This window comes from Furfurilactobacillus rossiae DSM 15814, from assembly GCF_000428925.1.
GTDB classification, from domain to species: Bacteria; Bacillota; Bacilli; order Lactobacillales; family Lactobacillaceae; genus Furfurilactobacillus; species Furfurilactobacillus rossiae.
Map to the genome: position 1 here is coordinate 1 of NZ_AUAW01000005.1, position 57,671 is coordinate 57,671.

60 protein-coding genes, 1 other RNA gene and 1 other annotated feature are annotated in these 57,671 nt (G+C 44.2%); of the genes, 52 read left to right on the forward strand and 9 right to left on the reverse strand.

All coding sequences use genetic code 11. The features are described 5' to 3' along the window. On the reverse strand, window positions 1-224 hold a 224-nt coding region (locus G400_RS0103560), incomplete at its 3' end, for a helix-turn-helix domain-containing protein (protein WP_027827214.1). Window positions 225-472: 248 nt separating this feature from the next. Here G400_RS0103560 and G400_RS15635 point away from each other — a divergent pair. The 8 genes from G400_RS15635 (at window position 473) to rplL (ending at window position 4,794) form a co-directional block, all read left to right on the forward strand. Beyond that, complete coding sequence (locus G400_RS15635; protein WP_017262107.1) at window positions 473-1,069, forward strand: RNA polymerase sigma factor; 597 nt, start codon at window positions 473-475, stop codon at window positions 1,067-1,069. A gap of 128 nt (window positions 1,070-1,197) precedes the next feature. Beyond that, window positions 1,198-1,347 carry a 50S ribosomal protein L33 gene (gene rpmG, locus G400_RS16010; RefSeq protein ID WP_081495858.1) on the forward strand — a complete coding sequence of 50 codons (150 nt, stop codon included), beginning with the start codon at window positions 1,198-1,200 and terminating at the stop codon, window positions 1,345-1,347. A gap of 12 nt (window positions 1,348-1,359) precedes the next feature. Continuing rightward, window positions 1,360-1,536: a preprotein translocase subunit SecE gene (gene secE / locus G400_RS0103570; protein WP_017262108.1), complete on the forward strand. Its 177-nt coding sequence runs from the start codon at window positions 1,360-1,362 to the stop codon at window positions 1,534-1,536. Between the two features lie 148 nt (window positions 1,537-1,684). Further along, complete coding sequence (gene nusG, locus G400_RS0103575; RefSeq protein WP_017262109.1) at window positions 1,685-2,236, forward strand: transcription termination/antitermination protein NusG; 552 nt, start codon at window positions 1,685-1,687, stop codon at window positions 2,234-2,236. Window positions 2,237-2,349: 113 nt separating this feature from the next. Continuing rightward, window positions 2,350-2,775, forward strand: coding sequence for a 50S ribosomal protein L11 (gene rplK / locus G400_RS0103580; protein WP_017262110.1), 426 nt, complete (start codon window positions 2,350-2,352; stop codon window positions 2,773-2,775). 147 nt (window positions 2,776-2,922) lie between these two features. After that, on the forward strand, window positions 2,923-3,612 hold the full coding sequence (gene rplA / locus G400_RS0103585; RefSeq protein ID WP_017262111.1) for a 50S ribosomal protein L1: 690 nt from the start codon (window positions 2,923-2,925) through the stop codon (window positions 3,610-3,612). Window positions 3,613-3,651: 39 nt separating this feature from the next. Further along, window positions 3,652-3,789, forward strand: a sequence feature (ribosomal protein L10 leader region). Window positions 3,790-3,812: 23 nt separating this feature from the next. After that, window positions 3,813-4,322, forward strand: a complete 510-nt coding sequence (gene rplJ, locus G400_RS0103590) for a 50S ribosomal protein L10 (RefSeq protein WP_017262112.1) — start codon at window positions 3,813-3,815, stop codon at window positions 4,320-4,322. Window positions 4,323-4,428: 106 nt separating this feature from the next. Continuing rightward, the gene (rplL, locus tag G400_RS0103595) at window positions 4,429-4,794 is read left to right on the forward strand and encodes a 50S ribosomal protein L7/L12 (protein WP_017262113.1); all 366 of its coding nucleotides are present in this window, start codon (window positions 4,429-4,431) and stop codon (window positions 4,792-4,794) included. 231 nt (window positions 4,795-5,025) lie between these two features. On the opposite strand, the gene G400_RS0103600 is transcribed toward rplL, so the two are convergent. Next, the gene (locus tag G400_RS0103600) at window positions 5,026-5,730 is read right to left on the reverse strand and encodes a sunset domain-containing protein (RefSeq protein ID WP_017262114.1); all 705 of its coding nucleotides are present in this window, start codon (window positions 5,728-5,730) and stop codon (window positions 5,026-5,028) included. 218 nt (window positions 5,731-5,948) lie between these two features. Here G400_RS0103600 and mprF point away from each other — a divergent pair, with 218 nt between their 5' ends. Continuing rightward, a complete protein-coding gene (mprF, locus tag G400_RS0103605) occupies window positions 5,949-8,531 on the forward strand; it encodes a bifunctional lysylphosphatidylglycerol flippase/synthetase MprF (protein WP_017262115.1) in 2,583 nt (860 codons plus the stop codon). Window positions 8,532-8,690: 159 nt separating this feature from the next. Here mprF and G400_RS0103610 read toward each other — a convergent pair whose 3' ends face one another. The 4 genes from G400_RS0103610 to nrdH form a co-directional block, all read right to left on the reverse strand. After that, complete coding sequence (locus G400_RS0103610; protein WP_017262116.1) at window positions 8,691-9,266, reverse strand: LOG family protein; 576 nt, start codon at window positions 9,264-9,266, stop codon at window positions 8,691-8,693. Window positions 9,267-9,472: 206 nt separating this feature from the next. Then, complete coding sequence (gene nrdF / locus G400_RS0103615) at window positions 9,473-10,450, reverse strand: class 1b ribonucleoside-diphosphate reductase subunit beta (protein WP_017262117.1); 978 nt, start codon at window positions 10,448-10,450, stop codon at window positions 9,473-9,475. Between the two features lie 265 nt (window positions 10,451-10,715). Continuing rightward, window positions 10,716-12,881: a class 1b ribonucleoside-diphosphate reductase subunit alpha gene (gene nrdE / locus G400_RS14375; RefSeq protein WP_017262118.1), complete on the reverse strand. Its 2,166-nt coding sequence runs from the start codon at window positions 12,879-12,881 to the stop codon at window positions 10,716-10,718. A 98-nt stretch (window positions 12,882-12,979) separates the two neighbouring features. Further along, window positions 12,980-13,207: a glutaredoxin-like protein NrdH gene (gene nrdH / locus G400_RS0103630; RefSeq protein ID WP_017262119.1), complete on the reverse strand. Its 228-nt coding sequence runs from the start codon at window positions 13,205-13,207 to the stop codon at window positions 12,980-12,982. A gap of 233 nt (window positions 13,208-13,440) precedes the next feature. On the opposite strand from nrdH, the gene G400_RS0103635 reads away from it, so the two are divergent. The 19 genes from G400_RS0103635 to tsaD all read left to right on the forward strand — a co-directional run bounded on the left by G400_RS0103635 (window position 13,441) and on the right by tsaD (window position 27,730). Further along, on the forward strand, window positions 13,441-14,058 hold the full coding sequence (locus tag G400_RS0103635) for a class I SAM-dependent methyltransferase (protein ID WP_026017165.1): 618 nt from the start codon (window positions 13,441-13,443) through the stop codon (window positions 14,056-14,058). A gap of 13 nt (window positions 14,059-14,071) precedes the next feature. Continuing rightward, window positions 14,072-14,569 carry a nucleoside deaminase gene (locus G400_RS0103640; protein WP_026017166.1) on the forward strand — a complete coding sequence of 166 codons (498 nt, stop codon included), beginning with the start codon at window positions 14,072-14,074 and terminating at the stop codon, window positions 14,567-14,569. Window positions 14,570-14,621: 52 nt separating this feature from the next. Then, window positions 14,622-14,718: signal recognition particle sRNA small type (gene ffs / locus G400_RS16015), an RNA gene on the forward strand. 187 nt (window positions 14,719-14,905) lie between these two features. Continuing rightward, complete coding sequence (gene dnaX, locus G400_RS0103645) at window positions 14,906-16,831, forward strand: DNA polymerase III subunit gamma/tau (RefSeq protein WP_017262122.1); 1,926 nt, start codon at window positions 14,906-14,908, stop codon at window positions 16,829-16,831. Window positions 16,832-16,884: 53 nt separating this feature from the next. Then, window positions 16,885-17,190, forward strand: coding sequence for a YbaB/EbfC family nucleoid-associated protein (locus G400_RS0103650; RefSeq protein WP_017262123.1), 306 nt, complete (start codon window positions 16,885-16,887; stop codon window positions 17,188-17,190). Window positions 17,191-17,208: 18 nt separating this feature from the next. Then, window positions 17,209-17,808: a recombination mediator RecR gene (recR, locus tag G400_RS0103655; protein ID WP_017262124.1), complete on the forward strand. Its 600-nt coding sequence runs from the start codon at window positions 17,209-17,211 to the stop codon at window positions 17,806-17,808. 69 nt (window positions 17,809-17,877) lie between these two features. Next, window positions 17,878-18,123 carry a YaaL family protein gene (locus G400_RS0103660; RefSeq protein ID WP_017262125.1) on the forward strand — a complete coding sequence of 82 codons (246 nt, stop codon included), beginning with the start codon at window positions 17,878-17,880 and terminating at the stop codon, window positions 18,121-18,123. A gap of 146 nt (window positions 18,124-18,269) precedes the next feature. Further along, window positions 18,270-19,178, forward strand: coding sequence for a glucosaminidase domain-containing protein (locus tag G400_RS15640; protein ID WP_017262126.1), 909 nt, complete (start codon window positions 18,270-18,272; stop codon window positions 19,176-19,178). 34 nt (window positions 19,179-19,212) lie between these two features. Beyond that, on the forward strand, window positions 19,213-19,887 hold the full coding sequence (gene tmk / locus G400_RS0103670) for a dTMP kinase (protein WP_042655421.1): 675 nt from the start codon (window positions 19,213-19,215) through the stop codon (window positions 19,885-19,887). A 57-nt stretch (window positions 19,888-19,944) separates the two neighbouring features. After that, the gene (locus tag G400_RS0103675) at window positions 19,945-20,274 is read left to right on the forward strand and encodes a cyclic-di-AMP receptor (RefSeq protein ID WP_017262128.1); all 330 of its coding nucleotides are present in this window, start codon (window positions 19,945-19,947) and stop codon (window positions 20,272-20,274) included. A gap of 28 nt (window positions 20,275-20,302) precedes the next feature. Then, window positions 20,303-21,316, forward strand: a complete 1,014-nt coding sequence (gene holB, locus G400_RS0103680) for a DNA polymerase III subunit delta' (protein ID WP_017262129.1) — start codon at window positions 20,303-20,305, stop codon at window positions 21,314-21,316. A gap of 51 nt (window positions 21,317-21,367) precedes the next feature. Then, entirely contained in the window at window positions 21,368-21,718 is a 351-nt protein-coding gene (locus G400_RS0103685) for a DNA replication initiation control protein YabA (protein ID WP_017262130.1), read from the forward strand. 14 nt (window positions 21,719-21,732) lie between these two features. After that, the gene (gene rsmI, locus G400_RS0103690; protein ID WP_017262131.1) at window positions 21,733-22,620 is read left to right on the forward strand and encodes a 16S rRNA (cytidine(1402)-2'-O)-methyltransferase; all 888 of its coding nucleotides are present in this window, start codon (window positions 21,733-21,735) and stop codon (window positions 22,618-22,620) included. Continuing rightward, on the forward strand, window positions 22,621-23,397 hold the full coding sequence (locus tag G400_RS0103695; RefSeq protein WP_017262132.1) for an acyl-[acyl-carrier-protein] thioesterase: 777 nt from the start codon (window positions 22,621-22,623) through the stop codon (window positions 23,395-23,397). An 83-nt stretch (window positions 23,398-23,480) separates the two neighbouring features. Then, window positions 23,481-24,473 (forward strand): UDP-glucose 4-epimerase GalE, encoded by a 993-nt coding sequence (gene galE / locus G400_RS0103700; protein WP_017262133.1) that lies wholly within the window; start codon window positions 23,481-23,483, stop codon window positions 24,471-24,473. A gap of 281 nt (window positions 24,474-24,754) precedes the next feature. Beyond that, the gene (gene tsaB / locus G400_RS0103705) at window positions 24,755-25,477 is read left to right on the forward strand and encodes a tRNA (adenosine(37)-N6)-threonylcarbamoyltransferase complex dimerization subunit type 1 TsaB (RefSeq protein WP_017262134.1); all 723 of its coding nucleotides are present in this window, start codon (window positions 24,755-24,757) and stop codon (window positions 25,475-25,477) included. Further along, window positions 25,461-26,069, forward strand: a complete 609-nt coding sequence (rimI, locus tag G400_RS0103710) for a ribosomal protein S18-alanine N-acetyltransferase (protein WP_017262135.1) — start codon at window positions 25,461-25,463, stop codon at window positions 26,067-26,069. Before tsaB ends, rimI (G400_RS0103710) begins: the two co-directional genes overlap by 17 nt. Then, entirely contained in the window at window positions 26,062-26,523 is a 462-nt protein-coding gene (rimI, locus tag G400_RS14385) for a ribosomal protein S18-alanine N-acetyltransferase (protein ID WP_017262136.1), read from the forward strand. Before rimI (G400_RS0103710) ends, rimI (G400_RS14385) begins: the two co-directional genes overlap by 8 nt. Before the next feature lie 124 nt (window positions 26,524-26,647). After that, window positions 26,648-27,730, forward strand: coding sequence for a tRNA (adenosine(37)-N6)-threonylcarbamoyltransferase complex transferase subunit TsaD (tsaD, locus tag G400_RS0103725; protein ID WP_042655422.1), 1,083 nt, complete (start codon window positions 26,648-26,650; stop codon window positions 27,728-27,730). Between the two features lie 92 nt (window positions 27,731-27,822). Here tsaD and G400_RS0103730 read toward each other — a convergent pair whose 3' ends face one another. Continuing rightward, a complete protein-coding gene (locus tag G400_RS0103730; protein WP_017262139.1) occupies window positions 27,823-29,781 on the reverse strand; it encodes an ABC-F family ATP-binding cassette domain-containing protein in 1,959 nt (652 codons plus the stop codon). A gap of 368 nt (window positions 29,782-30,149) precedes the next feature. Here G400_RS0103730 and G400_RS0103735 point away from each other — a divergent pair, with 368 nt between their 5' ends. From G400_RS0103735 to groL, 3 genes are all read left to right on the forward strand, one after another. Beyond that, on the forward strand, window positions 30,150-30,812 hold the full coding sequence (locus tag G400_RS0103735; protein WP_017262140.1) for a redox-sensing transcriptional repressor Rex: 663 nt from the start codon (window positions 30,150-30,152) through the stop codon (window positions 30,810-30,812). Window positions 30,813-31,059: 247 nt separating this feature from the next. After that, a complete protein-coding gene (gene groES / locus G400_RS0103740) occupies window positions 31,060-31,344 on the forward strand; it encodes a co-chaperone GroES (protein ID WP_017262141.1) in 285 nt (94 codons plus the stop codon). Window positions 31,345-31,414: 70 nt separating this feature from the next. Then, on the forward strand, window positions 31,415-33,049 hold the full coding sequence (groL, locus tag G400_RS0103745) for a chaperonin GroEL (protein ID WP_017262142.1): 1,635 nt from the start codon (window positions 31,415-31,417) through the stop codon (window positions 33,047-33,049). Between the two features lie 417 nt (window positions 33,050-33,466). Here groL and G400_RS0103750 read toward each other — a convergent pair whose 3' ends face one another. Then, a complete protein-coding gene (locus tag G400_RS0103750) occupies window positions 33,467-34,348 on the reverse strand; it encodes a hypothetical protein (RefSeq protein ID WP_017262143.1) in 882 nt (293 codons plus the stop codon). A 400-nt stretch (window positions 34,349-34,748) separates the two neighbouring features. Here G400_RS0103750 and G400_RS0103755 point away from each other — a divergent pair, with 400 nt between their 5' ends. Next, complete coding sequence (locus G400_RS0103755) at window positions 34,749-36,584, forward strand: APC family permease (RefSeq protein WP_017262144.1); 1,836 nt, start codon at window positions 34,749-34,751, stop codon at window positions 36,582-36,584. Between the two features lie 195 nt (window positions 36,585-36,779). Further along, window positions 36,780-37,670, forward strand: a complete 891-nt coding sequence (locus G400_RS0103760; RefSeq protein ID WP_017262145.1) for a phosphate ABC transporter substrate-binding protein PstS family protein — start codon at window positions 36,780-36,782, stop codon at window positions 37,668-37,670. A gap of 115 nt (window positions 37,671-37,785) precedes the next feature. Here the strand turns inward: G400_RS0103760 and G400_RS0103765 are convergent, their stop codons facing one another. Next, window positions 37,786-38,430 carry a YigZ family protein gene (locus G400_RS0103765; RefSeq protein WP_017262146.1) on the reverse strand — a complete coding sequence of 215 codons (645 nt, stop codon included), beginning with the start codon at window positions 38,428-38,430 and terminating at the stop codon, window positions 37,786-37,788. A gap of 84 nt (window positions 38,431-38,514) precedes the next feature. Here G400_RS0103765 and G400_RS0103770 point away from each other — a divergent pair, with 84 nt between their 5' ends. From G400_RS0103770 to galU, 19 genes are all read left to right on the forward strand, one after another. Then, on the forward strand, window positions 38,515-39,852 hold the full coding sequence (locus tag G400_RS0103770; RefSeq protein WP_017262147.1) for a DEAD/DEAH box helicase: 1,338 nt from the start codon (window positions 38,515-38,517) through the stop codon (window positions 39,850-39,852). 191 nt (window positions 39,853-40,043) lie between these two features. After that, window positions 40,044-40,547, forward strand: a complete 504-nt coding sequence (locus G400_RS0103775; RefSeq protein WP_162129502.1) for a ComF family protein — start codon at window positions 40,044-40,046, stop codon at window positions 40,545-40,547. Window positions 40,548-40,721: 174 nt separating this feature from the next. Next, entirely contained in the window at window positions 40,722-41,279 is a 558-nt protein-coding gene (hpf, locus tag G400_RS0103780; RefSeq protein WP_017262149.1) for a ribosome hibernation-promoting factor, HPF/YfiA family, read from the forward strand. 210 nt (window positions 41,280-41,489) lie between these two features. Further along, window positions 41,490-43,853, forward strand: coding sequence for a preprotein translocase subunit SecA (gene secA, locus G400_RS0103785; protein ID WP_017262150.1), 2,364 nt, complete (start codon window positions 41,490-41,492; stop codon window positions 43,851-43,853). A gap of 90 nt (window positions 43,854-43,943) precedes the next feature. Continuing rightward, window positions 43,944-45,060 (forward strand): peptide chain release factor 2 gene (gene prfB / locus G400_RS0103790; RefSeq protein WP_152323459.1). Its coding sequence is split into 2 segments (ribosomal slippage): window positions 43,944-44,015 and window positions 44,017-45,060, totalling 1,116 coding nucleotides; the frame shifts between segments, so codons are not numbered across the junction. Window positions 45,061-45,188: 128 nt separating this feature from the next. After that, window positions 45,189-45,881: a response regulator transcription factor gene (locus G400_RS0103795; RefSeq protein ID WP_017262152.1), complete on the forward strand. Its 693-nt coding sequence runs from the start codon at window positions 45,189-45,191 to the stop codon at window positions 45,879-45,881. Window positions 45,882-45,884: 3 nt separating this feature from the next. Next, complete coding sequence (locus G400_RS0103800; RefSeq protein ID WP_017262153.1) at window positions 45,885-47,258, forward strand: sensor histidine kinase; 1,374 nt, start codon at window positions 45,885-45,887, stop codon at window positions 47,256-47,258. Between the two features lie 485 nt (window positions 47,259-47,743). Further along, window positions 47,744-48,622, forward strand: a complete 879-nt coding sequence (locus G400_RS0103805; RefSeq protein ID WP_017262154.1) for a phosphate ABC transporter substrate-binding protein PstS family protein — start codon at window positions 47,744-47,746, stop codon at window positions 48,620-48,622. Between the two features lie 25 nt (window positions 48,623-48,647). After that, the gene (gene pstC, locus G400_RS0103810) at window positions 48,648-49,568 is read left to right on the forward strand and encodes a phosphate ABC transporter permease subunit PstC (RefSeq protein WP_017262155.1); all 921 of its coding nucleotides are present in this window, start codon (window positions 48,648-48,650) and stop codon (window positions 49,566-49,568) included. After that, a complete protein-coding gene (gene pstA / locus G400_RS0103815) occupies window positions 49,568-50,458 on the forward strand; it encodes a phosphate ABC transporter permease PstA (protein ID WP_017262156.1) in 891 nt (296 codons plus the stop codon). Before pstC ends, pstA begins: the two co-directional genes overlap by 1 nt. 25 nt (window positions 50,459-50,483) lie before the next feature. After that, a complete protein-coding gene (gene pstB, locus G400_RS0103820) occupies window positions 50,484-51,302 on the forward strand; it encodes a phosphate ABC transporter ATP-binding protein PstB (protein WP_017262157.1) in 819 nt (272 codons plus the stop codon). Window positions 51,303-51,322: 20 nt separating this feature from the next. Further along, window positions 51,323-52,081 carry a phosphate ABC transporter ATP-binding protein PstB gene (pstB, locus tag G400_RS0103825; protein ID WP_017262158.1) on the forward strand — a complete coding sequence of 253 codons (759 nt, stop codon included), beginning with the start codon at window positions 51,323-51,325 and terminating at the stop codon, window positions 52,079-52,081. Window positions 52,082-52,121: 40 nt separating this feature from the next. Then, window positions 52,122-52,808: a phosphate signaling complex protein PhoU gene (gene phoU / locus G400_RS0103830; RefSeq protein ID WP_017262159.1), complete on the forward strand. Its 687-nt coding sequence runs from the start codon at window positions 52,122-52,124 to the stop codon at window positions 52,806-52,808. A gap of 199 nt (window positions 52,809-53,007) precedes the next feature. Then, window positions 53,008-53,358 (forward strand): PspC domain-containing protein, encoded by a 351-nt coding sequence (locus tag G400_RS15645; RefSeq protein ID WP_017262160.1) that lies wholly within the window; start codon window positions 53,008-53,010, stop codon window positions 53,356-53,358. Window positions 53,359-53,360: 2 nt separating this feature from the next. Next, complete coding sequence (locus tag G400_RS0103840; protein ID WP_017262161.1) at window positions 53,361-53,711, forward strand: phage holin family protein; 351 nt, start codon at window positions 53,361-53,363, stop codon at window positions 53,709-53,711. 59 nt (window positions 53,712-53,770) lie between these two features. Continuing rightward, window positions 53,771-54,778 (forward strand): HPr(Ser) kinase/phosphatase, encoded by a 1,008-nt coding sequence (gene hprK / locus G400_RS14395; RefSeq protein WP_017262162.1) that lies wholly within the window; start codon window positions 53,771-53,773, stop codon window positions 54,776-54,778. A gap of 3 nt (window positions 54,779-54,781) precedes the next feature. After that, the gene (gene lgt, locus G400_RS0103850) at window positions 54,782-55,618 is read left to right on the forward strand and encodes a prolipoprotein diacylglyceryl transferase (RefSeq protein WP_017262163.1); all 837 of its coding nucleotides are present in this window, start codon (window positions 54,782-54,784) and stop codon (window positions 55,616-55,618) included. A 31-nt stretch (window positions 55,619-55,649) separates the two neighbouring features. Beyond that, the gene (locus G400_RS0103855; RefSeq protein WP_017262164.1) at window positions 55,650-56,666 is read left to right on the forward strand and encodes an NAD(P)H-dependent glycerol-3-phosphate dehydrogenase; all 1,017 of its coding nucleotides are present in this window, start codon (window positions 55,650-55,652) and stop codon (window positions 56,664-56,666) included. A 67-nt stretch (window positions 56,667-56,733) separates the two neighbouring features. Next, window positions 56,734-57,621: a UTP--glucose-1-phosphate uridylyltransferase GalU gene (gene galU, locus G400_RS0103860; protein WP_017262165.1), complete on the forward strand. Its 888-nt coding sequence runs from the start codon at window positions 56,734-56,736 to the stop codon at window positions 57,619-57,621. Window positions 57,622-57,671 lie beyond the last annotated feature (50 nt).

The following is a 57,671-nucleotide window of genomic DNA, read 5'->3' on the forward strand; positions in this document are numbered from 1 at the left end:
TTTTGCTTTAACTCATCGCTCAGCTTAGTTTTCCGACCACATCGTGATCGCTTGTATTCGGCATCTGTTTGTGCTAATTCAGCCTGATAAGGTTGACATCGAGATAATTCATAAGAAATTGTTGACGGTGATCGGTTCAGCCGAACGCCCATTTGGATATTGGACAGCCCTAGTTCACAAAAGGTTTCGATTTTAATTCGTTCGGAATAGGTTATACTAGACAAAAGATCAGCTCCTAAAAGATGGGTTTGTGGTAAACACCATTTTAAAGGAAGCTGATCTTTTTTGTCCGAACAGCGTTCGGATTAATTTTACAATCTACCAAACAAATGAATATCATAATAATTGATAACAAAGTGACCTTTTTCGAACGTTCGTTTGGTTGCTGATTGACTGTTGTGGCCTTAAGGTAGCTCTGCTAAGCAAAATGGTCTGGACCATTATGTATTCAAGCAGGAAAGTGGGGGTCATAATGAATTATTGGAGTCGTGAGGAAGAAGATGTTGTCATTACAGCGGCAATTGCGGGTGATGAACTGGCGTTTGACAGTCTTTTTCAACGTTATTTGCCCTTGGTTAACAAATGGTTTCGCGAGTTAAACTTCAAGGGTCGCTTGTTAGAACGGGATGATTGGCATCAGGAGTGTCGGATGGTGTTAATGACAACACTAGAACGGTATCGTGGTCGGACTGTTGGTGAGTTTGCAACGTATTACCGACTGAATGTGCGCAACCGCGGCTTCGATTTGCGTCGTCGGCAACAGGCACAGAAACGACTCCACGAGGAGGCTAGTGAGTCAATAGAGGTCCAATCGGCAGATAGTCATGTTTGCAACTTGTCTAGCATTGAACCGGATGGACTGACCCGCTTGGAATTGCAAGATCGGCTCGTTTATTTGTGCGATCAGTTCTCAGAATTCGAGCAGCAGGTTTGGTGGGGTTTAAGCATCGGGCTGACAATCGAGCACATAGCAGTTCACTTTCAGTGTTCGTACACAAAGGTGCGTAATGCTGCCAATCGATGTCACGGAAAGGCGGTGACAGTGCTTTTAGCCAGTAGTGGCAATTGACACGTTGGGACGGACGTGATAATCTGTTAGCTGTTTATTGGCTCAGGCACGCTTAGAGATATTGATGATGTGTCGTTGGTCAATAGTCGTGAAATCGTAGTTGTTAAGAAATTTCGGAGGTGCCAGTAATGGCCACAAAAAAAGTCGCACTGGCATGTTCAGTATGCGGATCACGTAACTATACCATCACAGCAAACCCTAGTCGGACGAAACGACTAGAGGTAAACAAGTTTTGTAAACACTGTGGACAATACACACTGCACCAAGAAACAAAATAAGGAGGCTGAATCATGCATTTGTGGCGTTTTTTAAAGAGCGTATTTGCTGAGTTGAAGATTGTTCGCTGGCCAACAGCTCGCGAAAATCGACGAGATTCATCTATTGTTATTTCTGTTTCCGTGGCGTTTGCGCTATTTTTTGCACTTATTGACTGGGGTGTACAGGCTCTGATTACTTGGTTAGCCTAGCGCGAACGTTTGTGGCTACTGGTAACACAATGATTGACAGTAGCAAGACAGTGAAATCTTTGTTATAATGCATTTAATCAAAAAAACTTCGTCGGCTAAGTCGAAGTTTTTTTATTTTGCACTGTTTTAAAAAATGGAGGATTTAAACATGGCTGAAACGGCTGAAAAACTTTGGTACGTATTACACACATATTCAGGTTATGAGAACAAAGTACGGGATAACTTGGAATCACGTGCGCAATCCATGGGGATGTCTGATTACATCTTCCGGGTGGTTGTACCAGAAGAAGAAACGCAACAAGTAAAGGATGGCAAGGCAAAGACTGTCATCGAAAACGACTTTCCAGGCTATGTACTTGTTGAAATGATCATGACTGATCAGGCTTGGTACATCGTCCGTAACACGCCAAACGTTACTGGGTTCGTGGGCTCACATGGTGGTGGTTCTAAACCAACGCCATTGTTGCCTGACGAAGTTGATTTGATTCTTCACCGTTTGGGCGAGGACAAGAAGGCTAAGGCTGACTTTGAACTCGAAGTTGGCGAATCCGTTCGAATTACTGATGGTGCCTTTTCTGACATGGTCGGGAAGGTTACCGAAGTAGATAACGAAAAACAAAAGTTGAAAGTTAATGTAACGATGTTTGGTCGCGAAACTTCTGCCGAATTGGAATTCAATCAGGTTGAAAAGATTCAGTAAGACTTGTCAGCTGTTTGCCATCATGGTAAACTACTACGGTATGCGTTTAAGCATATCGTGGGAGGCGTAATTCTAACGCGCCATCAACTACCACACTCAAGGAGGAATTAGACATGGCTAAAAAAGTGGCTAATGTTGTTAAGTTACAAATTCCTGCCGGTAAAGCAACACCTGCTCCGCCGGTTGGTCCTGCTTTAGGTCAAGCAGGGATTAACATCATGGGATTCACAAAGGACTTCAATGCCCGCACTGCTGATCAAGCAGGTTTGTTGATTCCAGTTGTCATCACTGTATATGAGGATCGTTCATTCGACTTCGTTACAAAGACCCCGCCAGCTTCTGTTCTATTGAAGAAGGCTGCTGGTGTTGAACACGGTTCTGGCGAACCTAACACGAAAAAGGTTGCTACGGTAACCAAGGATCAAGTTAAGGAAATTGCCACAACTAAGATGCAAGATCTAAACGCTGCCGACGTTGAAGCCGCAATGCGCATGGTTGAAGGTACTGCTCGGAGCATGGGCTTTACTGTAGAAGGCTAAGCCTAAACAGCGGACAAGTACGGATACTCAGTGAAAGCTGAATGTATCAGGTGGAAGATGTCCACGGGATGCGCGTGGCTATCATATGATAGTCTGGTTTCATCCTGTGATACATCGCCATACCACATTTGCTAGGAGGAAAACACAATGGCCAAAAAGGGCAAGAAGTACCAAGATGCGCTTAAGCAAGTTGATAAGACTAAAGCTTACAGCGTAGAAGACGCGGTTGCCTTGGTAAAAGACATCGACTTTGCAAAGTTCGATGCAACGGTTGAGATTGCTTTCAAGCTTAACCTGGACACCAAGCAAGCAGACCAACAGTTACGTGGGGCAATGGTTTTGCCTAATGGAACTGGTAAGACACAACGAGTAATTGTTTTTGCTCGTGGTGACCAAGCACAAGCTGCTAAAGATGCAGGTGCTGATGAAGTCGGTGACGACGATTTAGTTCAAAAGATCTCTGATGGCTGGTTGGACTTTGATGTTGCAATCGCAACACCAGACATGATGGCTAAAGTAGGTCGTTTGGGCCGTCAATTAGGACCTAAAGGCTTGATGCCTAACCCTAAGACGGGTACCGTAACGATGAACGTTGCGCAAGCCGTTAAGGATGCTAAGGGTGGTCAAGTTACTTACCGGACTGACCGTGACGGAAACGTTCACGTTCAAATTGGTAAGGTATCCTTTAGTGCTGACCAATTGGTCGGTAACTTTAAGGCTATCGAAGATGTTATTGTTCGTGCGCGTCCTGCCGCTGTTCGTGGCACATACGTTCAACACTTATCAGTAGCTTCAACGTTCGGCCCATCAGTTGCTGTCGATTTGGCAAGCTTCTAAATCAAACATTGACGAAGCACCACTGCTTTGCTATAGTGTTTAAGTAAATTAATTTTACCTAAGACTCAGGTGATAGTTGTTAATTCAGCTATCTTAATATCCTGCCGAGGCAAAGCAATTCGTGATGAATGACTTTGAACCCGTTGTCTTAGGACAACGGGATTTTTTTGGGTAAAAAATCAATCATGGAGGTGTAAAACGTGAGTAAAGAAACGATTGCAGCAAAAGCTGTTGTAGTTGATGACGTCGCTAAGAAGTTGTCTGCTGCTAAATCAGTTGTTATTGTTGACTACCGTGGTTTAACGGTTGAAGAAGTTACGGATTTGCGTAAGCAACTACGTGACTCAGACGTTGCCATGGAAGTTATCAAAAACAAAGTTCTAGTTCGCGCTGCTGAAAAAGCCGGTATTGATGGTCTTGACGATACATTCGTTGGACCTACTGCCGTGGCTTTCGGTAATGGTGATGATTCAATCGCCCCAGCACGGATCTTGGCCAAGTTTGCCAAGGATCATGATGTCCTTGAAATCAAGGGTGGCATGATGGAAGGTAAGGTTGCTTCTGTTGATGAAATCAACACTTACGCAACGTTACCAAGTCGCGAAGACTTGCTTTCAATGCTTGCTTCCGAATTGCAATCACCAATTCGCAGCTTTGCATTTGCTGTTAAGCAAGTTGCTGACAACAAGGATGACGAACCTGCTGCTTAATGTTGACGACGCATCTGTTGGTGCGTTTGTGATGTTAGATGTAGCTTAACTCGTAAAACTAACTCGCTGGAATACCAGCAAAACCAATATTTGGAGGAAAACAATCATGGCTTTAGATACTCAAAGCATTGTTGATCAATTAAAAGACGCAACCATCGTTGAATTAAACGACTTGGTTAAAGCAATCGAAGACGAATTCGGTGTTAGTGCAGCTGCTCCAGTTGCTGCTGCCGGTGCTGCTGGTGGTGACGCCGCAGCCAAGACTGAATTTGATGTTGAATTGACCTCAGCTGGTCAATCAAAGATCAAGGTCATCAAGGCCGTTCGTGAAGCTACTGGCTTAGGTTTGAAGGATGCTAAGGACTTAGTTGACGCAGCTCCTAAGAACGTCAAGGAAGGCTTGTCAGAAGACGATGCCAACGACTTGAAGGCTAAGCTTGAAGATGCTGGTGCATCAGTTACTGTTAAGTAATTAAATGCATTGTGTATTGAATAAAAGCGCTGATCCTCTGGGATCAGCGCTTTTATTGTCCTTTGAACAAACAAATACGATAAGGCAATTGCAAAAAAATTTACTATTTATGATATGAATATGTTCTTTTTAACATTATGATCAACTTTGAACGATGACTTTTCTGAGATGCGGTAGGAGACTTTAAAATAATTAAGCATACAACTCTTTCTCCCAATATTTAACAAGACCCTATCTTAGTGATTTTCGATAACCTGCGTTTATAGCATCTTGTTCTGAGTTAAAGGTAACTGCGTTAGCAGGACTGATGTGATAAGTTCTTTGTCCAGGCAAATGGTAAATGTGGCTACGCGAGTCACCAATCACAGGTCCTTGAGCAGAGTCTACAGTAGATGTTTGCTGAGAAATTTGAGCAGCAGCGGCAGCTTCAGCGGCTGACCTTGATTGTTCTGCAACCTGCGAAGCACTTATCGACGTTGCTACAGAACTTGTGATGGATTGGCTTACACTGACAGAACTACTTTCACTGGCAGAAACAGACTGGCTTTCAGATATGGAATTGCTCTGGCTTTCAGAAATTGAGTTGCTTTGACTTTCAGAAATTGATTCGCTTTCTGACGTACTTTGAGATTCGCTATCTGCGATGCTTTGAGATTCACTTATGGATGATGAGTCATCTGAGCTGCTTGAAGACTTGTGAGCTTCTTTTTTGTGATGCCTGATATGAGCATGAACACTGCTCCTTGTTGATGCATTGTTAGTGGATGACTTTGTCGAATTGCCAGTAAATGCGCTGGCTAAAAATATTAGTGACAAAAAACCGGTCAGTAGTATAAGCGGCCATCTCACTAATTGTTTGAGGCTTTTCTTACGATAGAGTCGGTAGGTTCCATAACCGAATGCTCCTGCGATGACCAGCATTAAAAATATTTGCATAATTCCTCCTGAAAGCTATTGATTTATTTATATTATATAAATTATCTAATGAAGACAATACTTTTATTGAATTGTTGACTATGATAAACAAATATCCTACTAATGGTGGCCAAGATTGACTTGTGAGCATCAAACTACTCTTAAAAAAGTCTAAATCTACCGTTACTTGACGTTTGACATGGTAAACTAGAGAAGATTTTATTCGAGGGGAGTAAGGCATGAAAACTTTACGAAAAATGTGGGCGGCGATTAATCGCCACATGACGCTACTAAGATTGCTGTTTGTGTTCTCAGTGCTTCTGTATGTGATTCATGAAGTGGGACGAGACATTCAACAAATCAGTGGGCAAGAAGTGGCAGAAACATTCTCGCAGCAAACACCAACTAGTCTGTTACTGATGTTAGTCGTAGGCTTTATTGCGGTTACTCCAATGCTGAATTACGATTTTAATATTGTTAAATTTTTACCTGGCAAGTTTAAAAAAGGGTATGTTATTCGTTCTGGATGGACGGTCAATACATTCACTAATATTGCTGGATTTGGTGGCTTACTTGGGGCAAGTTTGCGAGCAAATTTCTACAGTAAAGGTGCTACTCGCAAACAGATTCTGTTTGCAATTTCAAAAATTGCATTATTCCTTGTCACCGGTCTATCTCTGCTTTGTTGGATTGCGCTCTTTCAAATTTTTGTATTGCATATTGGCGGCGTGTTTGCTCGTTATTGGATTTGGATGGTCGGCGGCGCACTATATTTTCCAACGGTGATGTTAGTTACCCACTTCACGGATTCAGAGTTTTTTAATGACTTAACACTTAAACGGCAACTCTCATTAATGGCCGGTTCTAGTTTTGAATGGTTGTTTTGTGCCTTGTTCTTTATTTTTATTGGTGCATTAATGGGTGTCAAAGTTGATTTTGCAGCTGTTTTACCAATGTTTGCTGTTGCCTCAGTTGCTGGGGTTGTTTCCATGATCCCCGGTGGTTTGGGGTCGTTTGATACGTTTATGCTAACGGGGCTTGGTTTTATTGGTGTAGGTAAGGCCGATGCACTAGTTTGGTTATTGTTCTACCGAATCTTTTATTATATTTTGCCATTCTTAGTCGGTGTTTTATTCTTCATTCAAGATACCGGTAGCAAGATCAACCACGCCTTTGAAGGGCTACCGATGCAGCTGTTTCAGCGCATTGCGCACGTATTTTTAACTGTTTTCCTGTGGTTTTCTGGTGTCATGATTATCCTTGTTTCAACTTTTCCACACTTGCAGGAATACAACAAAGTCTATGGCGCTTTGTATGGATACGTTGTTTATTTTGCTAACCAGGCCATCAACATCATCATGGGTTTCTTATTGATTGGTTTGGCACGTGGGGTTAATTCGCGTGTTAAGCGTGCGTTTTGGCCAACGACAGTTGTGTTGATTATGGCTGCGCTGAACACAATGTGGAAGGACCCGTCTATCAAGATGAGTGTTTTCCTTGTCTTAGTGCTGGCGGCCCTATGGTTGTCTCATAAAGAGTTTTATCGTGAGCACTTTGAGTATTCATGGGGTGCCATGTTGTTTGATGGCATCAGCTTTGTTGGTATTTTTGTAACGTATATTATTGTTGGCGTGTACAATACGCCTAATTATCAGCGGATGCATCATGTGCCGAGAGCGGCATTGTTTCCTACCGAGCGTGTCTGGCTAAGCGGTTTAATTGCGATTGCAATTGCGTTGGTGGTATTGGCGATTGTCTACTGGTATATGCATAATGGGAAGTCGACAATCTTTAAGGTACCGTTCGATGAGGGTCGTGTCGCTCATGTTATTGACACTTATGGCGGAAACGAAGTCAGTCATTTGGCTTACTTGCGTGACAAACTTCTTTATTTTTACACCGTTGATGATGAAGATAAAATGTTTTTCATGTATCAAAAGAAGGCTGATCGTTTAATCGTCATGGGTGAACCGGTGGGTGATCAACAATATCGTGATGCCGCCATTGATAACTTTATGGACGTCGCCGACAAAGAAGGCTATTCCATCGTGTTTTACGAGATCGATGAAGATTTAACGATGAGTCTTCATGAAAAAGGATATGACTTTTTCAAGTTCGGTGAGGAGGGTTTCGTTAACCTACCTTCATTTAGCATGCAGGGTAAAAAACGAAAGTCTGACCGCAATCTGATGAGTAAGTTTGATCGCGTCGGGATTACGTTTGAAGAACTTAAACCGCCGTTTGATGCTGATACGTTACACGAACTGCGAGTCATTTCTGATGAGTGGCTAGATGGTCAAAACGAAAGTGGTTTTTCGCTCGGCTTCTTTGACGATTACTATTTAGATCAATCATCTATTTATGTGATGCGTTCCGCGGAAGGTAAAATTCTCGCCTTTACGACGAACATGCCCACACATTCAGGCATTTCTTCAATTGATCTGATGCGTTATGGCAAGAATGCACCATCTGGAACGATGGACGTTATGTTTATCCATTTGTTGCAACACAATGCCGAGGCTGGCTTTGAGGACTTTAATATGGGGATGGCGCCACTTTCAAATGTGGGTGTCTCCCGGTTCAGTTTTATTGAAGAACGAATTGCACATTTAATTTATGAATATGGCTATCGTTTTTATGGGTTTCAGGGGCTCAGAAACTACAAAGAAAAATATGTGACTAGTTGGCATGGAAAGTATATTGCTTATCGTCGACGGAATTCACTGGTTTTCACTATGTTGCAAATAACGATGGTTGTGAATGCCAAACGAGTGACAAACAAGAAAGAGAAGCGATTGCTGATTTTTCATGCTAAAAGTTAGTCCATAAAGTTACGTCATTTCGTTCGATTTTAAATTTGTATAAGACGCTCGTTTAAAGAAAAGGCTTTATTTAAACGGATAGAATGAAAGAGGCTACTCAAACTGACAGAAATTTTCTGTCAGTTTGAGTAGCCTCTTTGTTTGTGTAAAAATGTCACTTTAAGCGTGTGGCATCGCTGTCACATGTTTAAATGTCGCAAAGTAGTCAAAAATTTGATCAATGTAACTAGCGTTAACCATTAGCTTTAAGTCACTAAGTGGTAAAAATTCAGATTCCGCTGCGTCGACAAACCATTGCCACAGAGAGTCGTAAAAATGGTCAATGTTGAAGAGGGCGATGGGTTTTGTGTGAATGTCAATTTTGCTCCAAGACAACATTGTGCCCAGTTCTTCGAAGGTGCCAAAGCCACCAGGCAACACAATAAATGCATCAGACATAGCAAGCATTTTTTCTTTACGTTCGTCCATGGTGCTGACTTCTACTAGATCCGTTAAGTTGTTACTTTCAGTACTGATTCGTTTAAGGAAACGAGGCATAATGCCAGTTACTTGACCGCCAGCATCGATTGTCGCGTTTGCTACTGTGCCCATTAAACCATCAGAGGAACCACCGTAAATTAGGCGAATATGATGGTCGGCCAGATAGCCACCTAAGAGTGCAGCTTGCACTGAATATTCAGGGTGGTTGCCTGGTAATGAGCCACAAAAGACACAAAGTGAATTGATTTTTGTCATAATTACGATCTCCAAACTAAGCGATGTTTCATAATACTAACTTGTGCCCAGTATACCATAAGCGAAATGATGACTCATTTGCAGTTTATTAGATTAATTGGCGGATCAAATTCCCAAAACGAGTTTGATTGCAATGAGAACAAAAATAAAAACCACCCCTCGAATTAGGATGATTTTTATTTTACTGCACGTATTACTATAAGAGACTAATTTTTCTTCTTACCACCAATATCATAGTCTGAGTCGTTCATAGCTTCTACGTTTCCTAGTAGGTAACCATTTCCGACTTGGCTAAAGAAGTCGTGGTTAGAAGTAGATGTCGAAATTCCGTTCATAACGACTGGATTAACGTCCTCAGCAGTATCTGGGAAGAGGGGTTCTTGACCCAAGTTCATCAGTGCTTTGTTGGCGTTGTAACGAATGAACTTCAAAACATCGTCCGACCAGCCGACACGGTCGTAAACAAGGTGCGTGTATTTTTCTTCATTGTCGTAAAGATAATAAAGGAAGTCATACATCCAATCCTTTAAGGACTGCTGTTCGTTTTCTGTTAATTCCTTCATTCCTAGTTGGAACTTGTAGCCAATGTAAGTACCATGGACAGATTCATCACGTAAAATCAGTTTGATAATCTCAGCAACGTTGTTTAGCTTGTTATGCCCTAAGTAATAAAGTGGTGTGTAAAAACCAGAGTAAAACAGGAATGTTTCGAGGAAGACACTGGAGATCTTCTTTTTGAGTGGGTTCTCATCGTCGTGGTACAACGTATAAATTCGTTTGGCCTTATTCTGTAGTAGATCTTCAGAATCGCTCCAGTCGAAAATCTCATCGATTTCATCGGGCGTGTTCAACGTTTCAAAAATGGTCGAATAACTTTTGGCATGAACAGATTCCATGAACTGGATGTTGTTCAAAACGGCCGTTTCATGTTGCGTCCGAACGTCGCGACGTAGTGCAGCCATGCCGTCTTGTGATTGAAGCGTGTCCAGCAAGGTTAGACCACCGAAAACGTGACCGACTACCCATTTGTGATCGTCATCCAAGGTGCGCCAGTCATCCATGTCGTTTGAAACAGGAATTCGCGTGTCGAGCCAGAACTGCTCAGTTAGTTTCTCCCAAGTTGCTTTATCAATTTCATCTGAAACTTGATTCCAGTTAATGGCTTTATAATTGCCGTTTTCCATATTGTCCTCCTGTGTCTGGTGTTTCTGAATACTATCAGTTAATTATGATTATCGTAGAACGAGAAAGGGTGTTTGTCATTAGCGAATTTTGGAAAAATATATTCTCAAGAATCTATTGCGTACCCTTTGTATAGCGATAACGCGCTCCCAGACCTGAATCCTGTGCACAACCTGAGACTAGTACCGTACAAGCAAAGACCGCTTGTACAATACTAATCTCTTGTTGTTGCTCGGATTCAACCTCGGTCTGGTCACGCTCACCTTACTAGATACTGCAACTTTCACATTCGTTTGCGCCGACTTCACCGTTGTTATCGGTGAAGGTACGAACGTAGTAGACAGACTTACAACCCTTTTTCCAAGCATAGTTACGCAGAATGTTAAGATCACGGGTGGTCATCTTGTCAGTGCGACCATTTTTCCATTCATAGAGGCCTTCAGGCATCGTTGAGCGCATAAACAGAGTTAAGGCCATTCCTTGATCAATATGTTCTTGCGCGGTGGCATAAATGTCGATCACTTTACGCATGTCTGTGTCATAGGCTGACTGATAGTATGGCAGGGTGTCATTGGATAAATATGGAGCCGGATAGTAAATTTTACCGATCTTTTTCTCTTGACGTTCTTCGATCCGGTTAACGATTGGATTCAAACTAGCAGTTGTGTCATTAATGTAGGAAATGGAACCATTTGGCGCGATGGCCATCCGGTTTTGGTGATACAAGCCATCTTTCATAACGTCCGCTTTTAATGCTGCCCAGTCATCCTTAGTGGGGATAAAGATTCCCTTAAACTGGTCAGCTACTTTGTCTCGACTGGGACCCCAATCCTTCGTCACGTACTTGTCGAAGTAGGTACCATTTTCGTAATCGGATTTGTCGAATCCAGCAAACGTTTCGTGGCGTTCACGAGCAATTTCGTTTGATGCTTTAAGTGACCAGTAATTCAGCAACATGAAGTAAACCTTCGTGAAGTCAAGGGAGTCTTCATCACCATAGTGCATGTGGTTCTTTGCAAAGTAGGCGTGCAATCCCATGGCACCTAAACCGATTGCATGGCTTTGTTGGTTACCGTACTGAACACTAGGCACAACATCGATATTACTGTGGTCCGTGACGTAAGTGAGGGCGCGAACCATTGCCTCAACGGAGTGGCCGAAGTCAGGGGAGGCCATTAAGTTAACAATGTTTGTTGAGCCAAGGTTACAACTGACGTCCTTACCAAGAACGTCGTATTCTTGCTTGTTATTGATTTTAGAAGGAGTCATGACTTGTAAAATTTCTGAGCAAAGGTTACTCATGATGATTTTACCAGCAATTGGATTATGCAAGTTAGCCGTGTCAATGTTAACGACGTAAGGGTAACCGGATTCCTGCTGAAGTTTGCTGATTTCAGTTTCTAGTGTTCGTGCGCGAATTTTCTTTTTGGCGATGTTCGGGTTGGCGACTAAATTGTCATACTCTTTAGTGATGTCAACATATGAAAATGGTTTGCCGTATTCTTTTTCAACACTTTGTGGCGAAAATAGGTACATGTCTTCGTCAGCAGCTACTAATTGGTAAAACTTATCTGGTACGGTAACACCAAGCGAGAGTGTTTTAACCCGTACCTTTTCGTCGGCAGCTTCTTTTTTGGCACCGAGGAAGCCGATGATATCTGGATGGAAAACGGATAGGTAAACCACACCGGCGCCTTGACGTTGACCTAATTGATTAGAGTAGGAGAAAGAGTCCTCAAGCAATTTCATAACAGGAACAACACCAGATGCGGCATTGGCGATACCTTTGATTGGTGCGCCTGCTTCACGCAAGTTTGACAGGTTAATGCCGACCCCACCACCAATACGTGACAGTTGCAGAGCAGAGTTTATACCGCGACCAATGGCGTTCATGTCATCTGTCATTTGGAGGACAAAGCAAGATACCAATTCACCACGACGAGCTCGGCCAGCGTTTAAGAAACTAGGTGTGGCTGGTTGGTAACGTTGGTGGACGATTTCGTCGGCTAGATCCATAGCTAGTTGTTCGTCGCCGTCTGCGAAGAACAATGCATTCATTGCAACGCGGTCGATAAAGCCTTCTAAATATTGCTGATTATCGTTTGTTCGGAGTGTGTACTGGGCATAAAATTTGTAGGCTGCCATGAATGTCTTGAAGTGAAAATCTTGTGCGTTCAAATAGTCGTATAGTTTTTCCACAAAAGAAAAATCATACTTTTCAAAAAAGTCACGTTCGATGTAATTGTTATCAAGCAGGTAATCAAAACGTTCGCGAAGTGAGCCAAATTTCACAGTGTTGGGTTCAACATTTTCTGTTAGGAAAGCGGCGAGGGCTTCCTTATCTTTATTTAACGGAATTTGCCCGTTAACAGGAATGTTAATCTCATTGTTCAAGTCGTAATACGTGACGTCCTTTAAATCTTTTAATGCCATTTTTCTGTCACTCCCTGATTGATTTTTGATAAAAGAAAAGACGCACGCCAACGCTCCGCGTACGCCCGAGCCGTGTTCATTGATCGAATGATGGAAAATTAAGCCAGCTTTGCCAGAACATCTGGACGGAAACCAGACACTGCATCGACACCATCTGCATCAACGACCGGCATTGCTTGAAAACCGCGACCCTTTAAGTAGTCGATCAGTTCTGGATGCTGATTAATATTACGTTCCTCAAAATCAACGTTATGTGCGCTCAAAAAACGCTTTGTCATCTTGCACTGAATGCAATTATCCTTTGTAAATACAACAACTTTAGCCATAATGGCCACTTCCTCTCTCTGCACATTTGAACTTAAAAACTGGTTTTGCTGATGACCTAAGTATAGTGGCTGGAGATTGAAATGCAACAAAAAAATACCATATTTTGTGGCATTTATACAATGCATCCACAAGATATGGTGTCCTCAAAGGGTTTATAAAATTTCGAATTTTTTTCGTTACTTTTATCCGCGATTCCATTATGATGAAAACAGAAACGAGGTTAACTTAAATGATGAACAACCATTATTATACGCCAAATCCGGACGTTGTACACGACGAAGCGACGTGGAATTTTCGTCTATTAGGTCATGAAATAATGTTTACTACGGACAACGGTGTCTTCTCAAAACGCACTGTTGACTATGGTTCACGGGTTTTACTGGATGCGGTAAACTTAAACGACATTCCGTCAGGTTCAATTTTAGATATGGGTTGCGGGTACGGTCCTATTGGTCTTGCAATTGCTTTGGACAACCCTGATCGTGCCGTCGAGTTAGTCGACGTAAATGAGCGGGCACTAGCCTTAGCCAGGAGGAATGCAGAACAAAATCAAATTCATAACGCAACCATCTATACTTCCAATCAATACGAGAAGGTGACTAATAAATATGCAGCCATCGTTACCAACCCACCTGTTCGTGCAGGCAAGGCCGTTGTTGATGGCATGATTTCAGGCGCTCAAACGCATCTGCTGCCCAAGGGACGTTTAACCGTTGTTTTACAAAAAAAACAAGGCGCACCCTCTGCAAAAAAACTAATGCAGACAATTTTTGGTAATTGTGAAATTATCAAAAAAGATAAGGGCTACTATATATTGGAATCAATTGCGAGTGATCAGGCTAATGGCTGAGATGAACGAAAATATGACGCCAACCATTGCTGAAGCGGGGATGAATGAGGCACTAAAGCAAGCACGGATTGCCGGCAGTGTTGGTGAAGTGCCAATTGGTGCGGTAGTCATGCATCAGGGAAAAATCGTTGGACGTGGTTATAATCTACGCGAACATGCCCAAGATGCAACATTGCATGCGGAAATCATGGCGATCAGTGAAGCTAATCATACACTTAACACATGGCGACTAGAAGATTGTCAGCTGTTTGTCACCATCGAGCCATGTCCCATGTGTAGTGGTGCCATTATCAACGCTCGAATTCCTGAAGTCTATTTTGGTGCCCGAGACCCCAAGGCTGGTACAGTGCGTTCTTTATATCAATTGCTGGAAGACCCGCGTTTTAATCATCGAGTTATTGTTCATGAGGGACTCATGGCAGATCAAGCCAGCACGCTTATGCAGAATTTCTTTCGGGCAATCCGTCGAGGACGTGGTGCAAAAAAACCGGGTTCACAACGAACAAAATGACAAGCAAAACACTAGCTTTTATGACGTAAATAGCGTAGTATTATTAATTGCCGAAAGGCCATGAGGCAAGGTCGTCCTCACGAATTGTGTCAGGACCGGAAGGTAGCAGCACTAAGTCCGCGACGGTTTGTGCTTCATGTTTTATTGAAATTAACGGCGTTTGACCAATGGCTTTAACAACTGGTTGAGCGCTTTTTATTTATTTTTAAATACAAGTTGAGATTTGGAAGTACTGGTGTTATCTTTCGGGTCTAAAACCTTTATACTGATTTAGAAGAATGCTAACGAAGTGCGGATCCTTCGCACGATAAGGAACATCAATATGAGGAGTTTAACATGAGCTATCAAGCCCTTTATCGGGTATGGCGGCCGCAACGGTTTGATGAAATTGTTGGACAGACCGTCATTACGCAAACATTAAAAAACGCTATTGTGACCCAGCAGACGAGTCATGCTTACCTTTTTTGTGGCCCACGTGGGACCGGTAAGACATCAGCGGCGAAGATTTTTGCCAAGGCCATTAATTGTCCAAATCAGAAAGATGGCGAACCGTGCAACAATTGTGACATTTGTAAAGCAATCACGGCCGGCCAGCTAAACGATGTCATTGAAATTGATGCTGCTTCCAACAACGGTGTTGAAGAAATTCGTGACATTCGTGATAAGGCCAAATACGCGCCAACACAGGCCACTTATAAAATTTACATTATCGATGAAGTGCATATGTTATCAACCGGGGCCTTTAATGCTTTATTGAAGACTTTGGAGGAACCGCCGGCCAATGTGATCTTTATTTTGGCCACTACGGAGCCGCATAAAATTCCGGCAACCATTATTTCACGGACGCAGCGTTTTGATTTTAAACGAATTACGGCTCAGGAAAGTTTTGACCGAATGGTTTACATCTTGAAGCAAAAGCAAGTTGACTTCGAAGAACCAGCTTTAAAGGTCATTGCCAACGCGGCGGAAGGCGGAATGCGTGATGCCTTGAGTATTCTGGATCAAACGATTTCTTTCGGTGATAATGAAGTAACATTGGACAATGCTTTGTTAGTCACGGGAAGTGTGACCGAAAGTTTATTGGCTGACTATGTCAAACAGGTCGTTGCTCATGAAACGACGGCTGGGTTAGCGGCCCTCCAAAAGGTCCTAGACGATGGTAAAGATGCCGGTCGTTTTGTGGAGGACGTAATCAGTTATGTTCGTGATCTGCTTCTTTATAAAGAAGCGCCTGATATGGTAACGGGTAGCGATACCACCGGTGATGTTTTTCAACAATTGAGTAAGAACACAGATCCTGACGTTTTTTACCAAATGATCAATGCTTTAAATGAGGTAGCTGCACAGTTGCGATTTACAACTCATCCGGATGTCTATTTAGAAGTGTTGACGGTTAAGCTAGCACAGATATATCCGAATGTGGGCACAACTAAGGCCCCTACATCAGGGAGCGCTTCTAATGCGTCTGAAGTTGCTGAACTGGAGACGCAAATTCAACAGTTGAAGCAAACGGTCAGCCGCTTAAGCGCAGCGACGACTCAACCGCAACAGCCAGCACCTACTCCAGCACCTACTGTAGAAGCTTCGTCTCATAGTGTTCAAGGGACTCAAACGACCTCGACAACTAGCGCGACGCCAGCGCCAACGAATCAGCCAGCATCAACCACAGGCACGCAGACAGGAAAGCCGGCACGGGCCAAAACGACGACTGCGACTGCTAGCCATGCAAGTGCCAACGTTAACTTGGCAAAAATTTATCCAGTGTTGCGAGCCGCTACAAAGCATGATTTAGATGCGATGCGTGACGTATGGGACGATTTATTGGATACGCTGCCTGTGACGCAAAAAGCGATGATGCATGTTTCAAAGCCTGTCGCTGCTAGTAATGAAGGTGTAATTGTTTCATTTAGCTACGCCTTCTTCTTTGATAAGGCAGCCACTGATGATGGTTTGCGAACAGCATTGGAGAACAATCTTAACCGATTGACTGGCGATACGACCGATGTTTGGTTTGTTCCAGAGGATCAGTGGCCACAGATTCGTAAGGACTTTTTGACGGATCATAAAGAAGAATTAACGGGGGGGACGACCCCGACCGGGACTACTGCTACTCGGCAGCAACAGCCGGTTTCAGATGAGCCGGCGTCAGCCCCGCTTGACTCGCCATCGGAGGACGCTGGTATCAGTGAGCCGGAGAATGAGTTGGTAACAAAAGCGCAACAGCTGTTTGGCGCTGATAACGTGACTATCAAAAACGATTAAACGGTCAGTTGATGACCAAATATGAATAACTTAATTTTGGAGGAATGAAGATTATGATGGGTGGCAATATGCAAAATATTATGCGTCAGGCACAAAAGATGCAAAAGCAGATGAAGGCAGACCAAGAGAAACTGGAAGCACAAACTTTCACTGGTTCTGCGCCAGATGATATGGTGAAGGCCACATTTACAGGAGACCACAAGATGACTGATTTGGTCGTTAATCCTGATGCGATTGATCCAGATGATCCCGACATGCTGGCTGACATGGTTTTGGCGGCGGTTAATGATGCAATGACACAAATTGACACTGCAACGGACAGTACCATGGGCAAATACAGCCGTGGTCTGGGGATGTAAGTACAAACGAGGTAGACAATGGATTATCCAGAACCAATTGCGCAATTAATTGAAAGTTACATGAAGTTACCGGGTATTGGTGCAAAAACTGCCACACGGCTAGCCTTTTATACAATTGATATGGATGGTGATGACGTGACTGGTTTTGCTAAGTCCTTGATTTCGGCCAAACGTGACTTACACTTCTGCTCAATTTGTGGCAATATCACTGAAGAAGATCCGTGCGCGATTTGTTCTGATAAATCGCGTGATCAAAGCACGATTCTAGTGGTTGAAGAGCCTAAAGATATTATGTCGATGGAATCAATGCGTGAATATCATGGTTTATACCATGTTTTGCACGGCGTCTTGTCACCAATCGAAGGTAAAGGTCCTGAAGATATTAACATCACCAGCTTGGTCAAACGGCTTCAGGAGCACGATGAAGTGAAAGAAGTCATTGTGGCAACAAATGCCACGCCTGAAGGGGAAGCTACTGCTATGTACCTATCACGGTTGATTAAGCCAGCGGGCATCAAGGTGACTCGGTTAGCTCATGGTCTATCAGTAGGATCTGACATTGATTACGCTGATGAGGTAACCTTACTTAAAGCTGTTGAGGGCCGGACTGAAATGTAGACGATAGACGCTGGTACTACTCTTATGTGAATGGAAATTGTATCAGCGTGAGCGATGTGGGAGGTCAAAATGTTATTTAGTCGTCGTCCACGCTTGCATGGGCAATATAATGAAGCGCTGTTGGATGATATTGATCGAGCAAAACGTAGTTGGGACCGAGCTGTAGAGACGCAAACAGCAGTCGTAGATGAAGGCAACGGCCGTGAACTTTCGGCACAAACTGCATTGGCGCGACAAAAATATATGTTGTTATTCCGTGAGGCACGAGAACGGAAAGTTCGGGGCCGATTGCAGGCCTCAGTGATTGATAATTAATTACGATTAGCATCTAGACACAATAATTGAAAAACGTTTGCTGGAGAATTGTACATTGAACCCCAGCAAACGTTTTTTGATGGCGTTAATTTCTCCAGTCTTTTGCGTATGTAACAGGTAGATCACAAAAGACGGAGGAGTTTCGAATGAAACGTTTAGCAATAGCAATATCGGTAATTGGCCTCGTGCTGGGGTTATGCGACACTGGAAAGGCAATGAGTAAAACAGATTTTTTGATGCAAGTGGAGTCAGGTGCACAACAGAACTGGGATCATTATGGAATTTTGCCCTCGGTGACTGGTGCCCAAGCTATTTTGGAAAGTGGCTGGGGGATGTCTCAGTTAGCCACCAATGCTCATAATTTGTTTGGCATTAAAGGAACTAATGCTGACGGGGCAACGGTTCGCATGCCAACACGCGAAGTTGTCAACGGGTATTCATTGTCCGTCTGGGCAGATTTCCGAGCTTATCCGTCGTTTGTCGAAAGCATTGCGGATCATGGCCAATTTTTGAGCGTGAATAGTCGTTATCACAATGTTTTGGGTGAGCAAGATGCATGGCAAGCCGCTCAGAAATTGCAAAGCGATGGTTACGCTACTGATCCTGCTTATGCGGATGAACTAATGCAAATCATTCGGGCTAATAATTTAACCCGATGGGATCAGGGAAAATCAGGCATTGATCAACATCCAAAAGTAGCGGCCCCTAACTCAAATGAAACGGCGAACAGCATTAATCAACCTTGTCAACAAGACGCTCTGCGGCGGTACGTGATTCAACCGGGTGACAGCTGGTGGCGAATTAGCATGGCCAGTGGTATTTCGATGGGCCAAATCAGTCAGGCCAGCCAAACACCGATTCGGTGGTGGATCTATCCAGGTCAAGGGCTATGGTTACCACAAATGGCGCATTATACCGTGCAGCCAGGAGACACACTACATCGGATTGCGAAGGCCTTGAAGTTGCCGATAGACTCATTGGCAAAGGTTAACCACCGCGTGCCTCAAAGTCATTTAACAGTCGGAACCAAATTGGAATTGCCGGCTACCGTGTAATTACGTTAGACAGCGACCCCTATTCTAAAGTACAATGAACGTATTGACGATAAGGGAGTTTGGAATAGTGAAAACAGGCGCATTTATAACTTTTGAGGGGCCCGATGGGGCAGGAAAAACCAGTGTTCTGAATGCGCTGATCGATGATTATTCATTGCAACTAGGGGAGAAATTGCTGACAACCCGTGAGCCGGGTGGTAATAAGATTTCAGAAGCAATTCGTGCGATTATCATGGATAAGGCCAACACGGAGATGGATGCGCGGACAGAAGCTTTACTGTTCGCAGCGGCACGACGCCAGCATTTGGTCCAAACGGTGTTGCCAGCCTTAGATGCAGGCAAAGTTGTCTTCTCTGATCGGTATGTTGATAGCTCAATTGCGTACCAAGGCGCTGGCCGTGAAATTGGTGAGGCTGCTGTAGCAGAAATGAATCTTTTTGCTACGAAGGGACTTACACCAGACCTAACAATCTACTTTGATGTACCATCGGAGGTAGGATTAACACGAATTCATGAATATCGGTCAGATGAAATCAATCGTTTGGATAATGAAGAACTGTCATTTCACCGTCGTGTACGGCACGCTTACCTTAAATTGTTGCAAGACGAACCACAACGCATTACACTAATTGACGCGAACCAACCGCTGGAAAAAGTGATTACCGACACGAAAAAGGTGATTGCTCAACGGTTCCCGAATTTATTTTAATGGTACGGAGCCCCGTTATCGCGGTCGCGAGCTTTTTTCACAGGAGGAATTACGCATATGAAAATGATTATTGCTATTGTTCAAGATAAGGATAGTAATCGGCTGAGTAATCAGTTTATCGAACAAAATATTAGAGCCACAAAATTGTCAACGACGGGTGGCTTCTTACGTTCGGGAAATACCACGTTCTTGATTGGGATCGAAGATGACCGCGTTCAGGAAGTTATGGATCTCATTAAGGAGACATCACATACTCGGGATCAATTCATGACACCGCCAGTTAATATGGATGTTTCAATGGATCAGACTGCTTCATATCCAGTTGAAGTCACAGTTGGTGGAGCAACTTGTTTTGTACTGCCAGTTGAGGCATTTCAACAGTTTTAGTCGTTAACCGCACTGCTAACGAGGAAATATGCCAACAAATAATGATGTTTTAACAATTGCTGAACAGCGCCAACCTGTGCTGGTTCAGCATTTTAAAAATGTAATTAAAAAAAATGAACTGGCCCATGCGTACTTATTTGCCGGACCAAACGGCAGTGGCAAGGAGGAGCTCGCAATGTGGATTGCGATGCGCCTTTTTTGTATTAACCTGCAAGATGGTCAGCCTTGTGGCAAATGTGAGGAATGTCAGCGAATCAGTCAACGTGAGCACCCAGATGTATTGATTGTTGAACCAGAAGGTAACTCGATTAAAGTTGATCAAGTTCGTTTGCTGAAATCTGAGTTTTCCAAAAGTGGGATGGAAGGTAATAAAAAAGTTTTCATCATTGCCGGAGCTGAAACAATGACTGCCAGCGCAGCCAACAGCTTGCTAAAGTTCCTTGAAGAACCTAGTGGGAACATTACTGCCTTGTTGCTGACGACCAATCCCAATTTGCTTTTACCGACTGTCATTTCACGGACTCAGGAGATGGAGATGCAACCATTAGCGGTCAATGAACTTCAGTCTCAACTCGAATCAGCCGGCGTCGGAAAGCACCTATTAGCATTGACCAGCCGGCTGACTAATAGCCCTGATCAAGCGGCTGAGTGGTTAGTCGATGACTGGCTGGGTCAAACCGCAGCTGCTGTGTGGCAGTGGGAGAGTCAGCTGCTGAAGCCTGACATGAGTGCGTTTGTCACGGTGGGAACGACACTTGTACCCTTGGCAAGGGATCGTCCACATCAGCGAATTGTCTTGGACATTATTTTGGCTGGATTTCGAGACATGCTATTAGAAAATATTGATCAGGAAAAATTTGTCATGAGTTTTCCGAGCCATCGCAAGGATTTACAGGAATTAACGACGCGTTATTCTAAAAAGCAACTCGTCGACGTTACAGATTTAGGGTTACAATCAAAGCAGTTGCTCGAACGCAACGTTAGTTTTCAAAATGTGGCCGAATCATTGACGTTGAAGGCATTTAACGTTCTTTCTAAATGATGATTGCCAGTTTTGAAACGATGCAATGATGACACTGATGGAGGTGTAATCGTGGATAAACGACAAACAATGCTCGACGATTTTGAGCACTTGCAAGATCAGACGACAGGAATTTTGGATCAGTTGGCCGCATTAAAAAAGCAGGTTACGGCATTGTCAGAAGAGAATGCTGAATTAACTGTCGAAAACCAGCATTTACGTGAACTGCTCGGTACCGATACGGATACGACAGAAGCACAGCAACGATTGTCTAAATCACTACAGAATTTAGAACGATTGTACGAGACCGGTTTTCACGTTTGCCGTGAGTTTTATGGTCAACGTAGAGAAGAAAATGACTCCTGTGCATTTTGTTTAGACGTCATTTACGGAGAACGGGATCGAACGATTAAAGCAAGTTAGGAGTGGACACAGTCATGGTAGCAACAAGTCAGCGCAGCTTTGCGCCACATGAATCCGGTACGCTGTTTTTAGTACCAACACCGATTGGTAATTTGCAGGACATGACGTACCGGGCGGTTGCAACGCTAAAACAGGTCGACTTGATTGCGGCTGAGGACACGCGCAACACGCAGAAATTATTAAACAACTTTGATATTGAGACAAAACAAATTAGTTTTCATGAGCACAATACGCAAGAGCGAATTCCGGAATTACTGGATAAACTTCGCGCTGGTGTAAATATAGCCCAGGTGAGCGACGCGGGGATGCCATCAATCAGCGACCCAGGCACAGAATTAGTTGCTGCTGCTGTGGCTGCCCAATTGCCAGTAGTGCCACTACCAGGAGCTAATGCTGGCCTAACAGCACTAATTGCGAGCGGTTTAGCACCACAACCGTTTTATTTTTACGGCTTTTTAGACCGCAAGACAAAAGAACAAAAGACTGAGCTGGCTGAGCTGGCTAAACATCCGGAAACCGTGATTGTATACGAGGCACCGCACCGATTAGTGAAGACGGTAACTGCGATCGCAAACGCGGTCGGTCCGGACCGACAATTGGTGCTTTGCCGCGAATTAACTAAAAAGTTTGAAGAGTTTATTCGTGGGACTGCTAGCGAAGTTTTAGATTGGTTAGCCACAAACCCGCCGCGCGGTGAGTTTGTCATTCTAATTGGTGGCAACACTAATCCGCCCGTTGAAGAGCAGGATCCACTGTTGAGTCAGCCGGTTGAAGAGCACGTTAAGACGTTGATTGCTAGAGGTGAGAAGCCTAATGATGCAATTAAAGCTGTCGCCAAAGCCCGTCAGTTACGCAAGCAAGAGGTTTATGCAATTTACCATCACTTGAACGAGGAAAATTAAATGACGCAACAGAACCGGTATGATGAAGAACATAAAATTCAGTATTACGAAACAGATTTAACGGGTAAGGTAACGTTAGGCATGTTAATCAACATGCTGGTGTTAACTTCATATGACCAAGCTGATAGCTTTGGCGTTGGCACGGATTATATGCTTTCAAAGGGCTACGGTTGGGTCATTGCCCAGTACGAAATAGATATTAAGCGGTTGCCTCGCGATCACGAAAAGGTACGTTTGGTAACTGAAGCGACCTCTAATAATCGTTATTTTGCCTATCGCCAATTCTTTTTAGAAGATGATCAGGGCAACGAGCTGGTTCATGTAGATACAATCTGTGTGGTGATGGATCTGACAGCTCGTAAAATGGTGGCCATCCCAGATGATGCTGTGGCCCCTTACCATTCTGAGGTGGTCAAACGGATTCCTCGCTTATCACGACCGGCTAGTTTTGAAGAGTCAGATGTCGCGGCAACCAAGACGTATCGAGTGCGTTATTTTGACTTAGATTCAAATCATCATGTAAACAACTCACATTATTTTGATTGGATGATGGATGCCTTAGATGAAGAATTTTTGATTCATCACGAATTGTGCCATCTGGCGATTCGCTTTGAAAATGAAGTTCGTTATGGACACGTGGTGAAGAGTGAAGTGACTGCGCCGGTTAATAATGAAGATGGTACGGCGACTACCCATCACCATATTATGGGCAATGATGAGCGATATGCTGAAGCAACGCTGACATGGCGGCCATTATCCGCAACAACGGTGGATTAATGCATCTGTGCTGACCAGTGCTGTTGTGGTTAATCAGGTTATGCTATGATAGTACCGATGTTAACGATTTGGAGGAAAATAAAATGTCAATTTTAGTTGCCGGTGGTGCCGGTTACGTCGGTTCACACATGGTGGATCGTTTAATTGAAAAAGGTTACGACGTGGTTGTTGTAGATAATTTATCTACTGGTCATCGCGCTGCTATTAATGAAAAGGCGCGCTTTTATCAAGGCGATACCCGTGACCGTGAGTTTCTGACCAACGTTTTCGAAAAAGAAAACATTGATGGTGTTATCCACATGGACGCATTTTCCATTGTGCCAGAGTCCATGAAAGACCCATTAAAGTACTTTGACAACAATGTTTATGGCATGATTACGTTGTTGGAAGTGATGCATGAGCAGGGTTGCAAACGGATGATCTTCTCATCGACTGCTGCTACATATGGTGTTCCTGAACGGATTCCGATTCATGAAGATGATCAGAAAAAGCCAATTAACCCTTATGGTGAAAGTAAGCTGATCATGGAACACATGATTCATTGGTGTGACGTTGCTTACGGCATTAAATGGGTTGCACTTCGTTACTTTAATGCGGCTGGTGCTAAGGCTGATGGTTCCATCGGTGAAGATCACCACCCAGAAACACATTTAATTCCAATTATTTTGCAAACGGCACTTGGTGAACGTGATCATATTGATATGTACGGTGACGATTACGATACGCCAGATGGTACTAATGTACGTGACTATGTTCATATTCTGGACTTAGCTGATGCTCATATTTTGGCATTGAAATACCTGGATGAAGGAAATGAGAGTCGTGCGTTTAACTTGGGCTCATCTACTGGTTTTTCTGTTAAACAAATGGTTGAAGCAGCCCGCGAAGTGACTGGAAAAGAAATTCCAGCTAAAATCGCACCACGGCGCCCCGGAGATCCTGATTCACTAGTTGCTGAATCGGAAGATGCTCGTAATATCCTTGGATGGAAGCCGCAATATGATGATGTTCATGACATTATTAAGACTGCCTGGGCTTGGACACAGAGTCATCCAAACGGTTATGAAGATCGTTAGTCTGCTTTGATTTATTGTTAAATTGATTTACGTTAAAAAACTTCGTTTGTGCAACGAAGTTTTTTTCGTGGTCAACTAAAAAAATAGTAATGTGACTAAGCACGTAGAAACACATAGGCTGTGCGTCATTTGTCCTTAGTTTTAGGCATATTAAGAGAAGCACAGGTAACAAGCTGTTGTTTGTGGAAAGATTGTGACATATCGGGAAGTTCACGCGCCCATGTTAGATGTGTTAATATTATTGCTGTCTATAGAACACTGAACGGAAAGTCAGGATTTACATGAAGGTTCTCGCGCTAGATACATCAAACCAGCCAATGAGTGTTGCACTATTGGTTGATCAAAAAGTTATTGCTAAAAAAACAACCGCTACGCAATTGGATCACAGTGTCCAACTGATGCCGACCATTACTGAATTGATGGCAGACCAGCAGTGGCAACCGGAGGACTTAGACCGCGTAGTTGTTGCCCAGGGTCCTGGTTCTTATACTGGGTTACGGATTGCTGTGACAACAGCGAAGACACTGGCGGCTACGCTGCACATTCAGTTGGTTGGGGTGTCAAGTTTAGCTGTGTTGGCAGGCAGTGTTCAAACGGAAGGAACGTTTGTCAGTCCTATTTTTGATGCACGCAACACGCAACTGTATGCTGGTTTGTATCAAATTAAAGATGGCCAACCCGTCCCTGTTATCGCAGATCAACACACTAACATCCCGGATTGGACCTCGCAATTGAATGCAGCTGGTCATCCTGTAACGTTAATTGGTGAGTTGACGCGTTATCACAATGCTTTAGCAGATGCACTTGATGTTCCAGCTACGTTTACTGAAGGCAATGCTAATTTACCTGATGCTGGTGTGCTCGGGCAATTAGGTGCACCACTTAAAGCTATTGATGATATTGACTCTTTCGTGCCCCAATATTTACGTCTGTCGCCTGCTGAAGCTCAGTGGGCAGCAGCTCATCCAGGAGAAGACCACAAAAATTATGTTGAAGAAGTATAAGCAGGCATTTCAAAAATGGTACCGGCGTCACTTTGCCAGTGAGGTTCGGCAACAGCAGGCTGAAGATCTGGACATCAAGAATCATCGGTTGATGATTCGCGATACTCAGTACTTTTTGGGACGGGCACAATTTCCAGATGTTCCGGAAATTGTGGGTGTTGAACGAGCAGTTTATGATGGCAAGACACCTTGGGATGCACAAGCGTTTGCAAACGAGCTTAAACGAAAACAGGATCGGCTATACTTGGTAATTCGTAAGAATGATCAGTTGATTGCCTTTGCTGGGTGTTCGTTTGATATCCAGCGGAAGGATGCGCATATCACAAATATTGCCGTATTACCAGATTGGCAGGGTGATGGGCTTGGCGAATTCTTAATGCGTGCCTTGATTCGAAAGGCGCGACATATGGGGATGCGCCAGGTTACCTTGGAGGTTCGGATCAGTAATAAGCGGGCGCAAAATTTGTATCATAAGCTTGGTTTCCGTCAAACGGGAATTAAACGAGGCTATTATTTCGGCGATCATGAAGATGCCGTTGATATGATGGTTCCTTTAATCAAGGCCACAACAAGTGAGACCAATAATGGATAAACAAGTTATCTGTGAACCGTTTCATCCGTCAAGTCCGCAACGTGGAGCTGCTTTGATTGAAGCATTAGGTGAGGAAGCGTATCCAACTGGTGCGCCGTGGTCTGAACCAGTGATTGAAGAGAATATGCAGGCACCGACCAGTGTATACTGGTTAATTCGAGTAGCGGGCCAGCCTGTGGGCTTTCTTAGCGGAACCAAGGTCATCGATCAATTGGAACTAACTAATTTGGGTATCGTAGGATCATGGCAAGGTCATGGTCTTGGTAAGCAATTATTGACGACTTGGTTGAAACGATATGAAGCGGGAACAGTGGTGACCTTAGAAGTTCGGGTTCATAACGAGGCTGCGTTGGGCTTGTATGAGAGCCTCGACTTTCATAAACTGATGCGCCGTCCTGACTATTACGACCGTCCCGTCGAAGATGCCTGGATTATGCAAAAAAAGATAGAGTGATGCCGAAGCCTTGGGAGAAGTTGAGCAATAACGTGGAAGGCGTGGCATTCGGTGGTTTTCCGAATGAAACGCCTTCCGGGTTATGCGCAGACTTCTGGGCGACAGGTGCACGTTTAGAAGAGTGATGCCGAAGCTCGGGAAGGTCCGAGCCAAAAAGGAGAAAACAGTGACAGAAGCACGGGAATTGATTTTAGCCTTTGAAACAAGTTGTGATGAAACGAGTGTTGCTGTTGTAGAAAATGGCGAGCACATTTTAAGTAACTTTGTCGCAACGCAGATTAAGAGTCACCAACGATTTGGTGGTGTCGTGCCGGAAGTGGCCAGTCGCCATCATATCGAGGAAATTACCATTGGCATTCGCAAGGCTTTGACAGAAGCAGATGTAACGCCTGAAGAATTAACGGCTGTTGCCGTTACCTACGGACCAGGTTTAGTCGGATCGTTACTAATTGGTGTGACTGCTGCTAAGACGTTTGCCTTCGCACATCATTTACCGTTAGTGCCCGTTAACCATATGGCGGGTCACATTTACGCGGCCCGTTACGTTGAACCCTTGACGTTTCCATCGCTCGGGTTATTAGTGTCTGGCGGTCACACGCAGATTGTGCTGATGAAGGCAGCTGGGGAGTTCGAAATTATTGGAGATACTCGTGATGATGCCGCAGGCGAAGCCTTTGATAAAGTTGGTCGCGTGCTAGGAATTCCATATCCTGCTGGTAAGGAAATTGATCGGCTAGCGCACGAAGGCCACGATACGTTTAATTTTCCACGGGCGATGATCCACGAAGCAAACTACGATTTTAGCTTCAGTGGCCTTAAGAGTGCGTTTATTAACACGGTGCATAATGCGGACCAGCGTGGTGAACAGTTAGATCGTGCAGATTTAGCTGCAAGTTTTCAAGCTAGCGTGGTGGACGTTCTAGTCACTAAGGTATTATCTGCTCTTGAGCGGTACCAAGTTAAACAGCTGGTGTTGGCCGGCGGTGTTGCTGCAAATCATGGTCTTCGTGACGCCTTGAAGACTAAGATGACGCGTTTTGCACCACAAACGAAGCTTGTCGCTGCCCCACTGGCATTGTGTGGCGATAATGCGGCAATGATTGGTGCCGCCGCGCATATTGCTTATGCTAAAGGCGATCGTGCTGATATGAGTCTCAATGCAGATCCGAGCTTGGAATTTCCTTGGTTAACTGGCGTTGAAGCATAAAATGAAAATATAGTTACAGCTGAAAACGGGATCACATCAATGCGGCGAATGGCCGGTTAGATGTGATCCCGTTTTCAATTGCATATTTAAAGTCACTGTAGGTGGTGATCATTATTATAGGCTTCCAACGCCTCACCAGCCGCTGCCCACTTTTCTGACAGGCTGTCACTTTGAGCATCTAGATTGTCCAACTGATGTTGCAGGTCCGTTAACTTGCCGATGTCACTGGCATTTTCAGGCGCCTGCATCGCCTCAGTAATTGTCTGGCTTTGTTGGTCAAGATCGTCAATTTGTGCTTCCAACTCATCAACCGCGCGTTGCAACTTTCTTTGCTCGCGTTGTTCAGCTTTATTAGCGGCATAATTTGATACACTGGCAGTTGCTGAGCCATTAGATTCAGTCTCATGATGCTCGACATCAGCAGACGCTGACCGCTTAGCGAGTTCGGCCTGATAATCATCGTAATCGCCTTCAAACCACTGTGTACCTGAGGCAGACAATTCAACGATTTCTGTGGCGACTTGGTTGATGAAATAACGGTCATGAGAAACGAATAAAACGGTTCCCATGAAATTGTTAAGCGCTTCTTCCAGTACTTCTCGTGAATCGATATCTAAATGGTTAGTCGGTTCATCAAGAATTAAAAAGTTGTCATGATCAAGCGACAATTTAGTTAGTGACAAACGGGCACGTTCGCCGCCGCTTAAATTATGAACGGGCTTAGCAACGTCATCACCAGTAAAGAGAAAACAGCCGAGTAGGGTGCGCACATCCCGTTCAGGCATAGTCGGATGCTCGTCCCATACTTCGTTTAAAACGGTTTTCTCATCATGAAGCACAGCCTGTTCCTGATCATAGTAGCCAATCGTAACACTGCCACCAATCTTAACCGTGCCCGCCAACAAGGGGAGCTGATGAAGAATTGATTTTAGGAGGGTTGATTTGCCAACCCCGTTTGGTCCGATAATGCCCACAACATGTTGTTTGACAACGTGAAAGTTTACGTTAGTTGCCAGTGGATGATCGGACTCATAGCCAATGCTGACGTTGTCGACATTGAGGACTTCCTTGCCACTTTCGCTATCAGGTGTGAAACGAATCCGGATGGATTGATCATCATCTTTAGGCGCTTCCAAACGGTCCATTTTCTCCAATTGCTTGCGCCGTGACTGAGCCCGTTTAGTGGTGGAGGCGCGAACAATGTTGCGATTGACGAAATCCTCAAGCGCATTGATTTGTGTTTGTTGTTTTTCAAACGCCCGTTGTTCGGTTTTGATTCGTTCGGCCTTTTGCGTTAAGTAGGCGGAGTAATTGCCGTGGTAGTGGGTCAGGGTGTGCTGATTCATGTCAAACACATCCTGCACCACGTGATCGAGAAAGTAACGATCATGTGAAACAATCAAGACAGCACCAGGATAACCTTTCAAGTAGTCTTCCAACCATGATAATGTTTCAATATCCAGGTGGTTAGTAGGTTCATCCAAAATGAGTAAATCGGGCTGTTGTAGCAAGTACTTTGCGAGTGCAAGTTGTGTTTTTTGACCACCCGAAAAGCTCATGACATTGCGTTGAAAAGTGGATTCATCAAAGTGAAAAGCGTGTAAAACGCCGCGAATTGAGGCTTGGTAGCCGTAACCGTTGTTTGCCTCAAAATCGTGTTGCGTTTGGTCGTAAGCATTTAGCAAACGTTTGTAAGCGTCACTTTGATGATCAGCAGTGGGATCGGCAATTTGCTGTTCCAATTCGCGCAGTTGTCGTTCTTGTTGCTGCTGGGTGGCAAAAACCGTCAGCATTTCATCCCACACAGTGTTGTCTGAATCGAGTCCGGCATCTTGTGGCAAATATCCGATAGTCATGCCCTTAGCAACCGATATCGTACCTTCGTCGGGATCATTAATACCAGCGATAATCTTAAGCAAGGTGGACTTGCCAGCGCCATTTCGACCAACCAGCCCCACGCGGCCGTGGTCTTCAATTGTCATGGAAACATGTTCAAACAGTGTGTCCGCACCAAAACGGCGGGCGACCTGTTGAACCTGAAGAACTAACATATGCGTACTCCTTCATTTGAATTAGTTAAACACTATTTTAGCATGTTCGGTGCGGCGACACTATGTTGAGCTGGCAGTGAGCAGAAAACACACATTTGAAATGGTCAGAAGCACCACAGATTGTGAAGAATGATATTTTCGTCGTTGTGATTAAGCTAACAAGACCGCCTGTTTTACCTTTTTTGAAACAGGTATAAAAGCTTTTGTAGTTGCTAGTTTTACCCCGGCATTTTACGAAATGCCCTTACCAGTTTGTGAAATGCCCGAAGACTGGTATGAAATATGCTTCACAATAACCGTCCTTATGCTATAATTTACGTATAGTTTATTTTCACAAACAAATGTAGGATTAAAAGGAGTGAACCGCTGTGGCTGAACAACGAATTCCACGCGCGACAGCAAAAAGGCTGCCGATTTATTACCGTTACTTAAATATTTTACTGGATGCGGATAAAACGCGCGTTTCGTCCACTGAGCTGTCTGAGGCTGTTAAAGTCGATTCAGCGACGATTCGCCGTGATTTCTCTTACTTTGGCGCATTGGGCAAACGTGGTTATGGGTACGATGTGCCTAAACTGATCGAATTCTTTAAAAAGATTCTCAATCAGGATCAATTGACTAATGTCGCATTGGTCGGGGTTGGTAATCTTGGGCATGCGTTGCTCAACTTTAATTTTCATCAAAACAGTAATGTTCGAATCAGTGCTGCGTTTGATGTTAATGACAATATCGTCAACACGGTTCAAAGTGGTGTCCCGATTTATCCGTTGTCAGAAATGGGTAAACAATTGCGTGATCAACAGATCGCCATTGCAATTATTACGGTGCCAGAAAACACGGCGCAAGAGGTCACTGATGAACTGGCAAAGGCCGATGTACGCGGAATCTTGAACTTTACGCCACGACGGTTGTCAGTTCCTGATACCATTCGGGTTCAAAATGTTGATTTGACCAATGAGCTTCAAACCTTAATTTATTTTATTGATAATTATGGTGAGTTGTTAGGCGGGAACGAAAAGTCTCAGGATTAATTAGAAAACTGAATTATTGCTTCTTGAATAGGCGTTTGGGTGTTAGTCAGACAAAAATGGTTTGACTGATTCTCCAAACGCCTTTTGTGATGCGGTTTCTAAGACAGCTGACAAACTTTTTGACTAAGTTTGACCAAAACACTTGCATTCATAAACGGGCATGGTTATTATAGAGCATGTTGTTAGCACTTAACGTGTAAGAGTGCTAAAAGCATTCAATTTCAACGAAATTATTGGAGGGATTAACGTGTTAAAACCATTAGGAGATCGCGTTATTTTACAGGCTGCTGAAGAAGAAGAACAAACTGTTGGCGGCATTGTGCTTGCCAGCAACGCTCAAGAAAAGCCAACCACTGGGAAGGTTATCTCAGTTGGCGAAGGCCGCGTCTTAGACAATGGTACAAAGGTTGCACCATCTGTTAAGGAAGGCGACACCGTTATGTTTGATAAGTACGCCGGCACAGCAGTATCGTACGAGGGCAATGATTACCTCGTTCTCCATGAAAAAGACATTGTCGCAGTTGTGGACTAGTTAAAGTTTACAGTGCGTTTGAACGATAAAAGAAAATCACAATAAATTACAGTTGAGGTGGAAATTCACAATGGCTAAAGATTTAAAGTTTTCTGAAGATGCCCGCAGCGCAATGCTTGCCGGTGTTGATAAATTAGCAAACACAGTTAAAACGACCCTTGGACCTAAAGGTCGCAACGTTGTTTTGGAACAAAGTTATGGTTCACCTACCATCACTAACGATGGTGTCACAATTGCCAAAGCGGTTGAATTGTCAGACCACTTTGAAAATATGGGTGCTAAGCTAGTTGCTGAAGTTGCTTCCAAGACCAACGACATCGCTGGTGATGGTACAACGACTGCTACTGTTTTAACCCAATCCATCGTTAACGAAGGGATGAAGAACGTTACCGCTGGTGCTAACCCTGTTGGTATCCGGACTGGGATTGAAAAAGCAACGTCTGCCGCTGTCGATGCTTTGCACAAGATGAGCCACGATGTTAAGACTAAGTCTGACATTGCACAAATTGCGTCAATTTCAGCCGCTGATCCAGAAGTTGGTAAGTTAATTGCTGACGCTATGGAAAAGGTTGGTAACGATGGTGTTATTACCATTGAAGAATCCAAGGGAATTGAAACAACTTCTGATGTCGTTGAAGGGATGCAGTTTGACCGTGGATACATGAGTCAATACATGGTTACTGACAATGACAAGATGGAAGCTGACTTGGACAACCCTTATATCTTGATTACAGATAAGAAGATTGCCAACATTCAAGACATTTTGCCATTGTTGCAATCTGTTGTTGAACAAGGCCGTGCATTACTTATCATTGCTGATGATATTACTGGTGAAGCTTTACCAACGCTTGTTTTGAACAAGATGCGTGGGACATTCAATGTTGTTGCTGTTAAGGCACCTGGTTTTGGTGACCGTCGTAAGGCACAACTTGAAGATATTGCTGCTTTGACAGGTGGTACTGTTATCACTGATGACCTTGGTCTGAACCTGAAGGACATAACTGTTGATCAGTTGGGTCAAGCTGGTAAGATCACGATCACTAAGGACAACACAACCATTGTTGAAGGTGCTGGCGACAAGGCTGCTGTTGACGAACGTGTTGCAAACATCAAGTCTGAATTAGAAGCAACAACTTCTGACTTCGACAAGGAAAAGTTGCAAGAACGTTTGGCTAAGTTATCAGGCGGTGTTGCACGGATTAACGTCGGTGCTGCTACTGAAACCGAATTGAAAGAACGCCGTTACCGGATTGAAGATGCCTTGAACGCAACGCGTGCCGCTGTTGAAGAAGGGTTTGTATCTGGTGGTGGTACTGCATTGGTTAATGCTATCGGTGCTGTGGCCGACCTGAAAGAAGAAGGAGACGTCCAAACGGGTGTTAACATCGTTCGTCGTGCCCTTGAAGAACCTGTTCGTCAAATCGCCGAAAACGCAGGCCGTGAAGGTTCCGTTATCGTTGAAAAGTTGAAGTCACAAAAGCCAGGTATTGGTTACAATGCTGCAACTGACGAATGGGTTGACATGGTTGATGCCGGAATCGTTGACCCAACCAAAGTTACCCGTTCTGCTTTGCAAAACGCTGCCTCTGTTTCATCATTATTGTTGACGACTGAAGCCGTTGTTGCTGAAGAACCAAAGCAAGATAATGGTGGTGGCGATGCTGCTGCCGCTGCACAAGCTGCTCAAATGGGCGGTATGATGTAGCTTAATTGAACATCAATGCTGATTGTTAACAGCAAACTTAAAAGTCAGAACCTACGCGATACTTCCGTAGATTCTGACTTTTTGTTTTGCAGCAAATATTAACGATGACTGCTGTTGCACTAGCGTTGCGTCAGCCAAAGACGCCGTTTCATGGGACCGGTCTCAGCCCCGCAAACGCCGCGTGTCTTTAACCTCGACTTGGAACCGAAGTGCACGTTTCCAAGCTCGTCCTACAATTCTAAGTGCATAAATATCACTACTAAGAATTATTATCACGAAACTCTGTCTTTGGCTGACTTCACTAACCTTAGCAAGTGATTCGCACATTTAAAAGTTGCATGTTGAGATCGATAAACAAACGTAAATAGCATCAACTGTAATACTAAATATTGCAGCGACGATTGCATCGTTGAGATGCTATTTGATTAAACTGATCCAAGCCGGCGCTGGTTCCCATGAGAAAGATTGTTTGACCTTCATAGCGACGGGATCGGTTGAATCCAATTCTCCAAAAATCGAAACGAGTTGGGTTCGTTTGAACAATTGGAGTTGAATCTTCAGAAGGTCGATAACATGGTGTGCATCGTCATCGACATCCGTGAGCCAACCAACATCCAAGGATGATTCAGCATCACCAGGAAAAACGAAACTCAAGGCTTTAAATTCACCATCAACAAGTGTTGCCAATGACCAGTCAAGATAGGGCAGTTCACCATCCACGTTTCGAGCCCAATTTTCAATGCTTAGGTGAGCAGCGGGATTGTCTTGGTGAACCCGCTCATACTGTTCGCGCAATAAAGTGAGTGCACTGCGCTTCATCGTCGGTCGTTGCCAGACCTCACGTAACGTGGTCACGTTATCAGGGAGTGCAGTATCTGCTAATGGAACTTTATCGAGCAACAAATCAGGCATCCATGTTTTACGGAAGATGTGATATCCCTGTTTTTCAAAATAGGCAGTTTTTCGTGTTTGAGGTTCCCAATACATGACAATTAACGGTAACGTAATGCTTAATTCATCAAGCCGTGCTTGTTCTCTGGATACTAGACCAGAAAGAACCTCGTCGGCGGGAATTGACCGTGGACTCAACACAATGCGGATGTTTTGGTGATGAGGATGCACTTGGTTTTTCCAACTCGTGATAAAACCAAGGGGATGATCGTTTTCATCAACGGCTACAAAGGTGAAGTCGGGATTATTATTTGCAAAGTATTTGAATTGATCATCACGATCTGCCGCGGCGAATGCCACAATGTTACTCAGATCAGATGGTCTAACGTTACGAATTGTTATTTTCATGAGGTTTTCCTTAAAGTTGAACTGAAAATTTATGTTTATTATACTGCTAATTTGTTGATGAAAACTCCACTTAGAAAAGTTTTGAAAGACACGACCCGGTTGACTTGAATCAGTCATCAAAGTGGTTATAATGTGTTGCGTGCGTTGGGTTGAAAACCATTTATCCGTTTGCTCATCAAACTTTCATATGAGCTTGGTGTTTGTGTCAATCTGGTGTAAGATGATTGAGCTTGAAAGCCGCAAGCAAGTTGTGGCTTTTTTGCCGTTTTTAGCCAACCAATTGAGTTAATTGGCTGACCGTTTAAATAAATGATAAGTCTATTTTTATAAAATAGCCGATATAATGAGTGACAGCTAGCGGTGTTCTGCCATTAGCTGTCCATTTAAAAGGAGTTTCAATATGTGGCGCTATTTGAAGCGACTATTAATTGGTAAGCCGCTAAAAACTTTAGATGAAGGCGGACAATCGCTGACTAAATTTAAGGCATTGGCCTTGCTTTCATCAGATGCACTTTCCTCAGTGGCGTATGGGACTGAACAGATTACCACGGTGTTGGTAACATTATCCGCTGCAGCAATCTGGTTCTCCCTGCCAATTGCAGGGATTGTGCTCATCTTACTGTTGGCGATTACGTTATCGTATCAACAGATTATTCATGCCTATCCTTCTGGTGGTGGGGCGTACGTGGTTGCCACTAAAAACTGGGGTCGTCCGGCTGGATTAGTTGCTGGTGGGTCATTACTGGTTGACTATATGCTAACCGTGGCAGTTTCTGTGACGTCAGGGACTGAAGCGATTACGTCGGCAATTCCAGCCTTGTACAATCATCAAGTTGGGATTTCCATTGTAATTGTGTTGTTTGTTATGGCGCTCAATCTGCGTGGGATGAGCGAGTCAGCAAATTTCCTGACCGTGCCGGTGTATTTCTTCGTCGTGATGATTCTGTTAATGATCTCTGTGGGGATTTTTAATATTGCTACAGGTCGCATTGTTTATCACGCTACGGCTGCTGTGGGGGCGCCGGTTAAAGGGATGACGGTATTACTGTTCATCAAGGCCTTTAGTTCTGGGTCATCATCGTTAACTGGTGTTGAAGCCATCAGTAATGCGGTGCCAAATTTCAAGAAACCGAAAACAAAGAATGCTGCTGGAACACTGGCTATCATGGCTACAATTTTGGCGTTCTTCTTTGGCGGCATCACGTTCATCAACTACTGGTTGGGGATTAAGCCAATGGCGACTCAAACGGTGTTATCTCAGATTGGCGTTACTGTCTTCGGTCATGGGTTACTGTATTACCTGTTCCAAACGTCCACGGCCATGATTTTGGCGGTTGCGGCCAATACTGGTTTTTCCGCCTTCCCAATCTTAGCCTTTAACTTGGCTAAGGATAAAAACTTGCCCCATGCTTACATGGACCGCGGTGATCGGTTGGGTTATTCAAACGGGATTATCACGTTAGCAGCGGGTGCCATTGCACTAATTGTGATTTTCCATGCGCAAACAACGCTATTGATTCCACTGTATGCGGTTGGTGTGTTCGTGCCGTTTGCCCTATCACAATCAGGGATGATTATTCATTGGCGGCGTGAGCGTGAAGGTTTCTGGCAAGGGAAAGCATTTATCAACTTTGTTGGTGCCTTTATCTCAGCTGCCATTGCCATCTTCCTGTTTGTTACTCGGTTTAGTAACGTTTGGCCTTACCCAATCGTGATGGCGTTGTTAATGTGGATGTTCCACAAGATTCATTCACATTACATGACTGTTGCAGAACAATTGCGCGTTGCAGCTAGCGTTGAGACGAAGCCACACCACTATGACGGGGCGACTGTCATCGTGCTGGTTTCAAACGTCACGCGGGTGACTAAGAGCGCGATTGATTACGCTGAGTCCATCGGAGATTATGTCATTGCGATGCACGTTTCGTTTGACCAGAACCCGGGTAAGGAACGTGAGACGGTTACTGAATTTAAGCGTGACTTCCCGAATGTCCGGTTTGTGGATATTCATTCATCCTACCGTTCTGTTTCTGGGCCTGTGCTAAGGTTCTGTGATGTTATTGCCAAACGGGCGGCCGAACGAAATTACAGTACTACGGTATTGGTACCACAGTTCGTGCCTAAACGACCGTGGCAAAACATTCTGCATAACCAAACGAGTTTACGTTTGCGCTCAGTGCTGAATTCGCGTGAAAACATCATTGTCTCCACGTATAACTACCATTTGAAACAGTAATTAACTAAATTTTGTTTTGTGAAGATCTTATTCGAAATTTGAATAGGATCTTTTTTCATTGGCACATGTGTCGAGGCTCGTTACGCAAGCTTTACACAACCTATACAACACAAACATAAGGCTTTTACGTTGATTCGCTATGCTTAGTTCAACGGGTAAGGCAGGTTGTTACTCAAAAAATGTGGGGGTTAGATTATGAAAAAAGCAGCTTTAGTGAGTGTCCTGGGATTGAGTTTGGTATTTACCTTGGCAGGCTGTCAGTCAGCTAAGCATACAAATGTTGCGAGTGCCGATAAGAAGATTTCTGGCAAGGTTGTCGCGGTTGGATCTACTGCACTTCAACCTCTAGTAGAACAGGCGGGACAAACATTTCAGGATGATCATTCAGGTGTCACCATTAATGTCCAAGGCGGCGGTTCCGGTGCCGGATTAGGTCAGGTATCCAAGGGCGCCGTTAACATTGGTAACTCTGATTTGTTTGCTGAAGAACAAAAGGGCCTTAACACCGCTGGGATGGTCGACCATCGTGTGGCCGTGGTCGGGATGGCACCGGTGGTAAATCCTGATACGAATGTGAAGAACGTGACCAAACAACAGTTGAAGGATATTTTCACTGGCAAAATCGACAACTGGAAAGCAGTTGGTGGTAAGGACGAAAAAATTGTCATTATTAATCGTGCTAAGGGATCAGGTACCCGTGCAACTTTTGAAAAATTCGGGCTCGATGGCCAACAGGCTGCTCAAAGTCAAGAACAAGACTCTAATGGGACTGTTCAAAAGATTGTTAAAACGACACCTGGTGCCATTAGTTATCTTGCTTTTTCATACATTAAGCCGGACATGCAAGCACTCAGTATCGACCACGTTAAGCCAACGGATGCGAATGTTGCTGATAATCACTGGAAGATCTGGTCCTATGAACACATGTACACCAAAGGTAAGGCTAGCCTCGCCACAAAGACCTTTATTAAATTTATGACGAGCAATGCTATTCAAAAGCACCTCGTTAAAAAGCTTGGCTACATTCAACTGACGAGCATGCATGTCAGTCGTGATGTGAATGGCAACATGCACAAGGGCGCTTAGAAAAGCGAATTCAAAAGTATATTTTTAGAGATTAAAAACGTTCTTACTCTGCATAGATTGCAAAGTGAGAACGTTTTTGGTCATTAAATGTATTTTGATCAAGGCTTTACGGGCATTATTTTGACACAGCATAAGGAACTTCTGCGAATTCTTCGTTGATTTTCTTGAGTTGTGCTTGACCGTTCGTTTTGCTAGTTAGTTCAGTAGCAAATTGAATATCATCAGCACCAACAAGAATTATAACTGTGACAGCGACACCGTAGTCGGTCCCAACAATTTGGTCGACACGATCAGTCAACCAAGCATTTAGTGGTTCAGCCTGTTTGTAGTCCAAAGTAATCTCATATCGTGTTAAAGCTTTTCGCTCCACGATTGGCGCATCTTGAATAGCCAAACTGGCGGAACTGCCATACGCACGAATGAGGCCACCAGCACCCAGCTTGATTCCGCCGAAGAATCGGGTAACCACAATAATAACGTTGTGCAGATGCTGTTGCTGGATGACATTTAGAATTGGTGATCCGGCCGTCCCGACAGGTTCACCAGCGTCACTTTGGCGAGTTAATTCATCGTGGTCACCGGCCACGTAGGCGTAGGCAGCGTGATTAGCCTTAGCGTGTTGGGCTTGGACTTGATCCAGAATGTTTGTTGCATCTGTTTCGGTTGTGATTGGCGCAGCATAACCGATAAAGCGCGATTTTTTAATGGTTTGTTCAGCTTCGTGAGCGGTGGCAAGGGAAAGAAAAGGAAATTCTGACATTTTTGTCCTCCAACAAATAAATCTGTTTAAAAATACGTATGTAAGGTTATGAACGAGATAATGCTTAAAAAGCGGGGATGAACGATGAATGAAGAATTATTTGGTCGTCAATTAACGGTCACACAATTGCCGCCGACTTTTGAACCAACAGATCCGCGAATCGTGTCGCGACCTGCAATGACGATCAGCGGTCGGTGGGTTCGTTGTGAACGATGCCATCAGCAACTTGAAAAAGCTCATGTGGCATTGCCAGCAGGCGGCTACTATTGTCCAGATTGCCTGGCACTGGGACGAATTACGAGTCGTCAGTCGTTACTGACAATTCCTGAGCCCAATGCATTTCCGCCACAAAGGAACACACTGACGTGGGCGGGATCACTGACGCGATTACAACAAATTTGTGCGCAGGATGTTCAGAGTGTCTTCGTCAAACGCAAGCGCCATTTGTTATGGGCGGTTACGGGGGCGGGCAAAACTGAGATGCTGTTTTTGGGATTGGCAGATGCGCTCAAACGTGGTGATCGGGTAGCAGTTGCCTCACCGCGAGTAGACGTGTGTATTGAATTGTTTCCACGTTTTCAACAAGCGTTTACAAATACGTCAATGGTTTTGCTCCATGGTCAGCAAACGGAACCTTATCGATACTGCCAGTTTACCGTGTGTACGACGCATCAACTGCTTCGATTTTATCATGCTTTTGATATTTTGGTGGTTGATGAAGTTGATGCCTTTCCGTTTGCACAAAACAAGCAATTAATGTTTGCCGTTGATCAAGCCATTAAACCTAATGGTGCTTGCCTATACCTAACCGCCACACCGGGGACTGAACTGATGCACGCCGTGACTAGGCGGCAATTAACGATGAGTTACTTGCCGTTACGATTTCATGGGCATCTGCTGCCTGAAATCCAGTGTCGAGGAGCGTGGCACTGGCGTGAAAAATTACGTCGTGGACGCTTACCGACGGCTCTGCAAGTTGCCATTACAGCCCGCCTGCGTCAGCACAAACGCTTTTTGCTTTTTGTCCCGCATGTGGCACAATTGCCAGATGTTGCCGCGGCAATCAGACGCTTTGCACCCAAGGCGTCGTTTGTCACTGTTCATGCGGCAGATGGAGAACGGGTTGAGAAGGTGGCTGCAATGCGTCAAAAGAAAGTGGATTTTTTAGTAACGACCACCATTTTGGAACGGGGAGTGACGTTTCCGGACATTGATGTGTTGGTGCTAGGCGCTGACGACGCGGTTTTTTCCACGGCAGCGCTAGTGCAAATCGCCGGTCGTGCGGGCAGAAACGCAGCGGCACCGGACGGGAAAGTTATTTATTGGATTGAACAAACAACGCTTACGCTGCGCCGGGCAATCCGTCAGATTCAAGTTGTGAACCAAAAGGGAAGGCGGTTACCCGAATGGCGTCATGCCTGATGTGTCAAAAGAGGTTACCCAGGACCTTGACCATTCGTGAGATATTAAGTTGGCGAAAAGTGACGGCTGATACGATTTGTGAGACCTGTAAGGCCGCTTTTACTGTCATTAACGAATCAAAAGCGTGTCCTCAATGTGGTCGAAATCAGGCAAATCAGGAGATTTGTCAGGATTGCCAACGTTGGCACTTAATGCCGAATACATTAAAGATCAAAAACCGTGGTTTATTTCAATACACTCCGACCATGCATGATTACATGCATCAGTATAAATTCAATGGTGATTTGAGATTGGCAAAGGTTTTCCAACATGCAGTACAACTGGCTGTTGATGCGGCTCAAGTGGATGTTGTGATACCAGTACCAGTGTCAGACACAACGTTTGACCACCGCGGGTTTAATCAATCAGCCGAGTTATTGCAATTGATTGTGGAGAATCGCCATCATCCAGTTGTTTGTCCTGCCTTAAAAGTAGTTACGCGCGACAAACAGCAGCAATCTAAGCAAGGACGAAAAGACCGGATGACTCGTACTCAACCGTTCGTAATTGATCCTAACTATGTAGAAAAATTACGAGGCAATAAAATTTTAATCTTTGATGATGTCTATACGACTGGCCGAACGCTACACTTTGCAGCACAGGCGTTGCAAACGGTTGAAGCCACTTCACTGATAGGGCTTACATTAGCAAGATGACAGTCTTTAAGAGGGATATCCGTTGAGAGTTTGGAGCGGGTTGGTTATAATGAAACTACAGATAGAGATAGAGTGGTCCTATCGAAATCAATTCATGTTTGGATGGCGTCGTCCACATGTGAATCTAAAAGCCCCCGCATAGCGGGAACTTAGTTCGGAAGGGAGCGAAGTTTTATGTTAGATGTACAAACTCGTGGAGAAAACATCTCTGTAACCGATGCACTCAGGGACTACGTAGATAAAAAGGTGACTAAAATTGGCCGTTACTTAGAGCCAAATGTTAGCGCTATTGCGCATGCAAACTTGCGCGTTTATCCCAACAAGACCGCTAAAGCGGAAGTCACCATTCCATTGCCTTACTTAACATTACGGGCAGAGGAAACTTCTGATGACTTGTACAAGAGTATTGATACCATGTCAGATCGACTGGAACGTCAAATTCGGAAGTACAAGACAAAGGTTAACCGGAAGTCCCGTGAAAAGGGCTACAAAGGCTTAGACTTCCGTCCAGATGAAGAAGCAACACCAACCCAGCCAGAAACTCGGTTTGATGTTGTGCGGACCAAGAGTTTGCAGTTGAAACCAATGGACAATGAAGAAGCAATTCTTCAGATGGATCTGTTGGGACACGACTTCTTCATTTACCAGGACGCAGAGACGGATGAAGTAAATGTTGTTTATCGTCGTAATGACGGTCGCTATGGTTTACTTCAGGCTGGTTCAAACGACTAGTACCGTCACAATCATCGAATAATTTAATTTTGTTTTACCTTACCCACCGTTATGGACAGTGTCCGCAACGGTGGGTTTTGTTTGGTTTTTTTCTGATTGGTTTAAGCTGAATGTGTTTGCAATGAGAAACTTAAATGATAGAATGAATACCTGATAGACTGCACTAGTTGCAACGTTTAACGCGTTTTTAGGGAAGGATAAAGTTACAACATGCCAAATGTATTAAAACGCTGGGTTGAATCTGATGCCCGGAAAGTTACGCGTTTAGGCCACACAGCCGATAAGGTGATGGCTTACGAAGATGAATACGCAAAATTAAGTGATGAAGATTTACAGGCTAAGACGCCTGAATTTAAAGAACGCTACAAAAAGGGTGAAAGTCTTGATGACTTATTACCTGAAGCATTTGCGGTAGCACGTGAAGGGGCCAAACGTGTTTTAGGTTTGTTCCCATTCCGCGTTCAAATTATGGGGGGCATCGTGCTCCATAATGGGGATATTGCTGAAATGAAAACCGGTGAAGGGAAGACGTTGACGGCGACCATGCCTGTTTACCTTAACGCGTTGACCGGTGATGGTGTTCACGTTGTTACGGTTAACGAATACCTGTCAGAGCGTGATGCTACTGAAATGGGTGAACTGTATAACTGGCTTGGTCTGAGTGTTGGGATTAATGGCTCTGAGAAGTCAGCTGAAGAAAAGCGGGAAGCCTACAATGCTGATATTACCTATTCAACCAACGGTGAAATTGGGTTCGATTATTTGCGTGACAACATGGTTGTTTACAAAGAGGACCAAGTGCAACGTGGCTTGAACTTCGCCATTATTGATGAAGTTGACTCCATTTTGATCGATGAGTCACGGACACCGCTGATTATTTCAGGTGGTTCAGCTGGTAATACGAATTTGTACGAACGTGCTGATCGGTTTGCCAAAACGCTACGTGAAAAGAGTGATTATAAGGTTGACCTGGAATCCAAGACGGTTTCGTTAACGGATGAAGGGAATCGTAAAGCAGAAGAATACTTCGGCTTGGACAACCTTTATGACACTGAAAACACAGCTTTAACTCACCATTTGGATCAAGCTTTACGTGCTAACTACATCATGTTTAACAACAAGGACTATGTGGTTCAAGACGGTGAAGTTCAAATCGTGGATTCATTTACTGGTCGAATTATGGAAGGCCGTCGTTTCTCAGATGGTTTGCATCAGGCTCTGGAAGCTAAAGAGCATGTGGACATTCAAGAAGAAACCAAGACAATGGCCAACATCACGTACCAGAACTTATTCCGGATGTATAACAAACTTTCAGGGATGACTGGGACAGCCAAGACGGAACAGGAAGAATTCCGTGAGATTTACAACATGGAAGTTATTTCAATTCCAACCAACCGGCCGGTTATTCGTAAGGATGAGCCTGATTTACTGTACCCAAGCTTGAAGAGCAAGTTTAACGCGGTTATTAACGAAATCGTTAAACTTCACAAAAAGGGTCAACCCATGTTAATTGGGACGGTGGCCGTTGAAACCTCTGAATACTTGTCACATCAATTAGATCAGCTGGGCATTCCTCATAATGTTTTGAATGCCAAAAATCACGCGCGTGAGGCCGAAATCATCATGAATGCCGGTCAAAAGGGTGCCGTTACGATTGCCACTAACATGGCTGGTCGTGGGACGGATATCAAGCTCGGACCTGGTGTTAAAGAAGTTGGCGGATTAGCCGTTATTGGGACTGAACGACATGAGTCACGACGGATTGATAATCAGCTTCGTGGCCGTTCCGGTCGTCAAGGTGACCCTGGTTTTTCACAATTCTATTTGTCATTGGAAGATGACTTAATGCTACGGTTTGGTTCAGATCGAGTTAAGGCTATCTTGCAACGGATGAACGTGGAAGATGACGATGCGGTAATTAAGAGTCGACTCATTACACGTCAGGTCGAATCAGCCCAGAAACGTGTTGAAGGGAATAACTACGACTCACGTAAAAATGTCCTGCAATATGATGATGTTATGCGTGAGCAACGTGAAGTTATTTATAAGCAACGGCAGTTAGTTATCAACGAACCGGATGACCTTAAGTGGGTAATCATGCCGATGATTCAACGGACAGTTAACCGGATTGTTGATATGCATACTAATGGTGACCAAAAGAAGTGGGAACTTGACAGTATTGTTGACTTTGCCCGTTCAGCAATGGTTAATGACGATGCGATTTCAGAGGATGATTTAAAAGGCAAGTCTGCTGAAGAAATCAAGTCGTATCTGATGGATCAGGCTGAAACTGTGTACAAGGATAAACAAAAGCAACTTTATGACCCTAGTCAAATGCTTGAATTTGAAAAGGTGGTTGTGTTGCGTTGTGTGGACTCTCATTGGACAGATCACATTGATACGTTGGATCAACTACGTCAGTCCATTCAGTTGCGTGGTTATGGTCAGTTGAACCCGTTGATTGAATATCAGAGTAATGCGTTTACCATGTTTGAAGAAATGATTTCCGATATTGAATACGATGCAACCCGTCTGTTCATGAAGAGTGAAATTCGTCAAAATATGGAACGGTAATAAGTACAAACACTTAGAAGGACTGTCTCACCTTGTTTACAGGTATGACAGTCCTTCATTGTTAATTAAACAAAGATAAGGAGTGAGCATATGGAATTAGCAGATGCACGCCAACGCTTGGCCGATATGCAACAACAAATCACGAACTTTAGGGGGTCACTTTGACCTCGATGCCTTGAACCAAAGCATTGCTGAAAACGAGGCACGAATGGCTGAACCACACTTTTGGGATGATAACGTGGCTGCTCAACAAGTTATTGATGACAATAACGCGCTGAAGGCAAAGCACGACACATTTATGGAGCTTGACCAGGCCGTGGAGGACCTTGCGGTGACGATTGAGTTACTGGAAGAAGACGATGATCCTGAAATGGCCGCTCAGTTAGATGAAGAAATGACCAACACCGCCAAAAAGTTACAGTCATACCGGCTGACACAGCTATTGGACCAGCCTTACGACGGTAATAATGCCATTTTAGAAATTCATCCTGGTGCTGGTGGCACGGAATCGCAAGATTGGGGTCAAAACCTCATGCGGATGTACACACGGTGGGCTGAACAACATCAATTCAAAGTTGACATCGTTGACTACCAAGCCGGTGACACTGCCGGCTTAAACAGCGCAACGTTGCTTATTAGTGGCACAAATGCATATGGTTATTTGCGGAGTGAAAAAGGCGTTCACCGATTTGTACGAATCTCACCGTTTGATTCCGCTGGTCGGCGACACACCTCGTTTGTTAGTGTTGACGTTATGCCAGAATTGGATGATTCTGTTCAAGTTGATCTGAGTCCTGACGACATCAAGATGGAGGTTTTCCGTTCAAGTGGCGCTGGTGGTCAGCACATTAATAAGACGTCGTCAGCCGTGCGTTTGATCCATATTCCAACGGGGATTGTTGTTTCCTCACAGGCGCAGCGGTCACAGTTCCAAAACAAAGCGACTGCGATGTCCATGTTGAAGGCCAAGCTGTATGAACGTGAGGAGCAAAAGAAGGCCGAGGAAAAGGCAAAACTGGAAGGCACCCAACTTGAGATTGGCTGGGGATCGCAAATTCGCTCTTACGTTTTCCAGCCTTACACGATGGTGAAGGATCACCGAACAGATTATGAAACGGGTAACGCGCAAGCAGTGCTCGATGGCGATCTTGATCCGTTTATTGATGCTTATTTACAATGGAATTTGAAACAGAAAAATCCTGATTAGGCACATTTCAAACGCGTTTGTTGTGATGCCTGTCAAACGTCGTGTTTGTGAGACGACTTCAAAGTTTAATATGATATACTGCACCTGACATTTGACGCAGACATTGAAAATTTGGAGAGGAAACAGCCATGAAACGAGTTCTGGTGGTCGATGATGAACCGAGTATTGTAACGTTGCTACAGTACAATCTCGAACAAGCAGGATATGCGGTCGAGATTGCCACAGATGGTCCTAAAGCCTTAGCAAAGATTCGCGAAGGTGGTTACTTTTGTGTGCTACTAGATTTAATGTTGCCAGAATTAGATGGTATTGAAGTGACAAAACAGGTTCGTCGAGATGGTATTCAAACACCGATTATTATTGTCACGGCCAAGGGTGAAGAATTTGACCGGGTGTTTGGCCTCGAAATTGGTGCGGATGATTATATTACCAAGCCATTTTCACCACGCGAAGTGTTGGCGCGTATTAAGGCGGTTACCCGCCGTAGTGAGCGAACAGCGGTCACTCAGAAAGAACCTGATCGACTGGTTCAAGTTGGCTCGTTAACTATTGATGAAGACCGTTTGCAGGTCAAACGGGATGATAAACCGATTGCATTGACGCCCAAGGAATTTGAACTGTTAGATTATTTTGCTGAACGCCAGGGTAGAGTGCTGGATCGTGACACGTTATTGAATGGTGTTTGGGGATTCAACTATGCAGGTGATAGTCGCATGGTTGACATGCATGTTAGTCATCTACGGGAAAAGATTGAACCCGATCCCAAACATCCACAGTATTTAAAAACCGTTCGTGGCTTCGGCTATCAATTTGGTGAATAGCGTATGAGAACTTTAGGCAGACGTTTAATATTTATTGCAGGTGTCGTCAATTTAGGACTACTGTTTTTGCTGATTAGCGTTATTGGTCACGTATCAGAATCACGTTTAAAAATGGTTGTCGTGGTCACTGTTTTTGCTGCGATGGCTTTGGAAACATTGATTATTGCATGGTTAATTGCTAATCAGCAGCGCGTGGTCAGTGATTTAACAACGCAGGTCTTACGGTTGAGTTCCCCAAAGGATGCACGACGGATTATTTTACCGGACAACCATGCTTATGCTGATTTGGCCCAGGCAATAAACATGGCCGCTGACGAATTACGCCATCAGAGTCACGTTTTTCAACGCCAGGAAAATGAGCTTGATAATTTACTTGAGTATCTACCAGTGGGCGTCATTGTGATCGACCGTCACCGGATGACACAATTATTGAATCCAATGGCAGCGCAGTTGTTAGAAATCAATACAGACCCGCAAGCACATTTGTATACGGCAGATGTGCGGCAGTATGACTTAATGACTCAAATTGAAACGACGATGCGTGATCACAATAATATAAGGCAAACATTGACGTTACACTTGCCGACATCACCTAGAACACTTGAAGTTTCAACCATCTATACGGAACCGCGGCCAAACCATCAGCAAGTGCTCGTTTTGCTGTACGACCTTACGGAAGTTACTCAAATCGAGCAGATGCAGTTAGACTTTGTTTCCAATGCGTCACATGAGTTAAAAACGCCGTTAACAGCCATTGCCGGTTTTACGGAAACGTTGTTGGCGGGAGCTAAAGATGATCCGGAAAAGCGGGATGAGTTTCTTAAAATCATTGATGAACAAGCCCATCAATTGATGGACCTAATCGAAGATGTTTTGTCTGTATCACGTTTGCAAAATCCTGTGAGCCAAACAGCCACGCTAACTAAAGTTGATTTGCGTAAGCTAGTTGATCGACAACTAACATTACAGGCTCAGTCTATTCAGCGAAGTGCCTTAAGGGTCACTAATCAGGTTCCGGAAAAAGCAATGGTGGAGACTGACGTTACCAAGTTAGAACAAATCATTAAGAATTTGATTTCTAATGCAGTTAAATATAATCGTTCTGGTGGTGATATTCACATTATGTTTACCGCAACCTCTCAGCATGGGTGGCAGCTCAGTATTCAGGACTCGGGTTATGGTATTGCGGAAGATCAGCAAAACCGAATTTTTGAACGCTTTTACCGGGGTGATCCATCCCGGACAAAACAACGTATTCCAGGTACTGGTCTGGGATTGGCGATTGTCCAGGAGCTGACGACTCTATTAAAAGGTGAAGTGAGCGTTAAGAGTCAGCTGGATGTCGGAACGACTATGACAATTAGTTTTCCTAAATAACTAACATTAAATAATCATTTGAAAACAGCGTTTGCGCTAGCATACAGTCATTGAAAAAGACTGGTGCTGGGGCAAACGCTGTTTTTGTAAACGTCTTTACACAACCTTTACATGCTGACCAAGAGTCCTTTACATCAATTCGATACACTGGGTATATGCAAAAGCGTGATTCAGAAGTTGGGTGCACGTTTAAAAGAGTGATGCCGAAGCCCTGGGAGAAGTTGAGCAATAACATGGAAGGCGTGGCATTCGGTGGGTTTTCCGAATGAACCGACTTACGGGTTATGCGCAGGCTTCTGGGCGACAGGTGCACGTTTTAAAAGAGTGATGCCGAAGCCCTGGGAGAAGTTGAGCAATAACATGGAAGGCGTGGCATTCGGTGGGTTTTCCGAATGAACCGACTTACGGGTTATGCGCAGGCTTCTGGGCAACAGGTGCACGTTTAAAAGAGTGATGCCGAAGTTCGGCATTTTAGGAGGAACAACATGAACAAACGACGCATTGCAGGTGTGGCCTTGTTCTTGATTGCCATTGGCGGACTATTGGGACTGAGTTACCAAACACGTAACCGTTCTTCCGCAGGCGGTTCAATTACAACAGTGGGATCCACTGCTTTGCAACCACTGGTTGAAGCAGCTGGTGAACAATTTAGTGGTGATCATCTCGGTGTTTTTATTAATGTCCAAGGTGGTGGTTCAGGAACCGGATTGAGCCAAATCCAGGAGGGAGCTGTTGCAATTGGTAACTCAGATGTTTTCGCCGAAGAACAGTCAGGCATTCATTCACATAATTTAGTCGACCATCGGGTTGCCGTTGTTGGAATTGTTCCGATTATCAATAAGAAAGTTGGACTAAAAACGCTAACAACAGCTCAATTACAAAAAGTTTTCGATGGTACGTATACAAACTGGCGAGAACTTGGTGGCAAAAACGTTCCAATTACAATTGTGAATCGAGCCCAGGGTTCTGGTACACGGGCAACGTTTGAAAAATGGGCGTTACGCGGTCATCGCGTGAAGACAGCACAAGAGCAGGATTCATCTGGTATGGTGAGATCCATTGTCAGTACGACACCTGGGGCCATTAGTTATGTCGCGTTTTCCTACGCTAATAAAACAGTTCAAAAGGTGGCAATTAACGGTGTGGCGCCGACAAATCAAAACGTCACGTCTAACAAGTGGCAAGTTTGGTCATATGAGCATATGTATACGAATGGTCGTCCTAAAGGCGTCGCAAAATCATTTTTAAACTACATTGAATCACCAAAAATTCAGTCAACATTAGTACGACAGCTAGGTTATATCAGTATTTCTCAAATGCATGTAGAACGAGATGTAAAGGGTCGGGTTACGGTGGTTCGTTAGTTTGGAATGAAGGAGAGCAAACGGCATGGATAAGATAAAAGAGAAGTTGCAACAAACATCGCAGGCGACACGCAGTGAACGACGAGGTCGCTTTATCAGTTTCCTAGCTTTAATTTTAATTTTGGTGGTCGTGATTGCCATCTTTTGGTTTGTGGCCGCTAAGGGATTAGCAACATTCTTTCAAAACCATATTAGTGTATGGGATTTTTTAAGCGGTAGAACGTGGGACCCGTCTGTCAAAGGCGCTAATGGAAAGCCTGAAGTCGGCGCATTACCAATGATTGTCGGGTCGTTTTTAATTACGTTGTTATCGGCGCTAGTAGCGACACCATTTGCGATTGGAACGGCCGTGTTTATGAACGAAATTGCGCCGCGCAACGGTGCCAAGATTTTGCAACCTGTTACCGAACTGCTGGTGGGAATCCCGTCAGTTGTTTACGGGTTTATTGGGTTATCGGTTGTTGTCCCATTTGTTCGCCACGTGTTCGGTGGTAGTGGCTTTGGAATTCTGTCTGGCACTTTTGTTCTATTCGTAATGATTCTGCCTACTGTTACCTCGATGACGGCTGATACACTCAAGTCGGTGCCGCGCTACTACAGGGAAGCTTCTTTAGCACTAGGCGCTACTCGCTGGCAAACAATTCATAAGGTAGTTCTCCGTGCAGCTACACCTGGTATTTTAACAGCGATTGTTTTTGGGATGGCCCGGGCGTTTGGTGAGGCCCTTGCTGTTCAGATGGTAGTCGGTAACGCGACATTGCTGCCGCATAACTTAGTTTCCCCATCCTCCACGTTGACTTCCGTGCTGACGGAGGGAATCGGCAATACGGTTATGGGAAGTTTGCAAAACAACGCTTTGTGGTCATTAGCACTAGTTCTATTGATTATGTCTTTGTTCTTTAACGTCATCATTCGGATTATTGGACGGAAAGGGGAACTCCGCTAATGAATGCAAAAACGGCAGATAAAATTGCAACGGCAGTGTTTTACGCCATTGCGGGTTCGGTCATCTTAATTCTGGCTTTTCTACTTGGTTATATTCTGATTTCAGGTTTTCCCAAACTGACGTGGCAATTTTTGACGACACCAGCTAAAGCCTTTACGGCTGGTGGAGGGATTGGCATTCAATTGTTTAATTCATTCTATTTATTGCTTTTGGCTATGCTAATTTCGTTTCCAATCGCACTTGGGGCCGGCATTTACCTCAACGAGTATGCTAAACAAAATTGGCTGACAACAATCATTCGAACCGCTATTGAAATTCTAAGTTCTTTACCATCAGTAGTAGTTGGTCTGTTTGGGTTCTTACTCTTCGTTGTTCACATGAAAATGGGTTTTTCAATTTTATCAGGCGCCTTGGCGTTGACGTTTTTCAACCTTCCGTTGCTGACCCGAAGCATTGAAGGTTCGTTAGCTGCCATTCCTAATCTTCAACGGGAAGCTGGATTGGCACTGGGCCTGTCACGTTGGGAGACGGTTACCCACGTTATTTTGCCCGCGGCAGTTCCCAGCATCCTGACTGGTGTTATTCTCAGTGCTGGCCGTGTATTCGGTGAAGCGGCGGCTTTAATTTACACATCAGGGCAATCGGCACCAGCACTAAACTTTGGCGACTGGAATCCGTTCAATATTTCGAGTCCGTTAAATCCGATGCGTCCAGCTGAAACGCTAGCAGTCCACATTTGGAAAATTAATTCGGAAGGCATTATGCCGGATGCAAGTGCTGTCTCCGCTGGGTCCTCTGCTGTTCTGGTTCTGGCAGTACTGTTATTTAACTTCTTGGCACGCTGGCTCGGTCGTCGCTTGTACCATCGATTAACGTCCGCCACCAACTAAGCCATGCAGGAAGGGAGTCATGAGTATGAGTGAAAAAAGCACGACACCAGTAGATGCGCCATTACGTAATATTTATCATTTTGATGAAACCACGCACGAAATTGCGTTATCCACCCATGATTTGCATGTTTTTTATGGCGATAATGAGGCTTTAACAGAGGGTGATCTGCAATTCGAACGGTACAAAATCACTGCCCTTATTGGTGCGTCCGGGTCTGGCAAATCCACTTTTTTACGCTCGCTTAACCGTATGAATGACGGTATCGCAAAAGTAGAGGGCGAAATTCGTTATCGTGATTTGGACATTAATAGTAATCAAATTGACGTTTATGAAATGCGTCGCCACATCGGCATGGTGTTTCAACGACCAAATCCGTTTGCCAAATCCATTTACGATAATATTACCTTTGCTTTGAAACAACGCGGTGTCAGGAACAAGCAGCGTCTTGATGAAATTGTAGAAACATCGTTACGTCAAGCTGCTATGTGGGATCAAGTCAAAGATGAACTTCACCAAAGCGCGCTTGCTTTATCAGGTGGGCAGCAACAACGATTATGTATTGCGCGCGCAATCGCGATGGAGCCAGACATTCTGTTGCTGGATGAACCAGCAAGTGCATTAGATCCCGTTGCTACCTCACAGATTGAGGATACGTTGTTACAACTCAAAGAAAAATATACCATCATTATTGTGACACACAATATGCAGCAGGCCGCTCGAATTAGCGACTATACCGCTTTCTTTCACCTCGGTAAGGTGCTTGAATACGACGAAGCCCGCAAAATTTTTACCCGTCCCAAAGTCGCAATTACAAATGACTATATTTCAGGTAACTTTGGTTAAAGTGGGGGAGGCTCAGTGTAATGGCACTACCGATAATGTCGACGGATAACTTACATTTGTTCTACGGGAAAAAGGAAGCGTTAAAAGGAATCAACCTCGATTTCCAAGAAAAAGGAATTACCGCGCTGATTGGCCCCTCAGGATGTGGTAAATCAACTTTTCTGCGTTGTTTAAATCGAATGAACGATTTGATTGATGACGTAACCATTACGGGTAACGTGATGTTTAAAAATCAAAATGTTTATGCACCGGATACAGATATCGTGGCTCTTCGCAAGGAGGTCGGCATGGTTTTTCAACAGCCTAATCCATTTCCGTTTTCCATTTATGAGAATGTGATTTATGGCTTGCGATTGGCAGGCGTGCGTGATAAACAAGTCCTTGATGAAGCGGTCGAACGTAGTTTACGTCAGGCAGCCATTTGGGATGAAGTGAAGGATGATTTGCATAAAAATGCATTGGCATTATCCGGTGGACAACAGCAACGTGTTTGTATCGCAAGAGTCCTGGCTGTTTCACCAGAGGTTTTATTGCTAGATGAGCCGACCAGTGCTCTTGACCCAGTTTCTAGTCACGTGATTGAAGAAACTCTGTTGCAATTACGGTATGATTACACCGTGATTACGGTGACACATAATCTTCAGCAGGCCTCCAGAATCGCAGACCGTACTGCATTTTTTCTTCAAGGTGAGCTGATTGAAGTAAGTGATACTAAGAAAATGTTTATGGATCCTCAGAAACAGCAAACACAAGATTATATTTCCGGTCGTTTCGGCTAACCGAAACCGCTGTAGCAAACATTGAAAAGGAGCTGGCATTATGCGACGGTTGTTTGATGATGAACTGAATGATTTGGATACTAGTTTTACAGAAATGGGCATGCTTGTTTCTGAGGCGATTGGAAAGGCCGTGACTTCGTTTGTCAATCATGACCGAACGCTTGCTCAATCAGTGATTGACGATGATCATCTAATCAATGATCGTGAAGTTGCACTGGAAAAGAAGTCATTTGAAATGATTGCTTTGTACCAGCCGGTGACAACCGACTTAAGGGAAATCGTGACAATTTTGAAGGCTGTTTCTGATTTGGAACGAATGGGAGACTACGCACGCAGTATCGCCCACTCAACGATTCGAGTCAAAGGGAACAAGCGGGTGGCCTCGACAGAACAACATATTTCAGAGATGGGCGCCATTGTTCAACAGATGGTCGCAGATGTACTAGACGCTTACGTCAAAGATGATGATGGTCGTGCCCGCAAGATTGCTGCAGTGGATGCACAGGCTGCGGACTATTATCAGTTAATTTATATGGAAAGCATCGATCAGATGCGGCAAGATCCCGAGGTCGTAATTGGCAGTACAGACTACTTATCTGTAGCACAGTTCTTAAAGCGGATTGGCGATTACGTGACCAATATTTGTGAATGGATCGTTTATCTTCAGACGGGTAAAATTGTTGAATTAAATCCACGAAATATCGATTCTGGAACAGAAAATAAATAGTTGAACCATTAATGAATTGATTAAGGGCAGCTTGTCACTTTTGAGTGAATTCGCGTGTTTTAAAGAACGTGAAGAAACGATAATGAGGGGGAAGCTGTTTTAGTGTTTATTAAAGGCTTTTGAAAAATTGGTCACGGTACGTCGTTTGCGATAAAATTAGGACATTCAGTTAACACAACAGAAAGCGAGGTAAACCTGCTTGAGCAAACGAAAATTGACAAAGTCAGCAACGGACCGTTGGATTGGTGGCGTATTCGGTGGTATTGGTGAGTACTTGCACATTAATCCAACAATTTTGCGAATAGCATATATTATTTTGGCTATTGCGATTCCGCCTCACTGGTTGATATCGTTGTTGGCGGTGGTTCTGTACGGTGTTTTACTGTGGTTTTTACCAAATGACCGTCAGCAGAGGGATGCATCATTTTTCAACTTGTTTGGTGACTTATTTAGTGGTCAGAGTGCCTCACAATCCTCTCGATCACGAGCGCGAAAACAAATCCATGCCGAAGAACGTGACGTGCATGAAAATAAAGGGGATAAACAGTAAATATGAAGTTTTGGCAACGGATTATTGTCGATGCACTATTATTTATGGCGATTGCTGGATTTTTCCGTAATAGTTTTGCGGTTTCCAGCGTATGGTACGCCTTGGTTGCCAGTTTGGTGTTGGCAATTTTGAATGCAGCCATTAAGCCGATCTTGGTGGTATTATCATTACCAATAACGTTTTTAACATTAGGGCTGTTTTCAATTGTCATAAATGCACTGATGTTGGAACTGACAAGTTTCTTCGTTGGCGCGCAGAATTTCCATATTGCCAACTTCGGCATGGCAATGTTGGCAGCGATTATTATGTCCATCTGTAACGCTGTTATTTCTGGGTACTTTAGTAAAGAGTGATGCCGAAGCTCGGGAAGGTTCGAGCAACAACGTAGAGACATATTTAAGGAGGAGTATTCGTGGCAGATAGTGTAACGATACGGGAGCTGGTAAAGAATACCAGGTTAACCGTTTATTATGGTGAAGAGTATCTGGACCATCGCCGCATTACGACACCGGACATTTCTCGTCCGGGTCTGGAAATGACCGGTTATTTTAACTATTATCCACCGGAACGCATTCAGTTACTGGGGATCACAGAAACATCATTTTCTAAAAAGATGAGTCATGAGGAGCTACTCATGATTATGCGGAAAATGGCAGATCCCCAAACGCCTTGTTTTGTTGTGTCAACCGGAATTGAACCGCCGGCAGAGTTGATTCAGGCGGCAACGGAACAACATATTCCTGTGTTGGGGTCCAAACAAACGTCATCGCGAATTCTTTCAAATATGTCGATTTACTTAAGCGGCGTATTGGCCAAGCGGCAATCGATTCACGGTGTGTTAGTTGATATTTATGGACTTGGGGTTCTTATTACTGGTGACTCAGGTGTTGGTAAATCTGAAACAGCCCTGGAACTTATTCGTCGTGGACACCGACTGATTGCTGATGATCGGGTGGATGTTTATCAACAGGATGAACAAACATTGGTTGGTGAGGCACCAAAGATTTTAAATCACCTAATGGAAATTCGTGGGATTGGTATTATCGATGTCATGAATCTGTTTGGTGCCGGTGCAGTCAGAAGTCAAGCCAAGATTCAGCTGATTGTCCACTTGCAAAACTGGACCCCTGATGCCCAATTTGATCGTCTGGGCAACGCCGATGATGAGCGCCAAATTTTCGACGTTCAAGTACCGATGATTTCAATTCCCGTTAAGACAGGTCGTAACTTAGCTATCATTATTGAATCTGCCGCGATGAACTTCCGTGCTCGATCCATGGGGTATGATGCGACAAAGACATTCGACGATAATTTAAATAGTTTGATTCAGGAAAACTCTAAACGTGATGAAGCTGCTGAGGCAGCAAATGAAGCAAAGACGACCGATGATAGTGCATCGGCCACTAAGGGTAAGGATTAAAGAATGGCGTTTACTTCACTTGTTGGGGCGTTGAACCCAATCGCACTGCATTTAGGACCCATTGAGGTTCATTGGTATGGCGTCATTATTACCACCGGCGTTTTCATTGCGTTATGGTTGTCCATTCGTGAAGCCCGCAGACGTCAGATTAATCCTGATGATCTATATGACTTTTTACTCTGGGCACTACCAGTTGCGCTGATTTCTGCGCGTATCTATTATGTGGTCTTTCAATGGTCCTATTATCAACATCATTTAGATCAGATTATTGCCATCTGGGATGGTGGGATCGCGATCTATGGTTCACTCATTGGTGCCATTATTGTGGTTATTCTATTTACCCGCTGGCGTAAAATTCCGACATTTCTGTTTCTGGACGTGTTAGCACCGACCGTGATTATGGCGCAAGGGATTGGTCGATGGGGGAACTTTATGAACCAAGAGGCTTTTGGTAAAATAACCACATTGGCACATTTACAGGCCTTGCATTTGCCACAGTTTATCATTACGCAGATGGACATTGGTGGCGTTTATCGTACGCCGACATTTTTGTATGAATCCGTATGGGACATCGCTGGTTTTGTCTTTTTGTTAGCCACGCGTCATATTAAGGGGCTGTATTTGCGTGGCGAGGTGTTCTTTATTTATGTAGCATGGTATGCGTTTGGTCGTTTTTTCGTGGAAGGCATGCGAACCGATAGCTTGATGTTAGGCCCGGCGCGAGTGTCACAATGGTTGTCCGTTGTTTTGTTTATTGGTGCCTGGGTGTGGTTGATTATTCGGCGTCGACAGCATAATGTACCATCTTATTTATCAGGAATGACGGTTACAAAGAAATAACTCACGTTCGCAATAAATTGAGGAGAAACTAATGACAACAAAAATTGCAGTGCTGGGCGCTGGATCTTGGGGCAGTGTGCTGGCAAACTTATTGACGGAAAATGGTCAAACAGTTGCTCTGTGGTCCCATAAAGCCAGCCAGGTGGAAGAAATGAATCAACACCACACAAACCAGGCCTATATGCCAGGCTTTGAATACCAACATAACCTGGTGGTAACTGATGATATGGCTGAAGCGATCAAGGACGCGTCGGTTGTCTTGTTTGTTGTACCAACGAAGGCAATTCGTGAGGTCAGCGCTCAGGCTGCTAAATTATTAATTGCTAATCATCAAAAAGTAACGATTGTGCACGCAATCAAGGGATTGGAACAAGAAACATATAAACGGGTCTCAGAAATGTTAACGGAAGAGATTCCATCTGCCAACCGAGACGCGGTTGTTGTACTGTCCGGTCCTAGCCATGCCGAAGATGTTGCGAAAAAGGATATTACGTTGATAACAGCCGCATCATTAAATGAGGATGCGGCGAGAAAAGTACAAAAACTCTTTATGAACTCATATTTTAGGGTTTATACTAATACGGATGTGATTGGTGCTGAATTTGGTGCCGCCTTAAAGAACATTATTGCTATTGGTGCCGGTGCTTTACATGGACTGGGATATGGCGATAATGCGAAGGCTGCATTAATGACCCGTGGCTTAGCTGAAATAAGTCGATTAGGTCAATCGTTTGGTGCTAATCCGTTAACGTTTATCGGCCTTTCTGGTGTTGGTGATTTAATTGTAACGGCGACGAGTTCAAATTCACGCAATTGGCGTGCGGGAAATGAACTGGGTCAAGGCAAATCGTTACAAGAAGTCATTGATACCATGGGTATGGTAATTGAAGGTGTGGCTACCACAAAGGCGGCGCACGAACTAGCCATTAAACGCCATGTTGATATGCCAATCACTGACGCCATTTATGACGTCCTGTACAACGGGGCCGAAGTTCGCTCAGTCATTACCGGATTGATGCAACGTGAAGGTCGCGCTGAAATTGGCTAACAAGTTGGTTGTGGCTGGGGTAAAGTAGACCACGTTATCGTGGGAAAAACGAAAGGAATTTGTTGTTATGCAAAAAGTTAGAAAGGCCATTATCCCTGCAGCGGGTTATGGCACGCGTTTTTTACCAGAAACTAAGGCAATCGCCAAAGAAATGTTGCCGATCGTTGATAAACCAACGATTCAATTTATTGTTGAAGAAGCCCACAAAGCCGGCATCGAGGAAATCTGTGTCGTAACAGGACGTGGCAAACGTTCTATTGAAGACCACTTTGATTCAGCACCTGAATTGGAAGCTGATTTGGCAAGTAAGGGTAAGGACGCTATGTTGCATGCCGTCCAATCAAGTAACGACAGCAACCTTTACTTCATCCGCCAAAGCCACATGCGTGGTTTAGGTGACGCTGTATTAACTGCAAAAGACTTTATCGGTGATGAACCATTTGTTGTTTTACTTGGTGATGACTTGATGGAAGACAAAGTTACTTTAACGAAGCAACTGATTAACCGTTATGAAGAAACAGGTGATTCAACCCTTGCCGTTATGCGTGTTCCTCATGAAGAAACGAACAAGTATGGTGTGATCAACCCAGCCAAGGAAGTTTCTGATGGTTTGTATCAGGTTAAGAGCTTTGTTGAAAAGCCTAAACCTGAAGACGCTCCTTCTGACTTGGCCATCATTGGTCGTTACTTATTGACACCTGAAATTTTTGAAGCTTTGGAACAAACACCTTATGGCAAAGGCGATGAACTTCAATTAACAGATGCCATTGACCTGCTGAACAAGAAGCAACATGTTTACGCTCACGAATTTAAAGGTGACCGTTATGATGTTGGTTACAAGTTTGGTTTGATCAAGACAAACATTGAATTTGGTTTGCGTCACCCGGACGTGAAGGACGAACTTCGCGACTACGTGCTTCAATTGGCTGACGAAATTAAAGCTAATACAAAATAATGAATGCAGAAACGTGCTGACGCCGGATTAATCGGGTCAGCACGTTTTTA

Bases quoted from the DNA above. Each gene is read 5' to 3' on its own strand.
- holB (WP_017262129.1), top strand. From the start codon at position 20,303: ATGCCAACAAATAATGATGTTTTAACAATTGCTGAACAGCGCCAACCT.
- secE (WP_017262108.1), top strand. From the start codon at position 1,360: ATGCATTTGTGGCGTTTTTTAAAGAGCGTATTTGCTGAGTTGAAGATT.
- recR (WP_017262124.1), top strand. From the start codon at position 17,209: ATGGATTATCCAGAACCAATTGCGCAATTAATTGAAAGTTACATGAAG.
- rplL (WP_017262113.1), top strand. From the start codon at position 4,429: ATGGCTTTAGATACTCAAAGCATTGTTGATCAATTAAAAGACGCAACC.
- nrdH (WP_017262119.1), bottom strand. From the start codon at position 13,207: ATGGCTAAAGTTGTTGTATTTACAAAGGATAATTGCATTCAGTGCAAG.
- phoU (WP_017262159.1), top strand. From the start codon at position 52,122: ATGCGACGGTTGTTTGATGATGAACTGAATGATTTGGATACTAGTTTT.
- G400_RS0103805 (WP_017262154.1), top strand. From the start codon at position 47,744: ATGAACAAACGACGCATTGCAGGTGTGGCCTTGTTCTTGATTGCCATT.
- nrdE (WP_017262118.1), bottom strand. From the start codon at position 12,881: ATGGCATTAAAAGATTTAAAGGACGTCACGTATTACGACTTGAACAAT.
- rplA (WP_017262111.1), top strand. From the start codon at position 2,923: ATGGCCAAAAAGGGCAAGAAGTACCAAGATGCGCTTAAGCAAGTTGAT.
- G400_RS0103765 (WP_017262146.1), bottom strand. From the start codon at position 38,430: ATGTCAGAATTTCCTTTTCTTTCCCTTGCCACCGCTCACGAAGCTGAA.
- G400_RS0103840 (WP_017262161.1), top strand. From the start codon at position 53,361: ATGAAGTTTTGGCAACGGATTATTGTCGATGCACTATTATTTATGGCG.
- secA (WP_017262150.1), top strand. From the start codon at position 41,490: ATGCCAAATGTATTAAAACGCTGGGTTGAATCTGATGCCCGGAAAGTT.
- G400_RS0103775 (WP_162129502.1), top strand. From the start codon at position 40,044: ATGCCGAATACATTAAAGATCAAAAACCGTGGTTTATTTCAATACACT.
- rpmG (WP_081495858.1), top strand. From the start codon at position 1,198: ATGGCCACAAAAAAAGTCGCACTGGCATGTTCAGTATGCGGATCACGT.
- G400_RS15635 (WP_017262107.1), top strand. From the start codon at position 473: ATGAATTATTGGAGTCGTGAGGAAGAAGATGTTGTCATTACAGCGGCA.
- G400_RS0103650 (WP_017262123.1), top strand. From the start codon at position 16,885: ATGATGGGTGGCAATATGCAAAATATTATGCGTCAGGCACAAAAGATG.
- lgt (WP_017262163.1), top strand. From the start codon at position 54,782: ATGGCGTTTACTTCACTTGTTGGGGCGTTGAACCCAATCGCACTGCAT.
- G400_RS0103750 (WP_017262143.1), bottom strand. From the start codon at position 34,348: ATGAAAATAACAATTCGTAACGTTAGACCATCTGATCTGAGTAACATT.
- galE (WP_017262133.1), top strand. From the start codon at position 23,481: ATGTCAATTTTAGTTGCCGGTGGTGCCGGTTACGTCGGTTCACACATG.
- G400_RS0103640 (WP_026017166.1), top strand. From the start codon at position 14,072: ATGACGCCAACCATTGCTGAAGCGGGGATGAATGAGGCACTAAAGCAA.
- mprF (WP_017262115.1), top strand. From the start codon at position 5,949: ATGAAAACTTTACGAAAAATGTGGGCGGCGATTAATCGCCACATGACG.
- rsmI (WP_017262131.1), top strand. From the start codon at position 21,733: ATGGTAGCAACAAGTCAGCGCAGCTTTGCGCCACATGAATCCGGTACG.
- rplK (WP_017262110.1), top strand. From the start codon at position 2,350: ATGGCTAAAAAAGTGGCTAATGTTGTTAAGTTACAAATTCCTGCCGGT.
- nrdF (WP_017262117.1), bottom strand. From the start codon at position 10,450: ATGGAAAACGGCAATTATAAAGCCATTAACTGGAATCAAGTTTCAGAT.
- G400_RS0103660 (WP_017262125.1), top strand. From the start codon at position 17,878: ATGTTATTTAGTCGTCGTCCACGCTTGCATGGGCAATATAATGAAGCG.
- rimI (WP_017262136.1), top strand. From the start codon at position 26,062: ATGGATAAACAAGTTATCTGTGAACCGTTTCATCCGTCAAGTCCGCAA.
- G400_RS0103800 (WP_017262153.1), top strand. From the start codon at position 45,885: ATGAGAACTTTAGGCAGACGTTTAATATTTATTGCAGGTGTCGTCAAT.
- galU (WP_017262165.1), top strand. From the start codon at position 56,734: ATGCAAAAAGTTAGAAAGGCCATTATCCCTGCAGCGGGTTATGGCACG.
- G400_RS0103635 (WP_026017165.1), top strand. From the start codon at position 13,441: ATGAACAACCATTATTATACGCCAAATCCGGACGTTGTACACGACGAA.
- G400_RS0103770 (WP_017262147.1), top strand. From the start codon at position 38,515: ATGAATGAAGAATTATTTGGTCGTCAATTAACGGTCACACAATTGCCG.
- pstB (WP_017262157.1), top strand. From the start codon at position 50,484: ATGAGTGAAAAAAGCACGACACCAGTAGATGCGCCATTACGTAATATT.
- G400_RS0103675 (WP_017262128.1), top strand. From the start codon at position 19,945: ATGAAAATGATTATTGCTATTGTTCAAGATAAGGATAGTAATCGGCTG.
- G400_RS15640 (WP_017262126.1), top strand. From the start codon at position 18,270: ATGAAACGTTTAGCAATAGCAATATCGGTAATTGGCCTCGTGCTGGGG.
- G400_RS0103695 (WP_017262132.1), top strand. From the start codon at position 22,621: ATGACGCAACAGAACCGGTATGATGAAGAACATAAAATTCAGTATTAC.
- tsaB (WP_017262134.1), top strand. From the start codon at position 24,755: ATGAAGGTTCTCGCGCTAGATACATCAAACCAGCCAATGAGTGTTGCA.
- G400_RS0103610 (WP_017262116.1), bottom strand. From the start codon at position 9,266: ATGACAAAAATCAATTCACTTTGTGTCTTTTGTGGCTCATTACCAGGC.
- G400_RS0103600 (WP_017262114.1), bottom strand. From the start codon at position 5,730: ATGCAAATATTTTTAATGCTGGTCATCGCAGGAGCATTCGGTTATGGA.
- tmk (WP_042655421.1), top strand. From the start codon at position 19,213: ATGAACGTATTGACGATAAGGGAGTTTGGAATAGTGAAAACAGGCGCA.
- rimI (WP_017262135.1), top strand. From the start codon at position 25,461: ATGTTGAAGAAGTATAAGCAGGCATTTCAAAAATGGTACCGGCGTCAC.
- dnaX (WP_017262122.1), top strand. From the start codon at position 14,906: ATGAGCTATCAAGCCCTTTATCGGGTATGGCGGCCGCAACGGTTTGAT.
- pstB (WP_017262158.1), top strand. From the start codon at position 51,323: ATGGCACTACCGATAATGTCGACGGATAACTTACATTTGTTCTACGGG.
- G400_RS0103755 (WP_017262144.1), top strand. From the start codon at position 34,749: ATGTGGCGCTATTTGAAGCGACTATTAATTGGTAAGCCGCTAAAAACT.
- G400_RS0103795 (WP_017262152.1), top strand. From the start codon at position 45,189: ATGAAACGAGTTCTGGTGGTCGATGATGAACCGAGTATTGTAACGTTG.
- hpf (WP_017262149.1), top strand. From the start codon at position 40,722: ATGTTAGATGTACAAACTCGTGGAGAAAACATCTCTGTAACCGATGCA.
- tsaD (WP_042655422.1), top strand. From the start codon at position 26,648: ATGCCGAAGCTCGGGAAGGTCCGAGCCAAAAAGGAGAAAACAGTGACA.
- G400_RS0103855 (WP_017262164.1), top strand. From the start codon at position 55,650: ATGACAACAAAAATTGCAGTGCTGGGCGCTGGATCTTGGGGCAGTGTG.
- pstA (WP_017262156.1), top strand. From the start codon at position 49,568: ATGAATGCAAAAACGGCAGATAAAATTGCAACGGCAGTGTTTTACGCC.
- G400_RS0103730 (WP_017262139.1), bottom strand. From the start codon at position 29,781: ATGTTAGTTCTTCAGGTTCAACAGGTCGCCCGCCGTTTTGGTGCGGAC.
- pstC (WP_017262155.1), top strand. From the start codon at position 48,648: ATGGATAAGATAAAAGAGAAGTTGCAACAAACATCGCAGGCGACACGC.
- nusG (WP_017262109.1), top strand. From the start codon at position 1,685: ATGGCTGAAACGGCTGAAAAACTTTGGTACGTATTACACACATATTCA.
- groL (WP_017262142.1), top strand. From the start codon at position 31,415: ATGGCTAAAGATTTAAAGTTTTCTGAAGATGCCCGCAGCGCAATGCTT.
- G400_RS0103760 (WP_017262145.1), top strand. From the start codon at position 36,780: ATGAAAAAAGCAGCTTTAGTGAGTGTCCTGGGATTGAGTTTGGTATTT.